Source organism: Symplocastrum torsivum, from assembly GCF_059505465.1.
This window is the reverse complement of sequence record NZ_JCACKQ010000115.1, coordinates 173,015-215,537: the sequence shown is the minus strand read 5'-3', so window position 1 is coordinate 215,537 and position 42,523 is coordinate 173,015. Positions and strand designations below refer to the sequence as shown.

Annotated in this window: 48 protein-coding genes and 1 tRNA gene (1 of these 49 only partly in view); 25 read left to right on the top strand and 24 right to left on the bottom strand. The window is 42.9% G+C overall.

Going from position 1 to position 42,523, the window contains the following annotated elements; translation table 11 throughout:
• Window positions 1-225: 225 nt before the first annotated feature.
• Window positions 226-987, bottom strand: a complete 762-nt coding sequence (locus AC5JL3_RS28585) for a C1 family peptidase (RefSeq protein ID WP_496077678.1) — start codon at window positions 985-987, stop codon at window positions 226-228.
• A 324-nt stretch (window positions 988-1,311) separates the two neighbouring features.
• On the opposite strand from AC5JL3_RS28585, the gene AC5JL3_RS28580 reads away from it, so the two are divergent.
• Entirely contained in the window at window positions 1,312-2,661 is a 1,350-nt protein-coding gene (locus tag AC5JL3_RS28580; RefSeq protein ID WP_496077677.1) for a tetratricopeptide repeat protein, read from the top strand.
• 84 nt (window positions 2,662-2,745) lie between these two features.
• On the opposite strand, the gene AC5JL3_RS28575 is transcribed toward AC5JL3_RS28580, so the two are convergent.
• Both AC5JL3_RS28575 and AC5JL3_RS28570 read right to left on the bottom strand, forming a co-directional pair.
• Window positions 2,746-3,141 carry a DUF4278 domain-containing protein gene (locus AC5JL3_RS28575; RefSeq protein WP_496077676.1) on the bottom strand — a complete coding sequence of 132 codons (396 nt, stop codon included), beginning with the start codon at window positions 3,139-3,141 and terminating at the stop codon, window positions 2,746-2,748.
• Window positions 3,142-3,463: 322 nt separating this feature from the next.
• Window positions 3,464-4,276 (bottom strand): phosphate/phosphite/phosphonate ABC transporter substrate-binding protein, encoded by an 813-nt coding sequence (locus AC5JL3_RS28570; RefSeq protein ID WP_496077675.1) that lies wholly within the window; start codon window positions 4,274-4,276, stop codon window positions 3,464-3,466.
• A gap of 255 nt (window positions 4,277-4,531) precedes the next feature.
• Here AC5JL3_RS28570 and AC5JL3_RS28565 point away from each other — a divergent pair, with 255 nt between their 5' ends.
• From AC5JL3_RS28565 to AC5JL3_RS28545, 5 genes are all read left to right on the top strand, one after another.
• Window positions 4,532-5,122 (top strand): Crp/Fnr family transcriptional regulator, encoded by a 591-nt coding sequence (locus tag AC5JL3_RS28565; RefSeq protein WP_496077674.1) that lies wholly within the window; start codon window positions 4,532-4,534, stop codon window positions 5,120-5,122.
• A gap of 51 nt (window positions 5,123-5,173) precedes the next feature.
• On the top strand, window positions 5,174-5,578 hold the full coding sequence (locus AC5JL3_RS28560) for a YidH family protein (RefSeq protein WP_496077673.1): 405 nt from the start codon (window positions 5,174-5,176) through the stop codon (window positions 5,576-5,578).
• A 442-nt stretch (window positions 5,579-6,020) separates the two neighbouring features.
• Window positions 6,021-7,940 (top strand): TnsB C-terminal domain-containing protein, encoded by a 1,920-nt coding sequence (locus AC5JL3_RS28555; protein WP_496077672.1) that lies wholly within the window; start codon window positions 6,021-6,023, stop codon window positions 7,938-7,940.
• 6 nt (window positions 7,941-7,946) lie between these two features.
• Window positions 7,947-8,867, top strand: a complete 921-nt coding sequence (locus AC5JL3_RS28550) for an ATP-binding protein (protein ID WP_496077671.1) — start codon at window positions 7,947-7,949, stop codon at window positions 8,865-8,867.
• 14 nt (window positions 8,868-8,881) lie between these two features.
• Complete coding sequence (locus AC5JL3_RS28545; RefSeq protein WP_496077670.1) at window positions 8,882-9,397, top strand: TniQ family protein; 516 nt, start codon at window positions 8,882-8,884, stop codon at window positions 9,395-9,397.
• Window positions 9,398-9,637: 240 nt separating this feature from the next.
• Here AC5JL3_RS28545 and AC5JL3_RS28540 read toward each other — a convergent pair whose 3' ends face one another.
• The 4 genes from AC5JL3_RS28540 to AC5JL3_RS28525 form a co-directional block, all read right to left on the bottom strand.
• Window positions 9,638-11,389: a nucleotidyltransferase domain-containing protein gene (locus tag AC5JL3_RS28540; RefSeq protein WP_496077669.1), complete on the bottom strand. Its 1,752-nt coding sequence runs from the start codon at window positions 11,387-11,389 to the stop codon at window positions 9,638-9,640.
• A 48-nt stretch (window positions 11,390-11,437) separates the two neighbouring features.
• Window positions 11,438-11,935, bottom strand: a complete 498-nt coding sequence (locus AC5JL3_RS28535) for a RipA family octameric membrane protein (RefSeq protein ID WP_496077668.1) — start codon at window positions 11,933-11,935, stop codon at window positions 11,438-11,440.
• 113 nt (window positions 11,936-12,048) lie between these two features.
• Complete coding sequence (locus AC5JL3_RS28530) at window positions 12,049-12,216, bottom strand: hypothetical protein (protein ID WP_496077667.1); 168 nt, start codon at window positions 12,214-12,216, stop codon at window positions 12,049-12,051.
• 402 nt (window positions 12,217-12,618) lie between these two features.
• The gene (locus AC5JL3_RS28525) at window positions 12,619-12,765 is read right to left on the bottom strand and encodes a hypothetical protein (protein WP_496077666.1); all 147 of its coding nucleotides are present in this window, start codon (window positions 12,763-12,765) and stop codon (window positions 12,619-12,621) included.
• 416 nt (window positions 12,766-13,181) lie between these two features.
• On the opposite strand from AC5JL3_RS28525, the gene AC5JL3_RS28520 reads away from it, so the two are divergent.
• From AC5JL3_RS28520 to AC5JL3_RS28490, 7 genes are all read left to right on the top strand, one after another.
• Window positions 13,182-13,547, top strand: coding sequence for a tetratricopeptide repeat protein (locus AC5JL3_RS28520; protein WP_496077665.1), 366 nt, complete (start codon window positions 13,182-13,184; stop codon window positions 13,545-13,547).
• A gap of 121 nt (window positions 13,548-13,668) precedes the next feature.
• Window positions 13,669-14,373 (top strand): TIGR02391 family protein, encoded by a 705-nt coding sequence (locus tag AC5JL3_RS28515; protein ID WP_496077664.1) that lies wholly within the window; start codon window positions 13,669-13,671, stop codon window positions 14,371-14,373.
• Window positions 14,374-14,521: 148 nt separating this feature from the next.
• Window positions 14,522-15,103: a hypothetical protein gene (locus AC5JL3_RS28510; RefSeq protein WP_496077663.1), complete on the top strand. Its 582-nt coding sequence runs from the start codon at window positions 14,522-14,524 to the stop codon at window positions 15,101-15,103.
• A 151-nt stretch (window positions 15,104-15,254) separates the two neighbouring features.
• The gene (locus AC5JL3_RS28505; protein WP_496077662.1) at window positions 15,255-16,289 is read left to right on the top strand and encodes a hypothetical protein; all 1,035 of its coding nucleotides are present in this window, start codon (window positions 15,255-15,257) and stop codon (window positions 16,287-16,289) included.
• A gap of 83 nt (window positions 16,290-16,372) precedes the next feature.
• Complete coding sequence (locus tag AC5JL3_RS28500) at window positions 16,373-17,257, top strand: ComF family protein (RefSeq protein ID WP_496077661.1); 885 nt, start codon at window positions 16,373-16,375, stop codon at window positions 17,255-17,257.
• 170 nt (window positions 17,258-17,427) lie between these two features.
• Window positions 17,428-17,721, top strand: a complete 294-nt coding sequence (locus tag AC5JL3_RS28495; protein WP_496077660.1) for a hypothetical protein — start codon at window positions 17,428-17,430, stop codon at window positions 17,719-17,721.
• Window positions 17,718-18,164: a PIN domain-containing protein gene (locus AC5JL3_RS28490; RefSeq protein ID WP_496077659.1), complete on the top strand. Its 447-nt coding sequence runs from the start codon at window positions 17,718-17,720 to the stop codon at window positions 18,162-18,164. The genes AC5JL3_RS28495 and AC5JL3_RS28490 overlap by 4 nt, the downstream gene beginning before the upstream one ends.
• 44 nt (window positions 18,165-18,208) lie before the next feature.
• On the opposite strand, the gene AC5JL3_RS28485 is transcribed toward AC5JL3_RS28490, so the two are convergent.
• From AC5JL3_RS28485 to AC5JL3_RS28440, 10 genes are all read right to left on the bottom strand, one after another.
• On the bottom strand, window positions 18,209-18,526 hold the full coding sequence (locus AC5JL3_RS28485) for a hypothetical protein (RefSeq protein ID WP_496077658.1): 318 nt from the start codon (window positions 18,524-18,526) through the stop codon (window positions 18,209-18,211).
• 1 nt (window position 18,527) lies between these two features.
• Window positions 18,528-18,803 carry a hypothetical protein gene (locus tag AC5JL3_RS28480; RefSeq protein ID WP_496077657.1) on the bottom strand — a complete coding sequence of 92 codons (276 nt, stop codon included), beginning with the start codon at window positions 18,801-18,803 and terminating at the stop codon, window positions 18,528-18,530.
• Window positions 18,804-18,808: 5 nt separating this feature from the next.
• Window positions 18,809-19,057, bottom strand: coding sequence for a hypothetical protein (locus AC5JL3_RS28475; protein ID WP_496077656.1), 249 nt, complete (start codon window positions 19,055-19,057; stop codon window positions 18,809-18,811).
• Between the two features lie 98 nt (window positions 19,058-19,155).
• A complete protein-coding gene (locus tag AC5JL3_RS28470) occupies window positions 19,156-20,103 on the bottom strand; it encodes a hypothetical protein (protein WP_496077655.1) in 948 nt (315 codons plus the stop codon).
• A gap of 633 nt (window positions 20,104-20,736) precedes the next feature.
• The gene (locus tag AC5JL3_RS28465; protein ID WP_496077654.1) at window positions 20,737-21,174 is read right to left on the bottom strand and encodes a hypothetical protein; all 438 of its coding nucleotides are present in this window, start codon (window positions 21,172-21,174) and stop codon (window positions 20,737-20,739) included.
• A 46-nt stretch (window positions 21,175-21,220) separates the two neighbouring features.
• On the bottom strand, window positions 21,221-21,391 hold the full coding sequence (locus AC5JL3_RS28460; RefSeq protein WP_496077653.1) for a hypothetical protein: 171 nt from the start codon (window positions 21,389-21,391) through the stop codon (window positions 21,221-21,223).
• 126 nt (window positions 21,392-21,517) lie between these two features.
• Complete coding sequence (locus tag AC5JL3_RS28455) at window positions 21,518-22,828, bottom strand: hypothetical protein (RefSeq protein ID WP_496077652.1); 1,311 nt, start codon at window positions 22,826-22,828, stop codon at window positions 21,518-21,520.
• 100 nt (window positions 22,829-22,928) lie between these two features.
• On the bottom strand, window positions 22,929-23,204 hold the full coding sequence (locus tag AC5JL3_RS28450; protein WP_496077651.1) for a hypothetical protein: 276 nt from the start codon (window positions 23,202-23,204) through the stop codon (window positions 22,929-22,931).
• Window positions 23,205-23,217: 13 nt separating this feature from the next.
• Entirely contained in the window at window positions 23,218-23,508 is a 291-nt protein-coding gene (locus tag AC5JL3_RS28445) for a hypothetical protein (RefSeq protein ID WP_496077650.1), read from the bottom strand.
• A gap of 88 nt (window positions 23,509-23,596) precedes the next feature.
• Window positions 23,597-23,986 (bottom strand): hypothetical protein, encoded by a 390-nt coding sequence (locus AC5JL3_RS28440; protein ID WP_496077649.1) that lies wholly within the window; start codon window positions 23,984-23,986, stop codon window positions 23,597-23,599.
• Between the two features lie 91 nt (window positions 23,987-24,077).
• Here AC5JL3_RS28440 and cas12k point away from each other — a divergent pair, with 91 nt between their 5' ends.
• On the top strand, window positions 24,078-26,195 hold the full coding sequence (gene cas12k, locus AC5JL3_RS28435) for a type V CRISPR-associated protein Cas12k (RefSeq protein ID WP_496077648.1): 2,118 nt from the start codon (window positions 24,078-24,080) through the stop codon (window positions 26,193-26,195).
• A 1,099-nt stretch (window positions 26,196-27,294) separates the two neighbouring features.
• On the opposite strand, the gene AC5JL3_RS28430 is transcribed toward cas12k, so the two are convergent.
• Window positions 27,295-27,367 (bottom strand) — tRNA-Phe (locus AC5JL3_RS28430).
• A gap of 218 nt (window positions 27,368-27,585) precedes the next feature.
• On the opposite strand from AC5JL3_RS28430, the gene AC5JL3_RS28425 reads away from it, so the two are divergent.
• The 4 genes from AC5JL3_RS28425 to AC5JL3_RS28410 all read left to right on the top strand — a co-directional run bounded on the left by AC5JL3_RS28425 (window position 27,586) and on the right by AC5JL3_RS28410 (window position 29,620).
• Window positions 27,586-27,750: a metallothionein gene (locus tag AC5JL3_RS28425; protein ID WP_192221330.1), complete on the top strand. Its 165-nt coding sequence runs from the start codon at window positions 27,586-27,588 to the stop codon at window positions 27,748-27,750.
• 164 nt (window positions 27,751-27,914) lie between these two features.
• A complete protein-coding gene (locus AC5JL3_RS28420) occupies window positions 27,915-28,328 on the top strand; it encodes an ArsR/SmtB family transcription factor (RefSeq protein WP_496077647.1) in 414 nt (137 codons plus the stop codon).
• Between the two features lie 67 nt (window positions 28,329-28,395).
• Window positions 28,396-28,530 (top strand): hypothetical protein, encoded by a 135-nt coding sequence (locus AC5JL3_RS28415; protein ID WP_496077646.1) that lies wholly within the window; start codon window positions 28,396-28,398, stop codon window positions 28,528-28,530.
• Window positions 28,531-28,849: 319 nt separating this feature from the next.
• Complete coding sequence (locus AC5JL3_RS28410) at window positions 28,850-29,620, top strand: hypothetical protein (protein ID WP_496077645.1); 771 nt, start codon at window positions 28,850-28,852, stop codon at window positions 29,618-29,620.
• Between the two features lie 175 nt (window positions 29,621-29,795).
• On the opposite strand, the gene tftA is transcribed toward AC5JL3_RS28410, so the two are convergent.
• The gene (tftA, locus tag AC5JL3_RS28405; RefSeq protein ID WP_192221333.1) at window positions 29,796-31,151 is read right to left on the bottom strand and encodes a hormogonium tapered terminus morphoprotein TftA; all 1,356 of its coding nucleotides are present in this window, start codon (window positions 31,149-31,151) and stop codon (window positions 29,796-29,798) included.
• A gap of 261 nt (window positions 31,152-31,412) precedes the next feature.
• Here tftA and grxC point away from each other — a divergent pair, with 261 nt between their 5' ends.
• From grxC to AC5JL3_RS28390, 3 genes are all read left to right on the top strand, one after another.
• Entirely contained in the window at window positions 31,413-31,727 is a 315-nt protein-coding gene (gene grxC / locus AC5JL3_RS28400) for a glutaredoxin 3 (protein WP_496077644.1), read from the top strand.
• 8 nt (window positions 31,728-31,735) lie between these two features.
• On the top strand, window positions 31,736-32,260 hold the full coding sequence (gene tadA / locus AC5JL3_RS28395) for a tRNA adenosine(34) deaminase TadA (RefSeq protein ID WP_496077643.1): 525 nt from the start codon (window positions 31,736-31,738) through the stop codon (window positions 32,258-32,260).
• A 99-nt stretch (window positions 32,261-32,359) separates the two neighbouring features.
• A complete protein-coding gene (locus tag AC5JL3_RS28390; RefSeq protein ID WP_496077683.1) occupies window positions 32,360-33,109 on the top strand; it encodes a lysophospholipid acyltransferase family protein in 750 nt (249 codons plus the stop codon).
• A gap of 56 nt (window positions 33,110-33,165) precedes the next feature.
• On the opposite strand, the gene AC5JL3_RS28385 is transcribed toward AC5JL3_RS28390, so the two are convergent.
• Window positions 33,166-34,224, bottom strand: a complete 1,059-nt coding sequence (locus AC5JL3_RS28385; protein ID WP_496077642.1) for a cysteine hydrolase family protein — start codon at window positions 34,222-34,224, stop codon at window positions 33,166-33,168.
• Window positions 34,225-34,467: 243 nt separating this feature from the next.
• Between AC5JL3_RS28385 and AC5JL3_RS28380 the strand changes: the two genes are divergently transcribed.
• A complete protein-coding gene (locus AC5JL3_RS28380; RefSeq protein WP_496077641.1) occupies window positions 34,468-35,331 on the top strand; it encodes an oxygenase MpaB family protein in 864 nt (287 codons plus the stop codon).
• A 453-nt stretch (window positions 35,332-35,784) separates the two neighbouring features.
• On the opposite strand, the gene AC5JL3_RS28375 is transcribed toward AC5JL3_RS28380, so the two are convergent.
• From AC5JL3_RS28375 to trpS, 3 genes are all read right to left on the bottom strand, one after another.
• On the bottom strand, window positions 35,785-37,386 hold the full coding sequence (locus tag AC5JL3_RS28375; protein ID WP_496077640.1) for a mucoidy inhibitor MuiA family protein: 1,602 nt from the start codon (window positions 37,384-37,386) through the stop codon (window positions 35,785-35,787).
• Between the two features lie 80 nt (window positions 37,387-37,466).
• Entirely contained in the window at window positions 37,467-38,444 is a 978-nt protein-coding gene (locus AC5JL3_RS28370; RefSeq protein ID WP_496077639.1) for a methylenetetrahydrofolate reductase, read from the bottom strand.
• Between the two features lie 82 nt (window positions 38,445-38,526).
• A complete protein-coding gene (gene trpS / locus AC5JL3_RS28365; RefSeq protein ID WP_496077638.1) occupies window positions 38,527-39,537 on the bottom strand; it encodes a tryptophan--tRNA ligase in 1,011 nt (336 codons plus the stop codon).
• A gap of 292 nt (window positions 39,538-39,829) precedes the next feature.
• Here trpS and psb28 point away from each other — a divergent pair, with 292 nt between their 5' ends.
• Together psb28 and AC5JL3_RS28355 are read left to right on the top strand one after the other, a co-directional pair.
• Complete coding sequence (gene psb28, locus AC5JL3_RS28360) at window positions 39,830-40,165, top strand: photosystem II reaction center protein Psb28 (protein WP_496077637.1); 336 nt, start codon at window positions 39,830-39,832, stop codon at window positions 40,163-40,165.
• 90 nt (window positions 40,166-40,255) lie between these two features.
• A complete protein-coding gene (locus AC5JL3_RS28355; protein WP_496077636.1) occupies window positions 40,256-40,762 on the top strand; it encodes a MogA/MoaB family molybdenum cofactor biosynthesis protein in 507 nt (168 codons plus the stop codon).
• Window positions 40,763-40,867: 105 nt separating this feature from the next.
• Here AC5JL3_RS28355 and ctpB read toward each other — a convergent pair whose 3' ends face one another.
• Window positions 40,868-42,187, bottom strand: a complete 1,320-nt coding sequence (gene ctpB, locus AC5JL3_RS28350; protein WP_496077635.1) for a carboxyl-terminal processing protease CtpB — start codon at window positions 42,185-42,187, stop codon at window positions 40,868-40,870.
• A gap of 189 nt (window positions 42,188-42,376) precedes the next feature.
• Here ctpB and AC5JL3_RS28345 point away from each other — a divergent pair, with 189 nt between their 5' ends.
• Window positions 42,377-42,523, top strand: the beginning of a protein-coding gene (locus tag AC5JL3_RS28345; protein ID WP_496077634.1) for a YdcF family protein. 645 nt of this gene lie beyond the right edge of the window; the window shows 147 of its 792 coding nt (coding positions 1-147); the start codon lies at window positions 42,377-42,379; the stop codon falls past the right edge of the window.

The window sequence follows — 42,523 nt, the reverse complement described above, 5'->3', positions numbered from 1 at the left end:
TGAGTGTGTCTCTCCTCTTTTTTACCACCCCAAGGGGTGGTCAGTTACTTCTGCCAGGATGCACTAGTGCAACGGGGCAGAAATAACTGACTAGTAAAAATCTCTCCATCATCAGGCGACGTGGTCAGAAACTTTTGCCTTGACGCACTAGACTCATAGACCAATTTAGTGAATGTTAAGGCGTAGGGTGCGTTGTAACGCACCCTACAAATAGTTAAAATTTCATCAATTAACTAATCTAATTGTCCAAAAATCAGTGGCTAAATCTGGATTCAAAATGTAGGAATAAGGCAGGGTAAAATGACCTTTAATACCCCATTCAGTTCCCCAAGAATTTCTAACAAGAAATCTTTGGGTTGCATTATCATAACCAACGACTAATACAGCATGACCACCAACTTCTTTCTCTCCTGGTAGAGGCATTTGTACCACACCATTTTGAGCGACAGTTTTTTCTTCAAAGCTTTCGTAAACAGTCATGCCAAAGGAAAAAGGATAGCCTTCCGCGAGACAGCCTTTCATCTGATCAAGATTCTGCGATACCTGACGATAAGAAAGGGCTTTATGTCTACTAGCGGTATCGTAACAAGTTACCGTGGGTTTCAGCGTGAATTTGGCAATATCATAAGACCAAATCGATTCTGGGCAAGCTCCAAACTTGTTGATAGATTTGATAGTGTCTCTGAGCATTGCACCACTATCTTCGTAAACGGTTCCTTCAATATCTCTAGTGGTGTAGTAAGTAAACAATCGACTTGGTGCAAAGTTATATAATTTTTGTTTCATTTGACAGAAATGAAACGCCGCGCAAATAGATTGTGCTGTACAGCTTCCTATAGAACCTTGTGCATAAACAGGAGGTAACTGTGCCCGCAGGTCTACTTTTGGCGGTAAATAAAAAACAACGGCTTGTGGAGCGGAGTATTTTATGTCCCTTGGATCAGGTGTATCAGGAATCCATCCGTAGCCTTGAGTTCGAGTATTCATAGGGTTGATGCTGTTGGTTTGAGCGATTTTTTTGTAAGTTCAACGATAGTATCTCACTTGTAGGTTGCTGTAGTTTCTCAGCTATTAACCTACAGTTATCTTTTATCAGCCTTATGCGGTAAGAGGCTCGGATATCTAATCGTTTATTGCCACTCTCCTACCGGATACTCTAACCACTTCTACCTTGCCAGCGCTTGCCGTTGGTTTAGGGCTGTGCAATACTTTCAGTAAGTACAGTAACTCTATCAAGTTACAGTAGATTGAAGGTAACTCCAGCCAATCGTCATAATTGAGCGCACAGCAAATCAATCTGAGGGAGACAACATGTTACAAGACTCGCAAGGGCTAGATGTTTCAACCGATTCACCAGAAGCGATCGCAGCAATTAATCGTTACGCTGACCAGACGCTAGCTTATGGTAAGGATGCAGTAGCTATTTTCCAAGGAATTGAGGCAGACCCAACCTGTGCGATTGCAAATGCTCATGCGGCTGCGTTTTACCTCTCCCATGAAAGTGCAGAGTCTCGTCGTCAAGCTGTGCCTTATCTCAACGCGGCAAAAACCTACCAAGCTTCTGCCACTGAGCGGGAAAAGTTATATATCTCAGCGGTTGTTGCTTGGGCAACAGGTAGAGTTGATCAAGCAATTGCCCACCTCGAAGCGATCGCTTTTGCCTTTCCTCGTGACTTAGTTGCCGTCCAGATGGCTCAGTACCATTACTTCTACCTTGGCAATAAAGAAAGCTTGCTGCAAATTGCTCAAAACGTTTTATCTGCGAATCGCGAAAATCACTACCTACACGGCATGATTGCCTTCGGTTTAGAACAGTGCCATCATCTCAGTGAAGCAGAAGAAGCCGGACGACGGGCAACCCAAATGAATCGGAATGACCCGTGGGCGCACCATGCTGTAGCTCATGTTATGGAAACTCAGGGACGGCTGGAGGAAGGGATTGCCTGGATGGAGAGCCTTTCACAGACGTGGGAAAACTGTAATTCAATGCTGTACACGCATAACTGGTGGCATATCGCCCTTTACTACCTAGAACAGGAAAATTTTCCAAAAGTGCTGGAACTTTACGATAGCCACATCTGGGGCCGTGCCTGGAAAGAATCTCCTAAAGACCAAATTGGTTCAATTCAGATACTGCTGCGGCTAGAGTTGAGAGGAGTAGATATTGGCAAGCGTTGGGAGGAACTTGTACCTTATCTCACCGCTAGAATCCATGAACATTCCCTCCCTTTCCAAGATTTACATTACGTTTACGCCCTAGCACGAGCATCTCAAACGGAACTCGTGAACGAAATGCTGTTGAGTATGCAAGCTCATGCAGAGAACGTGAAGTCCTATGTTCAAAAAACTTGGGCTGAGGTTGTGGTGCCAGCGGCTCAAGGAATAGTCGCTTATGCAAAGCAAGAATGGGAAAATGCGATCGCTTACCTCAGACCAACGTTGCTGCGTCTACATGAGATTGGCGGCAGTCACGCCCAACGGGATTTATTTGAACAAGTGTATCTTGATGCATGGTTACGTGCTGAACAGAATCGTGAAGCACTCTATCTTTTGGAAAAGCGTTTCACCTCCCGTCGCTATGTTCCCTCAATTCAGCGTGGATTAACTGTGAAGTCTCACAAACCAGGGTTCAGCATCGAGATAATGCGGCAAGCAGTTTAATCAGCCTAAATTAAGATCTAGTGCAAGAAGGCAGAAGAGTAGGAGGCTCCAGGGCAGTTCACTACTAACGACCAACGCTAGCCACTAATCGCTTGGAGTTGAGGACGGTTGAGTCTCAGATGTTTTTACTAAGTTGCGAGTTTTCCAGAACTGACCTCGATATTTTCCTGTCATCTCAGCCTCAGTTACATCCACTGGAGGAGGAGTAGGTTCATAGCTGACACCACGATAAGTTAGTTTAGCTTTTTCCTCTTCTTGAGGTTCAACTAGATAATCAGAAGGCAGTGCTTGTTGTCTATTGCTTAACAGGACAACTATTAAAAGCAATAACTGAATTGACCAGGGTGCTAAGATCAAACTTATCAGTAAGCTAACCCCTGAAATCGCCGCCGCCAGATAGGAAAGTTCATCTGCTGAATGTTTAAAAATATAGGCAGATATTATTAAAATAGCTACTGAAACGACGAAAAACAAAGACATATGGATTATTCCTCCTACTAAGAGTAGACGTTAATTTCTAACTCGCTTTTTACGCTTCAAAGTGTGATACTCTATATCCTTCCCAACAGTCGCCAAGTTGAATCGGCAGCTTGAACTAAGCTGGAATGGTAATTAATTAGATTTGATATTACGGCAATTGGTCTCAACATACACCCACCGTAGGACGAAGAAATAAACCTTAACTTCCAAGGTACTGTACTAAAGAGGTGTCGATCAGAATTTCGCCATATTGTGAAGAGAACTATAGGCTTTGAGTTATAGAAAGAAAATCTTGCTCGAAGAACGCTTACTACCCATCGTTTCAGCCGATTCGTTCATAACCTCTTTGGAGAGCTGCATCGTACATTCTGCCAAGGGGAGCATAATCTTCAGACTTTACAGGAACATAGCGCTGTATCTGCGATCGCTTCATTGCGGATTGGAGTTCTGTATCCGCCTGGATTAATGCTGACTCTAACGAATCCCTGAAGGCTTGACCAAGGTGCTGTGCTACTACGACAGGTGGCACGAGGCAGGGACCAATTGAATCAATTACCCGTAAATGATGAGACAATTCAGGAAAATCGCGGAGTTCCTGCTCTAAAACAGTGCTATCAATTGCAGCGCAATCAGCTAGTCCTTCGATTACTAGTCTAATTGATCGCTGATGTGAGCCGGAAGGGATAAGATTGCCAAAAAAGTGACTAGGATAGCTAGCCTGAATTAGTCGTTGGCGTACTAAGTTGTAACCACTATTCGACCCCAAGTCATTGTAGCTAAAGGTTTTTCCCGCTAAGTCATCAAAGCTCATCACATCACTATCAACCTTGACGATGATATCGGAGAAGTAAACAGGGCGGTTTTGATAGCGTGTTGCTTGCATTACTGGCGCAACTAGCGCTTGCAGTTGGTGGCTGCTAGCTTGGTGATGTCGTGCAAACGGCAAGCCACAGATAAAGGCAAGATCGAGTTGATCATTTAGCAGTATCGGGTCTTCGAGAGGGTCATACTGACTCTGCTCTAGCTGTATTTTTACATCGAAAACACGGCTCAAGTAGGCTCCGACTGCCTCATAGAATCCAAACATATTCGGAGCAAGATAGGAGACTAGCTTGAGTTTGTTGGGTTGGTTCATTGAGACACGACTAACAATAAGGTGGCTTAAAGCCCAGCCTGCACAGGAGTCTGTTCAGAAACGCGGCGCTGCCGTCAATGGTTAACGAGACTTCCGGAACAGTCAGCAACCAATAGAATTCTTAGCTTTTCTATCTTAAACTACACTTTCCCTATCGAGATAAAGTATTTTACTGGTAAAATTCCTTCAACCCATCTTTGACGACTAATAGGGATTTGATGCGGTGAAGGGTTTTTCACAATCAGGATGAGTGAAATGACGGCTTATAGGTACTTATCGACAGGGACTATTGAGATTAAACACAGTCAATTTCCGCGTCGCTCTCTACTACCCTTGGGGCGGGATTATCTCTGGCAAATTGAGAGTGGAGTGGTTCGCACTTCAACTTGGCTGGAAGATGGAACAAATGTGACGCTGGGTTTGTGGGGGGCAGGGGATGTTGTATCGCGGGTGCTATCAAAGGCTGACCCTTATCAAATTGAATGCCTTACTGCTGTAGAGGCAACCTTACTGCCTGTTGATAGGTGGTATCAGGTCAATGATGCTCTAATCAAACACATTCAGCAATTTCAAGAGTTTTTGGAGATTTTGCATTGCCGCTCAGTTGAAACTTCGCTCTTGCGATTATTGATTTGGCTGGCAAACAAGTTTGGTCAGGAAGTCGAGAGAGGACAACGGATAGAGCTACGTTTAACTCATCAAGAACTTTCTGAAATCATTGGGACGACTAGAGTGACGGTGACGCGACTTCTCAAGGATTTTGAGAACCAAGGCATTATTGAGCGTCTCCCGCGCAAGTTTATTGTTCTGCATGACAAGTCGCCGTTCTGGCATTACGAAATTTAAGCGAGTACAACCCATTACTAAAGATACGTTGGATGGTACAGAGGGTGAGTGGTGAGTCAGACAAATAAACAAGGGCGACAGAATTCGTCGCGGGTGCGAGATCATCTAGCCAATGAGCGCACCTACTTAGCCTGGATGCGTAGTGCGATCTCGCTTATGGGTTTCGGTGTCGTCATTGTGCGTCTACGTTACTTTCAAATTCCCCAACTGCCTCGTCCGGGTAATGGCTGGAAGTTGGGTTTATTCTTCACAGTGGTAGGTCTGATGACGGTATTGCTCTCAACCCTACATTACTTCTCGATTAGGAATGCGATCGACGAAGACACCTATGAACCCACAAGCCGTTGGATAGTACTCTTCAGTATTGCCGTAACACTTCTGGGAGCTGGGGTAATCTATTTCATCTTCACTGCCCCCTTCATGTCAGTGACGTTCTATGTCGATGATACTGAGTGATCGCGGCTTGCCTTGTTGGTTGAGCCTGATTTACATATTTGAACGCAACCTTGTAGGATTTGCGATCGCCACAAACAACAATAAAAAACCCTCAGTGGGAAACTGAGGGGGTCGATCAAGGGTGCATCTAGTTCTTCTTTATCCGACACTACCCTTACCTAATCCGGAAAAACCGCTAGTCCTAGAGCAAGAAGGCAGAAGCAACATTGCTTGTACAACTGTCCATTAAATTATTATTTTCCACTTTAAAGAATTAATTTCCCTTTTTATGTTAAATCTTAAAAATGGCTGAAACCCTTTTCTGATAGAGTTTTCAGCCTTTTTTTATTACCAATACCCCTGAGCCTAAATTTAAATCAAATTACTTCCAAAATTTTTAAATACCGTAATATTCTTTAAAGTGAAAGGCTTCACTTTTTTGAGCAGTTGTTGGAGGCTCACTATGTCTACAGGGGATACGGTGTTGGGAAACAGCTCTTTCAGCCAAGAGGCAGAACATTTACAGGGACAGCAAGCATTGTCACTCACTCTCCTAAATGAGATGACTCCAGAGGTTCAGCAAAAGATAGACCTGATTGACGCTGTACTCCAAGCCCCTAATAGAAAAAGCCGGAGGGAAGCTATTCAAAAAGCATCTGAGGTACTAGGCAGAACTCCCCGAATGATTCGCATAATGCTAAAGAGAGTAGAGGAAGAGGGAGTTGCCACTCTTGCGGTTGGTCGCAAGGACAAAGGGCAGTTTCGCATTTCCGAGCAGTGGTTCAAATTTATTATTGCCACCCATAACTGGGGGCAGCGAGATGGCTCTCGGATGAATCACAACCAAGTTCATGTGCATCTCATGGCTCTTGCATCCAAGGGAAAAGCACTGCGAGAGAAAAAATATGCGGAGCGCTTCAAGGATTACCCAGAGGTATTAGAAGACCTTGTGGCGGGAAAATATCCATCCCATCCGACTGTCTACAAAGTAATTAATTTTCATCTGGCTCAAAAAAACAAGAAGGTTCGTCATCCGGGTTCTCCGGCTGAAGGGCAAATCATCCAAACCACGGAAGGTATCTTAGAAATCACTCATAGTAATCAAATTTGGCAGTGTGACCACACGAAACTTGATGTCTTTCTGGTTGACGACCAAGGTAATGTCATTTTTCAGTTAGACGATAAAGGTGAAGAGGTTATTGGTCGTCCCTACATAACGCTAATAATGGACAGCTATTCTGGCTGTATTGCAGGCTTTCACCTGGGATTTAAAGCAGCAGGTTCGCATGAGGTGGGTCTAGCGTTGCGTCATGCAATCCTGCCAAAGCAGTATGAACCAGACTACAAACTCCAGGAAAAATGGAATGTTTGCGGCATCCCTGAGTATTGGGTAACTGACCGTGCTAAGGAGTTCAAGTGCAATCACTTGAAACAAATCTCAATGCAGTTAGATTTCAAGCGCCGTCTAAGGGCGTTTCCCTCAGCAGGTGGGTTAATTGAGTCGATTTTCGACAAAATCAACAAAGAAGTTTTATCACTGCTTCCCGGTTATACAGGCTCAAGGGTTGCAAAGCGTCCTGATAATTGTGAGAAACACGCCTCTCTAACACTGGATGAGTTAGAGAAGAGGTTGGTGAGGTACTTCGTTGATCACTACAACCAACATGATTATCCGAGGGTGGCAAACCAAAAGCGAACTCAACGATGGCACTCAGGATTGCTGGTAGAGCCACAGGTTCTAAATGAACGTGAGCTAGACATCTGCTTGATGAAGGTGGCTCATCGTAAGGTGGAAAAGTATGGTTGTGTCAAGTTTGAGTGCTTGAATTACCGAGCGGATTGCTTAGTGGACTATCAGGGTGAGCGGATTTCCATCAGATACGACCAACGTAATATCCTTATCCTTCTTGCCTACACTCGCCCAAAAGACGGTCAACCCGGAGAGTTTATTGGAGTTGTTCCTGTTAGAGATGCCAAAGAAAAGCAGATGTCTTTGGAGGAAAAGCAGATGTCTTTGGAGGAGTTGAAGTGGCGCAAGCAGAAATTATGTGAGCAGGATAAGGAGATTAACAATAGTTCAATTTTGAACGAGCGTCTGGACTTATATGAATTTGTGGAGGAGAAGCGTAAATCCAAGCGGCTGCGCCGTAAGAAGGCTCAAAAACGGCATGAGCAGCAGACTAATCAATCCAAGGTGCTTGAACTATTTCCTCAAAATGCTACTGTTGGTGATACTCCAGTCCCACCAGTAGCATCCCAATCAACTGTGGCACAGACTCACCCCATAGCTGTAGAGACATTAGATGACTCATCTACCGAGTACACCCCACCAACAAAGATTGTTGCCTACGACTGGAATCAACTGATGGAGGAGAACTGGTAATTCGAGATGGCACAACCTAACCCAGCCTCACAGCCAATCGATAACCAATTACAGCAATCGCCTCAAGCGAAGGGCACTGTTGACTCTAAGCGATCACCTGAACAGCAACCAGAAGTTGAGCATATTCGTAATAGCAACAGCTACTGCCCTGTTCAACGAGATGAAGCTCTGTTCAAGTGGTTGGACATACAACGAGATACTAGATGCAGTGGCTATATCAAAGCACTCAATGGTGCGGATTTGCAGAAAACTTGTCAATTTTATCGAATGAAGGAGGCAAGAAGGCGGGGAGTTTTGCAAGCCATTCCCATGCCAGTTGTCTATACAAAAGTCGAGCAATACGGTGCCCCAACTGACTTATTCCTGTCAATACTCAAAGCCTTGGGGCATCCTCTGGCTGAAGTCGGTTCCTTGAGAGATTTGCGATCACGCACTGGTGGAACCCTCAAGGCGTTTGGTGTTAAGTTACTCATTGTCGGGAACGCCCATTATCTGTCCTACAAATCTTTTAATGAGCTGGTTGAGATTGTTCGCGGTTCAAAGATTGCTGTAATTCCGGCAGGTTCATTGTACTTAGATGAGATTCTCGATCGCAAAAGTAAAAGATATACGGATATTTACAATACGTTTCTGGATAGTCATGAATTTGTGTCTTTCTCCAAGAAAGAGACTGTTCAACTGGTCGCCAGTTGGGAGGAGCAAGTTCTTGTGCCTTTGGAGCGGCAACTCAATTTAGCATCCATTCCTGGATTCTGTAACTCTCTTTATGAGAAGTGTAGTGGACAAGCTGAACCGCTTTACGACTGCCTTCGCAAAATCGCAGTTTATAGGCTGGAGAATCCTGGTACTCAATTGAATTCGTCTAGTCTTAATCAGATTCTTGGAACAAGAAGACTACCCATTGATGCGTCTGTGCTTAGAGCCTAATTGTGTCGTTGTTTATGGAAACGGAAGCCCCCCAACATCCACCCTGGTATCTTGAGCCGTTTGAAGGAGAAAGCATCAGCCACTACTTTGGACGATTTCGCCGTCAGGAAGTTATCAGCGTATCTACTCCCAGTAGTTTGAGCAAGGCAGCAGGGATTGGTACGGCTCTATCTCGCTGGGAGAAGTTTCGCTTCAATCCACGTCCGACTCAGAAAGAATTGGAGGCGATGAGCAAGCTAATTGGTGTAGAAGTCAACAAGCTTGAAGCCTTATGTCCACCAAATGGTGTGGCAATGGTACATCGCTCAACTCGCCTATGTGCTGTATGTTACCGTGAAGCTCCCTATCACCGGATCGAGTGGCAGTTTCAATCAACTGAAGGCTGTGAGAAACACCGACTGCGGCTGATATCGAGATGCCCTGCTTGTGATGAGAAAATACCCTTGCCTTTTGAGTGGAAAGAGGGTAGTTGTCAGCGCTGTGGTATGAAGTTTAGCTCGATGGCAAAGCGGCAGAAACTCTATGATTAGTGGTACTTAAACATTTTCTAGTCCATAAAGGGGTGAAAACCTGGTGTTTGAATCTAGTATAAATGCTCACTTACTGTATTCTTAAGTTGTGATGAAGTGTCTGTTCTTAACCGCGTGATGTTTGTCATAGATGCATCAAGTCAGATAAAGGCTGTTATTGTTCAGCACTAACAAACCAGTCTTTAATGAAGGTTAGAAGCTTGAAGAACATTGCAATCTTTATAGCAAGATACAAGTTGTTTATTCACCGAGAGTACAGCTTCCTTCAAAGTTGATGATACTAGGTTCCCGATTTGCATAGACTTGCCTTCTCCTCCCCCGAAATCGGACAGGCATCACCTTGTTGTTGATTGGACCCAGTTCTAACTTTAAGACATCCTCAACAATTCCGTTCATCTTCAGGCTATACACTGCTTTTAACCATGCTTTTGGCAAAAATAACCTTGGTTGTGTTTGCAGCTTTACCCACAATTCAGGAAAAATCTCCTCGACTTGAGTAGTAGGAAAGAACTGTTCGAGGTCTTTGGGAAGTGGTTCTCCGAGCAACATTAGACGGGCACGTAATCTAGCCATTTCGTCTGCACTGTAGTTGTTATAGTTTATCTCCATTGCAAAGCCACTATTTTGCGATCGCTGAGTTGGCGTAAGCATAATCTTAAAGCTAGTTCTTCCTGCGCTCGATTCAGATTCCACGGACGAGACTTGCATAATGCCAACTTCAGACTGATCTGCGTAGGTAATCTGCTTTCTATTGTTAAACTCTCCTGGATGAAGGGACTTTAACTCGGCGATTTGCTCCCTATCCTCTATTGGTAACAATTGAAGAATAATACTTCGATCTTGTGGATTTTTAATTGAGTCTGTTCGGAAAAAGTTATCATTCAGCATGACCCAATCTTTAGGGTCTTTTGCTGTCATAGATCTGCGAGTTGTGATGTTTTTTGAAACAGGAGCTTTTCGGGGTGTTTTTGTCTTGTTTTTTGCTGTATCTGGCTTTGTTGACTCTGCTAATTTTGTTTTCCCGTGAGCGCGGGCTACAGTCAAAGATTCAGATTTTGTTTTTGCCTCTGGTGTCTTTTTGCTCTGCCTTTTAGCAGCAGGAGGAGCAGGTGAATTTCCCCTACCCCTTGGAGGATGCCCACCTTTACTTAGGTTAGTTGAAGAGTTTTGCTTCAGCAATTTATATGCTTTATCAAACAGTAATTCATGAAGAAGTAATAAATCAAAATCGTTCAGGGCAGGATTTTGTCTGCTGCGACCATATCGTTCGCCAACTTTACTGTTTAACTTAGACCATTCATCACTTTTTGTACGAGCCTTTTGCTCGAGTAAAGATATCAGGTAACCATTCCCTAAGTTGATATCAAACTTCTCCTTTTCATTTTTTATATCAAAAGAGCGAACCTGAGCAGCACTACGCGCTAAATCTTTAGGAAAAATATCTTTTTCTTTATACTCTTTAGATTTATTAGGATTAATAGAAAGATACTTATTCCTATATTTTTGAGCTTCTTCAAGAGCTTGAATGATATATGACAGGGATTCTCTATTATCAAGTCCTATGGGAATATCAATCTCTATGGGGATTGATGTATCACTTTCATCTAGGAGGTTTAAAAATTTGTTATCTCGAAAAAATTTTATTTTTTGTGATTTATGTATATCCCAAATCACTTCATTGCTAGTCACTAAAACTAAACTAACGAGCGCGTTAGATTTGCTTTTGCTTTTTCGTTTGAGGATTGATAGTAAAAGTTCTTCAAGCTCATGTTTAGCTTTTTGAAGTTTCTGGCATATTTTAGCTCTATTTAAAGGACCCGAATCTTGGAGAATAACAATTAAGTCTATATCGCTTTCGTCTGGAAGAAATTGATTGCCACTTCCGTTGATGAGACTACCAAAAAGATAGAACTTACTAAGTTGCTTAGTATTGTGCTTTTTAGCCCAACTCTTTAAAATATTTATAATTTGCGTAACTAATTCTCCTGCCATTTTGGGTGGGTAATCATTCCTTTGGATAAATGAGAGAGTAAGACAGATTTATTTGAGATCAAACAATGAATAAAACATCAATACTATGTAAACAATTCCAAAAACAACTGAAACATACTGTTCAATGCTTGTAGGTCTTAGATAAGTCCTTCCGGTTAAATCCTGTTCCCTTAAAAAACTCTCTTTGTTGTAACAATAAAATGGCAAAAACTCTTCCATTTCTAAAATTACCTGGATTTTTCGCTCAACTAATCTTCTATAGGACCGAATATTAAAATTCCATAAGATACATAAAATGGAACCCAAAAAACCTACTACTAGCCCAACCATAGGGGAACTAAGAATATGTTCCTGGTTGCTAGCTATAGAAAAAATAGCTAGCAACCCAGACAGAAGGGAAATAAAAAAGCTATTAACTTGATTCCTTCTTGCGCTAATCCTGTCATGCATCTCTACATACATTTTGTACTGTTCTAAGAGGAGGTTCTTGTGATCAGTTTCATAGTTCTTATTTAGGATTTGGTTTAAGCTTAGATTAGATGGCATAACACTTGAAAATCATCCTTAAGATAGAGATTTTGATTATTTAATTAAACTACATCTACTTTGAGAGCCACAGGTTTTTTATCTGGGTCAAGATGAGATTTCACCGACAACGATTAATCAAAGCGATAGGGCATGGCAAGGATGGATTGTTGCTGAAACTGAGAAACTTGAGCAATCAGTTCAGCCTTGCTAATAAGCATTACAAAACGAAGCATCTTAATCCTTATGCGTCCGTTATAGTAGTAGGCTTTGGCTTTTTCGTAGGCTGAATCGTTGCTCACCTGAAGTATTCGTCCCAGGTAGCATTTACCCAGATATCGGCTTGCAGTTTAGCTTGGACTTGGCTGATAACAACCCTATTCAGCTACCGCTCAATCACATCTTAACGTAGGAGTGAGCGCACGCTCTGGAGGTGGAGAATGAACGGTGGCAGAAAACGAACCATCCAGCCTCACATTATCTAGTTGACAATCACGGTTGTATCTCAAACTCAAATTGAGAACGATAAAAACAAATAACAAATTATATGAAGAAATTAGTCTGTCCCAAGAATCAGTGGCACCTGACTACTCTTGACTCAGGCAAATGTCAAGCGTACAGGAGAATTTTCTTCAATCTCACTTATTTCATGAGGATTTTGGATAGATAGCAGATAAAGAATTCTGAGAGTAATTGACACCCCATTAAACTAGCCAATGCTGCCAACGATTAGTTATCTCTTGGGGGATTGGCTTGTAAATCTCTCGTTGGTCAATCCCGCCAGCAACTTGAGAGGAACACAAGAACTTCCAGTATTTATTTTGCATTCGCTGAGAGGGGGCTAGAATCACCTATAAGCCTCTTTTCCCTCTTATCTGCTAGATTTAAAGGTTTGAAGTAATCGAGAAAATTGATTGTTCCGTTTGTAAATTTGCGGCTACACCTAAGTCTCGCCTATAGTAGCGTTCAGTGAGCTTTCAACAGAAGCGTTCACGATCATTCAGGTCAAGAAGTTAGCGGCAATAACAGATAGCCAATTCAGCAAAGTAATAGAGCTGTGTGGTTTTACATACTAATGCTCTACCGCTGAAAAATACAATCGAGTTGAAAAGGAACACACAACCTACCTGAGAGTTGTCCAGCTAGTCAAGTAGGTTCATTCTGTTCCCTTACCTCAAAACTACATTTTACTTATGGAGTCTTTATGGCGAATCCAAGCAACCATCATCATAAACCATCAGGAAGGTCTTTTTCTGAGAAATTAGGTATGGCAATAGCTATAGGTGGCTTAGCCGTTAGCGCTTTGACAGTCCCAGAGGCAAGATGTTTTGTCCGCTTACCGTCTGAATCGTGTCCTGTAACCAGTACTAGTAAAGCAGAAGACTTATACCAGAAAGGTTATCAGTCAAGGATAGACAACAAGCACACTGAGGCTCTTTATTCCTTTGACCAATCAATTGAACTTGACCGTAATCAAGCTAAAGTTTGGAATCAACGAGGACTAACTCTAGAAAATTTAGGTAGAAATCAAGAAGCACTTGCATCTTATGATGAGGCGTTATCACTTGATTCTACCTATGAATTAGCTCGGCAAAATCGAGACACCTTACAACAAGAACTCAAGAAAAACTAATCTGAAAGGGGTTATCTGGAAAGATACTTCGGATAGTTAGGCATAAAAAATAGGGTGCTTCTACTTTCTTCTCACAGTTTAAACTGCCTTAGACTTCTTTTAGCACATTGAATTAAATACAATGTATAACTTAACGGATAGACAAAAAGACCTTTTACGATGGTTTGTAAAACAGGTCAGTCAAAGACACCTACCTGAAGAATTTATGGTTATTTGGTCTATATCTGGTTCGTCTATCTCCTATTACAGTGGAGAGGAGCCAATACCAGAATTGGGAAAAGGGGCTATCCAAATACTTCAGGCAGAGGGCTTGCTTTGGTGTGAAAACATAGGAAAGAAAAATAATGACCTACGATGCACTCTCACTAACAAAGCTTATGAAGCTGTAGATACCAACTTCAATGCCTCAGATACATCCTTTGTTAAGCATCTAACACCATTAGCTGACATCACTAATCTAGATAAGGAGTTAAAGGAAAGATGCCTACCAATATTAGGAGCTGGAAGTGCTGATGAAAAGATGTGGGATTCTGCTGTTCGTGTAGCAGGAGTCATTTTAGAAGAGCGCTTAAGAGATGTTGGCAACATAGAGGCTGGTTATGCTGGTCAAGATATTGTCAATAAAGTTTTTAAAAATGGTGGTACTTTAGCCTCTAAGTTTTCAGTTGATTCTGAGAGGCAGGGATATCGAGATTTGTATGCAGGGGTTTTTGCAACTTTCCGTAATCCTTCTGCTCATCGTCTTGTTGACCCAACTCCAGAAGAAGGAGGAGCGTTCATTGTTTTTGTAAACCTTTTACTCAAGAAGCTAGAAGATTTACGATAGTAAGAATTAAAGATTACACCACAGCTTGATTTTGTTTTGGGCTGGATTGATCAAATAGATTAATTTTGATAAATCAGTTCAACAACAACTTTTAACAAAACTAGAAATTGAACTTATGCATCCAGACTGCAAACAGATGTCAGAACACATGAAGTGGTTAGGTTTAGGAATTCTCGCTCAAGCTCAAAAAAATGCTTTCTACTGGGATTCTTGTGATACTCTTCAGCGAAGTGTTTTTGCGGTACTTCAAGCTGCTCATTCAGCAGAAATTCTTATAAAAGCCGCAATTGCTCAAGAGCATCCTCTACTAATCTTTAGCCAAATTCCAAAATCTAGCTCTACTGATGATGGACTTCTAGGGATTAGTGATTTACTTCACCAGGGGAAAAGCATTCAATATTCTGAATTGCCAGAAAGACTTTGGGCAGTTACGGGATACAAAATTAATGAGCTTAAGACTTATCAAGACTTCGGAAAGGTAAGAAACATTATTCAACACGTTGCTCTTCCAAGTTCAGAATTCAATCAATTAACAGCAGAATTTATCTATAAAGTGATAGATCCACTAATAGGCGATCTCTGGGACTTTTTTGCTGTAGAGCATTGTGATGTCGATTCTCATGAAGATGATATGTTTAACATCTTGGTTAGATACGGAATTACTTATTTTAGGTATCCTTCTCGGTTTTCAAGTCAGGCAGAACAAGCTCTTGCCGGAAATGAAAATTAGTTTAATCTTCGTGTTATTCAGTGATTGATTATTTTCTGCTGGACTGGTTTGCAAATCTCCCGTAAGTTATCTCGCCTGTTCCTTAACAAGATATTTATTTTCAAGATTTAGTCAAAGAAATAGGATTAAAGCAGTAGTTGAGGACAAAAAGTTGGTAGAGAATATTACCTTCCGATATGTAACACCTATTTTCAACCATAATCCTTTTGTCAACTTTAAGCATTCAGGTCAATACAAAGACGCAAGCTATACTATCAATCTAAAAGCATACGATAGTTCAGAACTTATTGAATTACTTAAATACGGAAATAACGCGACAAAGAGAAAACTTCAGAATATAGGAGAATCTTACCGTTTTTCCCCTTCTTTTACAAATGTGTTTTTAGCAGTAGATATCATTCAACCACTTACCAAGCTTAGAGAAATATCTTCAAATACAGAGGAATCAAGAGACATATTTCATGAAATTGTTTCTGCTTTAAGACTTCATACAACTCGTGGATTGTTTTTTGATTATACTTATATATTCTCTTCGATTCCTTTTCCTGAATCCACACCTGATACACGTCCCGCAATCATACGAGAACTAGCAGGAGAAGTTACCAACTATTCAACTTTATACTCTCTTACAATCCCATTAAGTCATGGTGCATTGGGATATGGTAAATCTGCTTTGCCGACTCAAGAACATGAACCAGCTAAGTTGACTTTTCAGCGTCTTCTGTATAAAGAGTGGGATGAGGCAAACACTTTTGACAAGCTTCTTAAACTGGCTCTAGAGTATCATCGGCTTTCTTTCACTCTAGAACGAGTTGACCATGCCTTCCTTATTTTAATGGTTGTGTTTGAAGCACTCTTTAAGAAGGAAGATGAGAATAATATTAATAATGCTGCTACCCGAATTGCACAATTTATGGCAACTGTGCAAAAGGATATGAAACCAATTAGGAAAGCTTTCTTAAGCCGCCCAGTTACATCTTTTTTAACGATCAGAAACGGTATTGCTCATGGCGATCCTACTCTTGATAAAGTTATAGTAGAGGCTCAATACTTAGAACTGTATAGATATATAACTGAAGCAATTATTAAACTAATTAAGATACCAGATAACGCTATTGGTACAAATTATTATGATGACTTAGAAAAACATATTAATGAGGAATTCTTTAAACTAAAACTATCTTAACAGTAATTGAAAGGTTTAAAAATTAATAGCAACAGCTAAACAAAGAACTATTCAAAAATTCTACAACTAATTGTTTTGCAAATATGGTCAGTTATGATAACCTACCGGAGATTTTCTATCTAGGCGTTTATCAGCCTATGACTGGCGATTGTGATAATTTCGATTTCACACAGTATAGTTCAGGAATTCGGGATATAAAAGATTGTGATCCATTAGCGATTGAAGCTTTTGCAGACTGTATTTTATCAAACTTGGATAATGATTTTGATTGTCTAGCGGTCATTCCATCTCACTATATTGGGGTAGATACTTCTGGGATTAGATCTCTGTGTAAGAAGATTAGTCGAAGAATGAAGCTAGTTGATGCAACATCATGCTTGGTAAGACATAAACCTACCGAAAGACTCTCTACAGGGGGCGATCGCAGCATTCAAACACATTTAAACTCAATTAAGGTAGTGGACAATGAACTTATTAACGGCAAAAAGGTACTTTTGCTTGATGATGTTTCAACAACGGGCAACTCTTTAAAAGCCTGTAAACAACTACTTGAATCGGCGGGAGCTAAGACTGTAAAAAGCTTTGTTTTGGGGAAGACTACTAGATTAGGAGAAGACCTAGAGTTTTTTTGCTGGCAATATGATTCTGTTAAAGAACGTATAGAAGAAGAGGCAGACTGCTTAAAACAGCAATTACATGAGGATTCTAAGTTTGACTATGAAGAGATAAATAATTACCATCAATCAGAAATGGAAACCTTATCAGAAGCTTTTCATTATGGGGGTATATCAGAAGAAGAATATGATGAACAAGGTTGCGGGTTGGATAACCACTGTTCTAATTTGTATGGAGATATTGATTCGGGTAACTATGACTCTAGTCGAAGCATTGATTATGATGCAGAGTGCCAAATGGAGAACTTAGACAATCTCTACAGATTTTCTTCACTTAACGCAATTTACTGTTAAAGACTCAAATATAGCGTTTCTCCGTTAAGTGAGGTACATTTTTAGAGCTAAAACTATTACTGGACAAGGATTAGTTGCACCTCATCAGTCAAGGAAACGCTATAAATCCTATACAGGATTCAAGTAGTCGGGAAACTAAGTAGCTATTACAAGACAAACATAGGCAAGAAATGATTACCGCAAAACACGCAATAAAATGTGCAATGGATTACTTGAAGAGTATGAAAGAAGACATGGGTAGTGGTTCAATAAGCGACATAAGGCTTGAAGAAGTTGAACTATCAGAAGATGAAAAAGATTGGTTAATTACTTTAGGCTACGATGTTCCTGTTAAAGACAGAATTCTTACCGATTTAGGAATTACTAATCCTGCTATTGGACAAAGATATCAACGTGAGTACAAAATATTTAAAGTTGAGAGCAAAGGTGGCAATGTAAAAAGCATGAAAATCAGGAAGATATGAGCAATGAATTAAACCGAGAATTAAATTGGCTCATCCCCAAATACGCACAGAAAGGAGTTTTAGTTGACACCAATGTTTTAATTTTATATCTTGTTGGACTTACCAATCCCAAACTAATAGAAACTTTTAAAAGAACAAAGCAGTTTTCAATTGAAGACTTTGAGCTTTTAATTGCATTAATCGCCGCTTTTAATAATAAGGTAATTACTACTCCCAATATTCTTACAGAAACCAGTAACTTTATTGGTCAACTTGAAGAACCAGAACGATCTAAGTGTTATTCAATATCTGCCCAAGCAATCGCAGAGATTTGCGAAATTTATATTGAGAGTAGAATTGTAGCTAACTCCAGCAACTTCAAGATATATGGGCTGTGTGATTGTGGAATTGCCAATATAGTGAAGGATAAATATTTGAACATGATCGGTTTTGACAGACTTTAAAACACTGAAGAATTCAGATAGATGGTTAAAGACTGAAAGATTAATCATTGTTCTTTCTGATATTCAATTGCTTTAATCCAAGCAAACTGGGCTACTGTTTTGCACCTATGCGCTAACCATTTATCTTCCTGGGATTCACTATCTTTTTCTGGCATTTCTAGCGCTTGCCAAAACGCCTCAAAAGCTAGACTTTCTTGACTGCCTCCATTCAATTGCTGTTCGAGATCTGAAATCTTGCTTTCTAATCCGTTTCGTTGAGCTTCCCATAAGAGTTGATTCTGTCCTTCTGGGGCAACTTTGGGCATTTTGGCAAGTGTTTCTGTAAAGTTATCTAGTTGCTGTTTGGTTCTTGAATTACTCATGTCATTCTTCCCCCATCAAAAAGTTGTGTTTAGTCTCAGGATTTAAGACGAAAATATACTTTCTATCCTGATTGATAAATCTAATGAAAATATAGCCATTATAGCTTCCTTCAGTAACAGTTATCATTCCCATAATTCGAGGATTAAGCTCTATATCCTTAAAGACTTCCTCATCCTTAAATTGTGCTTGAATGGCTTCCTTTAATTGTTTGGCTTTACTGCCTTTTACTGTCTGCCAATTCTGATCAATTATGATGTTTAACGGAGGTAGGTTCATTTCAGTTATTTTATCTCCTTTAAGGATGAATCGGGAAGAAGTTCAAATGTAGCAACTGTATAAGATTGACTTGAATCTTTAGTTGTTTTCTGAAGCATCACATCTACTCCTTGTTTTTGGGTTAACTTTTGGAGATATCGAGACGTTATTCCGTAGCTAACTAGTTTCCAATCTTCAGGCGCATCTTCTAAGCCACAGTAATAATCCAAATATTCAATAACGTGTTTATTAATTCCCTTATGAACTAAACTCATTCTTGTTCCTGCCTATAGATTAAGACAATTCTAGGTAACTAGTTAAACCAATCAGTGTGACCAGCGGTTAATTTTCTCTTGCTATGATTATCAATGGTTTAAACAACATCTTGACTATCAACCTCAGTTAAATCTTCATTTGCAAGCTGAATTACAAGCCGCATAAAGGTAGCCGTAAGGTAAATCATGAACTCAACTTCATCTACCGAATACTTTTCATCATGCTTAACAGCATCATTTTGATACTTTGTATAATTTTGCAATTGAACGCTATACAAAGTATTTATATTAGGATGTAGTTTCTTTTGCTTGAACCAATCCTTAAGCGCTTTCTCCTGATTTTCCAGCGATTTATTGTTATGTAAAACCTCTTTACACAGTTGTTCTAAGGCTAAACGTAAGTTATCAAGTAAATTTCGGAACTGAGCAGTATCTCCGCTCTGATAAATATTTAGTGCCTGAAGAAACTGTTTTGCCGCATTTGGATATTTTTCAAGCTTTGAAATAACATAATTCACAACCTCTTTATCTAGAATTTCCTCGCCATGAGGATAAATGATTATCTCTCCACCTCTATTAACAATGTTAAAGCTGACGCTAGGAGTCATTTCACTTAGGCTTCTAACTCCTTTTAATAACTCTGGAATAGACCCTTTTCCTCCTTCATCTTCTTCTAGCGCCCAGAAGAAAGCTTGTAAAATAAATCTCAACTCTTGAGGAGTGTTACTCTTTTTAATTTCTCGATACAGATGAGTATCACCAAACCATCTTCCAGGTAGAGGAATAGTACTAGGAGACTTCTGGGGAGAACCTATAGATGATATGGGTACAGAACGAGATTTTTTTACAATTGGTTCGTCAGCTTGATGAAGGTTATAAATGTACAAAAACTTTTCATCTATTTTTTTATGATTAGCTAGATAATCTCCAATTGATTTATCAACGACAAGAATTATTCTATTTTTAAAAATTAAAAACTGTTCTTCATAAGGAAACTCTATATTCCAGCGCTTATAGTATTCCATTAGCCGTTTTTCAATATCCATTTCAGCATTTGGCTATAGATGTAGGATGGGAGTAGTCACGCCATATCATTGTTCATTATCCAGACAATGACTACTCTTCTGTCTCCGACTCAAGGCTGAATCATAAAGCCCCAAATACCAATCTCAGGAGAATCATTCTGTTTCAGAATCGAGAAACAATCCACATCTCATTAGACCAACCAATGCTGCCAGCGGTTGATTATCTCTTGTGGGATTGGCTCATGAATCTCCTGCAAGTCAATTCCCTTCTCTCTTTGATATCTGCTCCCTGACCCTTTGGGATAGGGTAGCGACCGATAAAGCCCGTATTCAAATCCCAAAAGTTAGATAGCCCTACTCGATAATCCATCTTGCCTTCCTTACAGACTAACGTGAAGCCCTTCTGGTTCATGTAGGTCACACTTAGCAAGTGCTATTGCATATTGCGCTGAACACGTACCTAATCATTAAGCAAGCTGGCAAGACAGAAACAATCACTGAGACTTTAGTTTAAACCAACTAGTGTCGCCAGCAGTTGATTATCTCTTCTGGATTAGCTTGTAAATCTCTTACAAGTCAATCCCATCAACGAACTGAGTCCCGCTTATAAATTAGATAAAGTCCCCTGTACTACCTTTCCTGATTACTTTTACATTAAAATGGCAAACCATAAGTAAATTTATGGAAATCATAATATCTAGGAAAGACAACAAGAACTTCGGTTTCTTTATCTGCTAAATTTGCTTTTATTAGTTGGGAAAAAGCAAGCCATCTCAAAGTGCCGATGTGTATTGTATAATAATCTATGTTTTTGTTGTGAGTAACTTTAAGAGCATAGGTTTCTTCTTTTATCCAACCCAGCTCAAAAAGGCTATCTTTCAATACTTCAATCTCCTTTAAAGTTTCATCATCATATTTTCGTGTACGGCAAAATTGTAGTTTGTGAGTATTAACTAACTCTTCTAGAGAATTAAAAGACAAAGCTTCTTCTAGAAATAAATATTCGCCGCTTTTAAAAGGAACAGCAAGCTTAGAGAAAGGGATTAACAAGGGAGCAGCTTGTGTATAAAATCTATCCTGCATGATATTCACCTTAACCTGCTTTTATTTTTACACTACTGCAATTCTAAGTAGCCCATTAAACTAACCAATGTGACCAGCGGTTAATTATATCCTGCGGGATTGGCTTGTAAATCTCTTGCAGGTCAATCCCATCTTCTTCAATTCTGTCTTTAATATCTGCTCCCTGACCTTTTGGAATAGGATATCGACCGATAAAGCCCGTATTCAGATCCCAAAATTTTGACAACCCAATTCGATGTCCTACTTAGAAGAGAAAATGCGTGAGTTTGCTAGAGAAAAACCCAACAATTGGGTTGATATTACCAGTGATTAGCCATTAAGTTTTGTCTACTCGTTCGTGAAGATTGCTCCACTAGCTTTCACTCTTAATAGCACCGAGAGCTTCACTCCCTAAGGCTAGCGCACTCTTAATTTCCGCTCTCATTGCTTTAGCTTTCGTCCGAATCCCCTCCGCTTGTTGTTGTAACTGCGTTACGTGTGTATTGATTTGATTGATGTAATTCAACGATGACTGTATTTGCTGCATCTGAGCTTCTATTGCTCTAGCATCAAGTTTCGAGTTGAACGCTTGTTGGGTGGCTAATTGCTGTCGCACGATAAGGAACTGAATCGCAACGGCAAGTAGCTCGTGTGTGGTCGCTACCCAGATTCCATACTCACATTCTCCCAATGCCCATATACCGATTTCCTGCGCCAATCCCTCTTGAGAGGAACTCAGGAAAATTGCTGTATTTGCTTGATGTATCGCCATTGCTTTGGTTAAGCGCTTGGAAATCAATTGCCGACCCCAACGTTCAGAAGGGCGGTTTCTCGCTTCAATGATGATGGAAATCTCTATTGTCGCTATCGAGTTGGCAGTGAGCTTGAGGAGAATATCACCCGGTCGGTTTTCTTTAGCGACATAATGTACTTCAGCTCCACAAACCTTTGACCAATCCTGAAGTTCCACAACAACAGCTTCTTCATAAGTGATGCCTTTGACAAGCGTTTGCTCTAGTACTGATGCGGTAACGGCTTTGTCTCGAATCTCACGAGCGAGTTTGTCTACTTCCTCTGCTAAGGGTTTGACGGCTTCACTGACAACACTTCTCACTGTTTGCGCTAAAGTACCCTTCTCAGCCGTGACATTTTGGATGGTCGTATCGAATGCACCTTGAATCGAATCAGAAAGTTTCGGGTTGAGTAAATCCCGAATGGTTTTAAGAGCGTTACCAAGAACAGAATTTTCCTTAGAAGGATCGATATCTTGTGCTAAGAGAGTTTTCACACTATCGACCTGCATGGTAAGGACAGTCGCTGTCTGGTCTATCTGGGTCTTAAGAGGTGCCAAGACTTGACCATTTTCCGCACCGATTTGACTCACCAACTCCTGCTCGAAGGACTGGGCAATTCCTCTGACGGCTTGTTGAAATTCAACCAATAGAGATTGCATCCGTTGTTCGACAAAGGCTGTATCTTGACGGGCTTGAGCAAATTGTCGGCAGGCAAAACCCATCTCAAAAATCCCCACAAGAGCCGCTTCTTGTTGTAAGTGAGGGAGTTGTCTCAAGTAGTATGCTGCCTCTGAATGATGAATTTCCAGGTCGCGAATCAAAATGTGGTCGTCAATAATCTCGACAGTAGTGGGAGGTTGATTACCGTTACGGGTAGAGAGAAAGGTCATGGAACAATGGGTGCTTGTGTTCACTCATTGCACCGTACTGCTCAGTTTCTCAAGTGGTCAACAAGATTTTGTCAATTTGCAAAAGCACAACCAATTACCCTTACTGCCTCATGTGCCAGCGCTCCAATAGTGGTTGAACTCTCTCAGCATTCGTAAGCAGGAAGTCAGCCATTGCCATAATTCTTTGGTAGGGAAGACCTGCTTCTCGGCGGCTAGCCTGTCCGCCTAACCAGTGATAGGTGGTGGATTTGGAGATGCCGCAAATTTCTGCTAGTTCCTCATACCCAACATTCCAGCGAAAGCTGAAGTCTTGAGGAGACATGAACATTTGATTGTGCAGTTGCAGCACCCGTTGTCGTCTTTTCGCTTGGGACATAATAAGTAGCGACTTAGGCTAGAGGGGACTCATTGAGCCGTTCTATATCCTCTTCAAAGGCGAAGTCATAGCTAGTAATGCGACGGGATGGACTGTTCTCGTCAAGAAGAACTAGGTAATGCAGTCCAGTGGCAATGCAGCTAGCCGAATGAGTGTAGATGACACCAATAATGCACCCAAAGTCACCATTGGGTACTTGTCGCCAGCGAACCCAATCACCAAGTTGAAGCTTTTGTTGAGGTATGACTTCAGGAATGACCTCTGGCAAGGCGAAAGGTGGTATTTGGAATGTGAATTCAGACACAATCTCTAAAATCTCCAAGCTCTCTCAAAGAGTAAATCTAAATTTGCCACAGTGACAATAAATACTTGCCAAATGACAAGAAGGCTGACTAAGAATTTCGTCTTCGATTCTTGTTGTACATTTCCCTAAGGATCTGTAAATACTCTGGCTCAGTTTCGACTGTAGTCCAGATGTGATGGGCGATTGACATCCTTTGCTTGTGTTTCTCACTCGGTACTCTACGATGCTCACCTTGCGAGAACCAATGATTAACGGTCGTGAGGGAGCAATCACAGATAAAAGCTAGCTCCTCACGCGATACATTCCAATGTTTAAGAAACTCGTCGAGTTCCATTAGCTGCTCACCAAGGGGCTGGAAGTACGTCTTTAACGCTTCCCAGTGTCCCTGAGCAGGAGATCTTGGGGCAATACTCATAGCTAACCCACTTGTCATGGTGACAAGATATAGAGCTATGATATCTTCATCTGTAAAATCCATTGAAGTTTCATCATCCTACTAGCCCCCTGACTCAGTTCAAGTTAGGTGGCATCGGGTAACCTGAGTCCTGACTATTGGGAGTATCTACCTCATGGTTGTGTCGATGTTTACGATTCAATCTCGTCTTTGTGCCAGTGAGGAAACGCGACGATACTTTTGGGAATTGATGGAAAAACACACGCTTCTAGTCAACGAATTGCTAGAAAAGATTGCTCAACATCCCCAGTTTCAGGAGTGGCAGAAAAAAGGGGCTATTTCTGGCAATACAGTTAGAGGAATTCTCGCTCCTCTCAAGGAAAATTCAGGATATGTGGGATTGCCTGGTCGCTTCTATACCTCTGCTGAGTTGATATCTTGTTACACCTACAAGTCCTGGCTTGCCTTACAGAAAGAACGACAGCTTCAACTCTTGGGCAAAAAGCGTTGGTTACAGGCAGTAGAAAGCGAACTTGAATTGATAGCAACCACTGATTTTAATCCAGATGAGATTCGGGTCAAAGCTCACGAAATTCAGAAAAAGGCGCTAGACAAGCTGAATAAGGAAAGTAAGAAGCAGAAAGCTTTAATAAGTATTCTGTTAGACATGCATGATGGAACTGCCGAAGCTCCTCTAAGCCGTCGTGCGATTAATCATCTACTCATCAATAACCTGAAAATTAATGAGAAAGAGCAGAATCTCGACCAGCTTTCCGAGCGTCTAGACAAGAAAAGGAAAGAGATTGAGCGCCTTGAGGAGCAGCTAACTAGCCGACTTCCGAAGGGAAGAGACCCAACCGAACAGCGATATTTAGAAAATCTGTGTCACGTAACTGCTCTTCCAGAATTAAGCGATGACCCTGAGAAGTTGGCAGCAGAACTAGAGACACTAACGGTTCAGAAACAACTTCCTCTGCTGAAAGAATTGCCTTACCCAATTCAGTTTGGTAGTTCGGGTGACTTGTACTGGTCTGTTGAAACTCAAGAGAAGAAGCATTGCCAGCGACCTCAACAAAGAATTTGTGTCCGATTTAAGGGAGCTAAAGACCATACCTTCAAGATTCAGTGTGATTGTCGTCAGCTATCAATATTTCGACAGTTTCTAATTGATTATCAGACTTATCAAGAACTGCCCTATGAAGAACGTTTCTCGCAAGGGCTATTTGCACTGCGCTCAGCTTGTTTAATCTGGCGTAAGGATGATAGTAAACACGGTAGCAACAAAAAAAGAACGACCGACAATCAAGAAGCCCAACTAAAACCTTGGAATACTCATCGTCTTTACCTTCATTGCACTGTAGATAGGCAAATGCTCACAGCCGAGGGGACTGAGCAAGTACGAGAAGCAAAGAAGAAGGAGGTAATTAAGACACTTAAGAATAAAGAGAAACTTCAAGAGTTAGAGCTAGAGCAATTAGGGCTTACTAAGACCCAGATTGAAAGTGTTGGAAGGAAACGCTCCACATTAACTTATCTGGAGAAGAACTCACCTCCACCTCGCCCTAACGCTAAACCTTATCAAGGGCAACCTCACATCGTCGTTGGAGTTAGTTTCAGTCGTCATGAACCTGTGGCTATTGCTGTTGTAGATGTCGAAAAAGAAGAAGTTTTAGAGCGCCAGAGTGCCAAGGAACTGTTGAACAGAGGAGAAGCCCAATATATCTGGAGAAATGGAAAGAAGGAACCTTTGATAAAAGATGGAACGGAACAACGACATCCCAATGGAGGCAAACTCTATATCAGGAAGGGAAAGCGTGTTCGCAGGAAACCCCATCGCCTGGTTCAGCAACTCCATCAACGGCACCAGCAAAATTCTCGGCGCAGGAGTGAGGAGCAAAAACAAGACCGTTATAGAAGTAGCAACTCAGACTCCGATCTAGGACTCTATGTTGAGCGACTCATCGCTTCTAAGATAGTCGAGCTTGCCCTTCAACGAAAAGCAGGGACTATTGCCATCCCACAATTAAAGGGCATTCGTGAAAGTGTTGAAAGTGATATTCGAGCCAGAGCCGAGCGCCTGTTTCCCAATGAGAAGGAGCGCCAGAAGGAATATGGCAAGGGCTATCGGGCTAGCTTCCATTCCTGGAGTTACAGCCGACTATCTGATTGCATCAAGGAGTGTGCTTCTTCCGAGGGTATAGCTGTTGTTATCCGGCAACAGCCCTCTGGAATCGAGTTGGAGCAAAAAGCCATAGCCATTGCTCTATCTTCCTACAATGTCAAGACTTCATGATTTAAGCAATCCAGCATTGTACCTTGACAAGATAATATTTGTTCAATAGCGCGTCTCGTTCCCTGTGAACAGATGATAAGTGTATGGGCAGTTTAATTGCTTTCCGCCCTGTGTAGTTGTCCGCGTCTCTTTAAATAATTAGAGAGACACGTCGTTACGGAGCTTGCTGCGTAAATGACGTTCCTTCTGCGGAACTTTTCCGTAGATAGGGTGCAGGGTCGCGCCTAGCATCAGGGAGCTATGTTTTTATAACCAGCGGTTAGCGCCTCTGGTTATAAGGATACAGGTGTACGTGTCGTGGCAGCTACCGAATCGCCTCCGAGCAAGGAGGAGTCCTCCCAATCTATTTTTTGACGGGTCGAAGTGGGGGCAAAATCCCTGGAGTGCCGTCAAAAGTCTACAACCCTTGTCCAGTCTTAGTTTAAGACTGTTAGGAAATCAGCATTCTCCTTGGAGAAAAAGCTGAAATGAGGAATTTAACATCAGCCGTCAAAAATCCATTTGTTAGCTGGTGTAGATAAGGGTTTCAGCGGGCGCGGTTTCATCAACCTTCCCGCTCTTGGGTGGGTTGAAAGTGGAATAAGTTCTACCTACATCCAAAAGCTCACCCAGTTTCATCAACCTTCCCGCTCTTGGGTGGGTTGAAAGATAGAATCATACAATTACCTGATAGTAGCTTTATGTTTCATCAACCTTCCCGCTCTTGGGTGGGTTGAAAGATAAACGAATAGCACTAGTATTATTACCAAATTAAGTTTCATCAACCTTCCCGCTCTTGGGTGGGTTGAAAGGGCATATAGCCTATGTGAAGAGTGATTTAGCAGCAGACGTACAGAGAACTGGAGTAGGACTGAAAGGAGCAGGGTACTGAAAAATCTTCTTCACATTCTGCATCAAGACTTTCAGTGTTATGGGTTTTTGGCTCTTTATTAAATTCTGTATTGACTGATTAGCAGCCTTATGCAGTGGAAATTAATTCTTTAAAACTGATTTAGATGTCGCTAAACCATGACTAAAGCAAAAAAGTTTCCCAAATGTGGATTTGGGAAACTAATTCTTTAAAACTGACCATTAATTATTTAATGGACAACAACACATATGCCAGGAGGCGGACTTGAACCGCCGACACGGGGATTTTCAGTCCCCTGCTCTACCAACTGAGCTATCCCGGCTTGTTATCTTCAGCGCTTAACTAAGGTAGCAAACTTAACTAGGTATTGGCAAGCACAATTTTAATTTTAATGACTTCACCGTTGCTGATCCAGAAGCGATCGCGAAGTAAGGCGAAGCCTGTGATTTTTGGGGTTGGATGTTAAAGATTAGCTTAAGCAATACCTGAACGTATGTTCATATGTTAGCCTTTAATAGAGAACTGGATTAGGAAAAAATCATGACTACCGTAACTGGAATGAAATGTGCTTGTGAATCTTGCCTCTGTGTCGTCTCTACTAATGATGCGGTGGAAAAGGACGGCAAATATTACTGTGGTGAGGCTTGTGCCAACAATCATGCCGATGGTAAAGGGTGCAGCCATCAAGGTTGTAGCTGCGGTTAAAGCCCCAATCAGCCTGTTCTTGCACATTACTAAGGATGGGCTGACTTTCCTGACTCTTGAGAAGAGCTTCAGACCACAACTATATTCAAGGGACTGAAAACGTTAATCATTTTCATTCGTTACCATAAGGTGGCATAGCCATAGCCTGCACACACAAAAACAAGATGTCAGCCCAACTCTCAGATCAAGGGGCTACAGTCATTCCCCTAGAGGAACTCAATCCTCTCAATTGTCATCCGCCACATCCGGTTGAAATTGATGATGTCCAGCAACTCCAGAATCAAATCCTCAGCACTGAAAAAGCCCAGCGAATGGCAGAATTCTTTAGCCTCCTAGGTGATACAAACCGCTTGCGGATTGTTTCAGTGCTAGCGCTTAAAGAGCTTTGTGTTTGTGACTTAGCTGCTGCACTAGAGATGAGCGAATCAGCGGTTTCTCATCAACTGCGGGCTTTGCGAACCATGCGACTAGTACGCTATCACAAGCGAGGTCGCAAGGTTTTCTATCGTCTTCAGGACAATCATGTTCTCGATCTTTACCATTCTGTTGCAGAACACTTGGATGAGTTAGAAGCTTGAGAAGTGGGATTTAATTAAACTTCTCATACTTAGAAATCAGCTCTTACTCCCAACATTACTTTGGCTCTTGCCAGTTGTGCCTCAAGCGATCGCTTCTGAACAAGCAGTTGGCAATGCCAAAGATAGCATCAGCGATGCAGGTGATAAAGCAGAAGATGCTTCGGAAAGCCTGATTGACAAAATTAAGAATATTTTTGACTAGGACTCAGAACAGTCCCTTGTAAATACGAGTTGTGCGTAACGCCTAGCTTTCTTATGAAGGCTAGGCGTTAGTTGTAGTAGTGTGACAGTTCTGGGGAATGTCTACTTCCCAAGCACAGTGGTTTTGGCAGAGGTTTCAGCGTTAGCTCATATACAGCTTAGGTTTGAGCTACTTAGTAAGTGAGCGATCGCTTTCCTCTAAAAGTCGGTATCGACCCTAATCGATGTGAAGCTCTAACAACCATCACAAACGACCTAGCGACAACAGCAACCCCCAGTCAGGATTGAAGCGAAGTTTTCACAAGAGGAGACTGACATAAATGTACTTCAACTTCATCGGATTCAGTTTCGGAATAGGCGTTTTAGTTTTACTAGCTTATGGAATCTTGCAATGGTTGCATATACCAGCAGGTAGCTTCCTCGATTGGGTCATTGCTGTAGCAATTTTTGAATGGTTGTTGGTGATTGTCACAGTACCGTGGAATATCCACTTTGAAGCTAAGGCAGTTTTAGACGAAGCAGCAACCTCAAACGAGAAAGGAATTGCAATTGATGAAAAGCAAGTCCAGTATGCCAAGGTTGTCGCAAAGCGATCGCTTCTTGTCGCCATTGCCTTACATCTGCTTTCAGCCGTTGGACTCTACACTCTTGCTGCAACAGGTATTAGTGCCGTTGGCTACATTAGTTCTGGTGCGGCATTACTTTTAACCATCCTGCGTCCAGCCGTGCGAACTTATGAATATCTTGCTACTCGTTTGGCAATGATTCGGCAAGAGTTTACTTATCCCAGAGAAGATATTTGGGAATTGCGTGGTCGTTTTAACATCCTGGAAGAAACGGTTAAGCGTATTGAAGAACAACTCGATCCAGAAGAACCTTACTCTTGGGTAGCCACTCAGCAACGATACCAGGAAGAAACTCGCAAAGAATTAGCTCGTATCAGCGCATCCTTTGAAGAACTACGAGCAACCAATGAAGCTCAGCACGAGCGTTTGTCTAGGGAAGCCAGACAAGCGATCTCACAACTGAGTACTGATGGACAATTTCTCGACCACGTTCGCGAAATTATCCGTTTTTTCAAAACGGCTTAGTGGTTAGTTATTCGTTGTTGGTTGTTGGTTGTAAGAGCTGATCTAGCTGTCGCGATAAAGATTAGGACAGATTTAACGACCCAAACAACCACGTACTAGTAATAAACATAAAAGCCTTTTGCCCTCTGCATAAGAGCCTTCTGCCTTTTGCTATAACTTGTAGCCAAAAACTTAACTAGAGCAAGCCCGCTGACTCATATAGACGCCGGATAACCGCTAAAATCCTAGCACCATACTGTAAATCTGCTGACCAACGTCCACTTAGCTGCTCAACTAAAGGTGCAATTCCACGGGTGACAAAGCGAAACCGAGGGCTAACCTGTTCTTGCACCAATGGTTCTAAACTGGCGTAGGCTTTCAATTGTTGGACATGGGCGCGAACACCAAGCCTTGCACTGGGGAACGTTGCTCCATCAGGCTCATCACCAACCCCGCCTAAGCCACCAAAGTTATTTTGACTCGGCTTAAGGTCGCCGCCAAAGCGTAAGAAGTCGGTTTCAACACAAGCTTGACAGAAGGCAATGTCATAGTTCACGCCTTCAATTGCCGCCTCTTCCCGATAGAGCTTAGGTAAGTCGGGAAACTGGGTTAGGGCATTCTCGTTATTGGCTTTGAGGAACATCATTAGTTGCACTTCTGAGGTGCTACCCTGCCCCATAATCCGGTCTATCTGACCGGGACAAAATTGTAAAATCGAGCGTAACGTTACTGTACGACTGGTATTATCCCAGCTAACAGAGATGTTGTAGTCCCGCAGTGCGATCGCTTGAACATATACCACGCCTCCATATTGAACACGGCGAACATTTGGGGCAGTTGTTAGATCAATTCCCAGCCGATCTACCAAGTCAATAGGAACATAGGAATTGTTATTAACTAAAATGCCCCGCTCTCCGTAAGTCTGATTATTAATCTTGATATTGATTGTTGGATAAGTAACACTTGTGTCATTGGTTGACCCTGTACCTGAGACAGCACGACTCCAAGCGGCAAGTCCATCAGCAATGCCTAAAGCCATGTCGCGGCGTCGGTTTTGAATTAAGAATCGGTCGTCTGGGTTACTAATAAACCCAACTTCCATCAGGATAGAAGGGAGAACTGTGTCGCGGCAGAAGGCGATGCGCCCAAGACCTGTAGCTGTGTCTGGTTTGGCTCCTCGGTTAGGAAGTTGAGGAAGGCGTCGCCACAGAGCAGTCAGCAATAAGTCAGCATGAGTTTTTCGCTCGGTATTGTTGGCTATGTAGAAGGCAGACGAGCCTCGGACACTGGGATTGGAATAGGCATCGGCATGGATTTCCAACGCCACGTCGCCGGGACGAGCACGGGAGTTAATCCATTGAATTGTTTGACTTAAATTTAGGTCATCAGGGACAGACAGCACTTCAAATCCCCGCGATCGCAACTCTGGAACCACTTGGTCACGCAGTAAAATCATCTCTTGGGCTTCAGTCAAATTACCAGAAACTGACCCTCGATCTGGAACCCCTTGTTCAATACCACCATGACCGGCAGAAATAAATATTCGTCCCATCTCTCGCTCTTTCCCCCAGCGCTTTGGTTAGCACTTGCTTTCACTCATCCAGAATAAGGATTTCGCGGTGTAACGGCTAGTCCTATTCCATTTCATCCCAAAACCTCTTGATCTGTAAGCGATCGCTCAATTAAGTGAGTAACCACCATACTGAGGTTTTGCTGATTCTCGCAATCTTATCCCACTCAGGGCTTGATGTTGCTCGTTTCGTATCGGAAACTAAGCTAGATAAAGTACATAGAATCTTTTAAGAAAACGAAAATGCTGGACTTTCTCAATCCGCTTCTAGGACGCCATCCAGAACGCATCAAAGCCAACGTTGAAATCTACACTTGGCAAACTTGCCCTTACTGCATCCGAGCCAAGCTACTGCTCTGGTGGAAGGGAGTTAACTACACGGAATATAAGATAGATGGTGATGAATCCGCTAGAAGCCAGATGGCTGAACGTGCTAATGGGCGACGAAGTGTGCCGCAAATTTTCATCAACTCTCAGCATGTTGGTGGATGTGATGACATCTATGGGTTAGATGGAAAAGGTCAGTTAGAGCCGTTGCTAACACAGCCAGCTAGCTAGCGCAAAGGATGGAAAATTCACCACCCGTGATTGATGACGCTGGCTATCTTGTTCATCGACAATGGATGAGTCAGGCGATCGCACTTGCTCAATCCGCAGGTGATGCGGGTGAAGTGCCCGTTGGTGCTGTTGTCGTTGATGCCAATAGTAATTTGGTTGCAACTGCCGAGAATCGTCGAGAACGTGACAAAGACCCGACCGCTCATGCAGAAATTCTCGCACTTCGGGCAGCAGGTCAAGCTCTACAAACTTGGCACCTAAACAGTTGTACCCTGTATGTGACGCTAGAGCCTTGCCCAATGTGTGCAGGTGCGATCGTCCTAGCGCGATTGGGTCTTCTCGTTTACGGGGTGGACGATCCAAAAACTGGCACAATCCGAACTGTTGCCAATATTCCTGACAGTGCTTACTCTAATCATCGGTTGCCTGTTATTGCTGGCATTATGGAATCTGTCTGCCGTCATCAGCTGCAATCCTGGTTTACGCAACGCCGTCACCACTCCCCCATGAGTAAGAGACAAATTCCCTCATGACACCGATAGAAGTGTCCTTAAGTGGAAGACACAAGGTAGGGAGAACCCATAAGGTAAAAGTGGCGACAAGGATGTAATGGAATAACTTGAACCTCAATGATGCAGCTCGAATCCCGTGAACACACCCAAGTAATGACAACCCAGGTAGAACCTACTCCAGAGACGCTAACTTCAGCAAAAGTAGCTCCCGTTACTTCCCATGTTTGCCATTGGTTAACACCAATCCTTTATCCCTTGGGTCGTCGTGTGGTCATGCCGCTTTACTTCCGTAAGCTGAAAGTGACTGGGCAAGAAAACATCCCCAAGACGGGTCCAGTTATCCTAGCGCCGACTCATCGCTCTCGTTGGGATGGAATGGTCATCCCCTATGCCGCAGGAAAACCCGAAACGGGACGTGACTTGCGGTATATGGTTTCAGCCGATGAAGTCAAAGGGTTACAAGGTTGGTTTATCCGGCGCATGGGAGGATTTCCAGTTAATACTAGACATCCAGGTATTAGCAGTCTCCGTCATGGTGTCGAACTCCTTCGCAATGGCGAAGCGCTTGTCATGTTTCCTGAAGGCAATATCTATCAGGATGGTCAAATTCACCCGCTCAAGCCTGGAATGGCGCGTATTGCCCTACAAGTTGAATCCGGTAAGCTGGATACAAATTTGGTGATTGTGCCAATTAGCATCCGTTACAGCGAACTTGTACCCCACTGGCGCTGTGAGGCATCTGTTCGCATTGGCACTCCCTTGAAGGTGGCAGATTACTGCACCAAGTCAGCGAAGAAAAGTGCTCTACTACTAACGAATGACCTGGAAACGGCTATGAGAAAACTGGATAAAGAAAACGTCTTAAGCTGATGTGCATTTAAATTACATATTGAATTGGCATACTAAGTACTGAAGAACCTCTTTTTTTAAACCAACACAAAAGGGAACTCTGCCCAGCTATCTAAGGGTTGGGTTGATTGCACAAGGTGCATTCCAGCAGCAGCAAATCGCTCAAATGCCTCATCTGCCTGTTCCGTATAATCCACCACACCCGGAACCACGACAGGTGAGGTGCAATCTTCCAGAAAATAGACTTTCTTGGCTAAACTAGCGTCTTTCGCTTGTATTTCTGTCAACAAATCAGCAATTGTCCAAGCGACGCAGTGACTCTTCGCTTGCCCTGCAATAATGACAGCATCAAATTCAAACAGATGCTGAATCAAGCTGGCATTTTCCTGGGCAATTGGTAATCCATCATCTCCGTCTAAGACTTCAGGGCGCAGGATCGAGTAGTTTTCTGTTAAAGGATTATTGCCTTTAATTTCATACCGTGTTTGGCTATTTCGAGCAATGCAGTGGAAAAATAAGGCTTCTTCCACGGCTGAAACTAGCGCATGACCAATTCCCCCTAGCATGGAATGATAAGGCCATATCGTTAAGGGGTACTTACCCGCACCACTTAGCTGCGTAACGTAGTGCAAAGCGTGTGTTTCTAGCTTCGAGTAGTCGCCACCTGCGATACTGTCGGCAACCGCTGGGTTTACCTTCCAGACACCTTGTTGGATAGCTTCTGGAGTGATGTTGGTCGCTGCTGGGGTAGGGTGTTCTCCTGCCTCGTTAATCCAAAAGATGGGATGAAAAATCTGCATCGCTGTGTGCGTGTCCATTGTTGGTGCGATCGCACTTATCACCCCTAAATTGCGGTAAATAAATTCACACAGCCGTACATTGTCCTCCACAGCCCCCATCCCAGACTTACCACCCACAAATAGTTCAAAGTCGGGAAGGCAAAAGGTATTTTGAACATCAATTAACAGCAGACCAATACGGGTTTTATCCTCAGCCGCTGGCTGAATACCGTGCTGATGCGCCCATTCTCTCGCTTGAACTGCCCGATCCTGATACGGCACTCGCCAAACTTCTCCCACTCGGCTGGCATCAAAATGAGATGGGATTGGTAACGGCTTGGTTGTTTGTGTGGTCATACCTAGACCTTGATGATTCATGCGTACCAAAGATGTTTACCCTTTCCAGTTATCAGGGCTTAATTTGATAGTAATGAAAGCTGTGTGTTCTTGCCGAAAATCTAATGCAATATTAATAAAGATAATTGATATCAAAATGAATTTGCTAGTAGATTTAGTTGACACTCAAAAAGAAGTTTCTATCCGGTAGCCAATTTTACACGTTTGATGAGCCAAAATCTGTATTGAAAGAAAAGGGATGGAATGTTGAAATTTAGAAACACTAAGCGTAACGCGAATCTCCGACAAATTCAGCAACTAGACCCAGTGCAAGACCATTGTCAAATAACCCAACTGATGACGGGTTATGAGTTTCCTTGGGATACGACGCGATCGCTTGAAATTGCCCTGATGCGAACCTTCTGCGTTCCTAGTATCTCTGCATTACTGGATAAAACGGGTGAATTCAAGCATCGTCCTCAGAAACGCTACGACGATACTGGACTCCTGACTACAGAAATCATGAAATGGGGCTACGAAAGCGATCGCGGGAAAAAAGCCATTGAGCAGATGAATGCTATCCATGGACGGTTCAAGATTTCTAATGAAGACTTCCTCTATGTACTTTCAACCTTCATTTATGAGCCAATCCGTTGGAATGCCCGCTTCGGCTGGCGTCAAATGTGTGAGCAAGAACGTCTTGCCTCATTTTACTTCTGGCGCGAGGTAGGCAAACGGATGCATATTCAAGACATCCCGGAAACCTATGAAGAATTTGAACGCTATAACTTTGACTACGAACGTCAACATTTCCGCTATTCAGATACCAATCGCCGCACGGGTGAAGCGACTCGCGACCTATTCCTGAGTTGGTTTCCTAGCGTTGTTCGACCCATGCTAAAGCCTAGTGTTTACGCGCTACTGGATGACACAATTCTTGACGCTTGTGGGTTTCCTCACGCTCCAAGGCTGCTGCGTTCTTTTGTCGCAATGAGCCTTAAACTCCGAGGCCGAGTGTTACGCCTGTTGCCACCTCGAAAACAAGCAGCTTTCTTCACAGATTTCTCAGTACGGAGCTATCCCAATGGTTACGATATCTCTGAGTTAGGGTCACCACCAATACGCTAGAAAGCGTCTATTACTAGCCAATTTGCAATTAAAGATAATTTATTGACCTCAGATATGTAAAAATTCTGTGAAGCTGAGTAGTGAGATACTACTTTAGTTGAACTTTGTGCTAAAAATACATGTAATCAGCTCAAACTGTACATTCAGTCTCAAAGTTGTGGAAACAGTAAAAGAAAGAAACTGGATACAGGAAAGCCGCTTCAAACGATGTCCTGCATAATCCTTACATTGTTCACTTTACGACTCCTCCCAAACCCTGGCAAAGAAGCTGTAAGCATCCTTGTCAAGATTTATTTTTTCAGTATCTTGATATGACTGATTGGTCAGGATGGCGGAATACTATCTGGAGGCGCATGTGGAGAAGAGTTAGGAAAGAAACAAAGAGTCTTTGGAGCTTTACAACAAATGCGTACAAATCTAAGGAAACGCTATTGATACCCCAGATGCTCGTAACTAAATGTCCAAACCAACAATAGTTAGCTCAAGGGGATGCTCAACTGTGAACTGATAGTACAGCTCTTGTTTAGATAAGGGGGGGAGAGTGAGTGACCATTCTAACCTCCCCATTTCACCTCCCTGAATTTGGGGGTTAGTACGAGTTAAACTTACCTTGATTTGCTCGTTACGGCTGACTGGTAATTGTTCAATTAATGCCAGCTCCGCTGTCTGTTCGCGTAAGTTTGTAATGACCAAGCGATAGGCATAGGTTGTGTGCTTTTGGTTGGCAATTAGTGTCTTATCTACCTGACGCTCTACTAAAACTCGATCAATTTTTAGTCCTTCGTCAATACCCAAGTTGAGCTTAAATTCCTGACCAGGAGCAATGTTTTCTAGAGAAGTTGTGCCGATAAACGTGTTACCACGGAAGATGTTTGCTTGTCCGGGTAGTAGGGTAACACCACTTAAAGGATTAGTAATCGTTGTCTGAAGGTAGGCTAAGCTATTCACCTGAGGCATGGCGATATACTGGGCGCGGCAAGGATAATCTGCGTTGAAGATTGTGGTTTTGTGAGCAGTGTTGTCACTGGGAATACTGCCACTACTAACTTTTAAGGTGACAATGCCTCCTTGTTTGGATTCTGCGATTTGCTCTACAGCAGCCTGTAACTCTGAATCTCGTAGGGCTGCTGGTTCCGGTGTCATGCCGGGATAAGGCATAGTAATCGCAAGGCTTCGTGGGGGAAGGTTACCAGATTCAGCGATCGCATTTGCCTGTTGTCCTGCATGGCTTGGGGCTTGGACATCGATATACCAAGGATTTAACTTGGGTGGTAGGCTACCGAGTCCCGGCTTTGCGGTTGAAAGGGTAAAAGCCGCATCTAGCCAATCCTCGCCACTGCTTTGCTTGACGTCGGCAAGATAGCAGATGTTCATTTTTTCATCAGTTGCATTCAACCGTAGGTCATATAGTGGAACCCAACTGGCTTGACGCACAACGTAGGATACCTCTAGCTCAAATTCCTTAGTTGTTGAAGGTTCCAGGCTGATGATAATCCTGAAACTTTCCTGAGGACGAAGGGTTGAAAGCGATTGTAGCTGCTGGCGAAGTGCCTGTAATTTTTGGTCAAGCTTCTGTTGCTCTTTCTCAAAAGTTGCGATCGCTTTTGAAAACTGGTTGTATTGCTGCCCAACAAAATCCAGTAAGTCCGTGATTTCATTCAGGTTAAGCGGTTCAGGGCTTTGGAATCGGGTCAAGCGTTCCAGGTATTGAGTGCTTAAGCTTTTAACAAAATTGCGTTGGAGATTATAAAGTGTCAGTTGGTCCTGGCAAGCCCGTTTTTGCTCTTCAACTTGCCCGATTTCCTCAGTTAGCTGAGCAATTTCTTGGGTAACTGCTTCCGTCGCATCAGTGCGTGCGGTGCGTACCCCGACGAGTCGCACCGCCATGCCAAGACTCCTCACTCGTACCGACTCCCTCAGGAGTGTCAATGGTAGTTGGGTAATGACAAGTTCTTTTTCCTCACCAATTAGCTGCACAACACCTCGGCGCGTTACTAGCGCTTGGTCGTCGTATACCGTAACCTCAGAAATCCGGGTGTCTACCGTTTTGCTCATCACTTTTAAGTCCTTAGTTGTTTGTTAAAGAGTCAAGCAACTAATAACCAACAACCAATAACTGCATTTTGCATTCTTTGTTAAGGTTTCACTGGTAAAATTCCAGCCAAATCTAGAATTTCGGGAATCAAATCTTCTCGCCTGACTGCCATCATGTGGACACCCTGACACAGTTGCCGCGCTAGCTGAACTTGCTCAGCTGCAATCTTCATTCCTTCTTGTAACGGGTCATCCGCTGCTGCTAGCCTGTCAATCGTGGTTTGCGGAATATTAACACCTGGAACGTACTTATTAATAAACTGAGCGTTCTTTGCAGACTTGAGCAGAAATATGCCTGCTAAGATTGGCTTATTGGTGCCAGATGCAATCTGATCCATAAATTTTTCCAGTCGTTCAAAATCACTAATCAACTGACTTTGGAAAAACTCTGCACCTGCCTCTAGTTTACGCTCAAATCGACTCTGCAACCCAGACCAACTTTTGAGTTGGGGATCAACTGCTGCCCCTGGAAATAAGTCGGTGACACCATCGGTGAGGGGCTTGTCATTTGAGTCGAAGCCACCATTGAGTTTATTAATCAGTTGCAGTAAGCGGATAGATTCTAGGTCAAAGACACTTTTTGCCTCAGGATGGTCACCCGCCTTAACCGGGTCACCTGTGAGGGCAAGGACGTTACGGATACCCAAAGCATAGGCACCCATTAAGTCAGCTTGCAAGGCAAGACGGTTGCGATCGCGACACGCCATCTGGCAAATCGGCTCGATCTCATGTTGCAACAAGATAACTGATGCGGCTATAGAACACATCCGCAACACTGCCCGACTACCATCAGTAATATTGACAGCGTGAACTCGCCCTTTAAGAGTCTGCGCCATCTGAATCATGTGGGTTGGGTCGCCCCCTTTAGGTGGACAAACCTCAGCCGTGATTAAAAATTCACCGGACTGAACCGCTGACCGAAATCGACTTTGAATTGGGGTAGTACCCCTAGAGTAAAGCTGTAGGGGTTGGGACACTGTATCAGCTTTTAATCTTGAGTTTTGAATGGTATCGCTCATAAATTCATGTAAAGTTTGAGTTTTGAATTATGAGCGGAGCCTAGGCATCACTCACAACTCATCACTCGGTCAACTTTTAACTCTACAGCGGCATTGAGTAACCAAGGGCAGCTTTAACCTGATTAAGTGTTTCATTGGCGATCGCTTCTGCTGCCTCACGCCCATCTCGCAACACCGATTCAAGATAGCCTTTATCTGTCATCACCGCTTGATACTTCTCTTGAATTGGCTTGAGGGCTTCAATCATCGTCTCGGTTAGCAACGGCTTAAACTGCCCCCAACCCATATCCTGACCTTCCTCCGCGACGGCTTCTTTCGTCTTGCCCGAAAGAATCATGTACAGACCTAGAAGATTATTGCACTCTGGACGAGCTGGATCATCGAAGGTTAAGCCCCTTTCCATATCTGTCTTACAACGCTTAATCTTTTTTTGAATGACATCGGGTGGATCTAAAAGATTAATCCGACTTCCTTCTGCTGGGTCAGACTTTGACATCTTCTTAGTGCCATCCATCAAACTCATGACTCTCGCCCCTTCTTTACGAATCAAAGGGTCTGGCACCTTTAAAATCGGGGGTTTACCTTTGGCAAACTGGTAGTTAAAGCGATCGGCAATATCCCGCGTCAATTCCAAGTGTTGCTTTTGGTCTTCCCCAACTGGAACCTTATCGGCTTGGTAAAGCAAAATATCGGCTGCCATCAGTACTGGGTAGTCTAGCAAGCCTGTATTAACGTTTTCTCCTTGCCTAACTGCCTTTTCCTTGAACTGGATCATGTCTGTCAGCCAGTTGATGGGCGTAATGCAGTTGAACAACCAAGTTAGTTCACTATGGGCAGAGACATGGGATTGAACAAAGATTTTAGAGTACTCTAAATCAATCCCACACGCTAAATAGAGGGCGGCAATGGTGTAGGTGTCAGAGGCAAGTGTTGCGGGATTGTGGGGGGCTGTGATGGCGTGCAAATCAACCACACAGAAAAAATTTTCGTACTGACTTTGCCCTTCTACCCAGTTGCGAATTGCTCCTAAATAGTTGCCTAGATGAAGATTACCGGTTGGTTGAACTCCAGAAAACGCTCGCTGCTTACCCATCGATTTTGGTTGAATACTGGTGCAAGGACTAATTGATATACAATCTCAACGTCCTTAGTGTGTATCAGTTTTATCAATTGTGCCACTGCCTAAGCCGATTTAGCAGGATATTTCGCTTTGAAGTTGGTATCAGATGCCCGATGCCAGGAAATTGGGCATTAGAAGTTCTTATTCCCCATTCCCCATTCCCGAAAACTCTATTCCCTCGTGGATGGAGTTTTTTATCAGAGGTGATGTATCAAGTGATGAGAAGATAGTGTGATAACCTCCTTAAGATTTAATAAGATTTCTCATGGCTCAGATTCAATTTTCCAGAGGTATCAACGAAGACGTTATCCCTGACGTGCGCCTTACCCGCTCTCGCGACGGGAGTAGTGGCACTGCAACATTTTATTTTGACAACCCTAAAGCTCTCAATGGCAACAATACAGAAGACATTACTGGGATGTACATGATTGATGAGGAAGGTGAAATTATCACGCGGGAGGTTAAAGGTAAGTTCGTCAATGGTCAGCCTACAGCCTTAGAAGCGGTTGTTCTATTGAAATCTTCAGAAGAATGGGATCGTTTCATGCGCTTTATGGAACGCTATGCAGAAGAGCATGATTTGGGATTTAGTAAATCCTGAGGTGTTAGTTGTTGGTTATTGGTTGTTGGTTGTTAGGTGTTAGTTGCTGCCGACCGTTAACTTAATGACAACTACAAAGGATAAAAAACGATGACTCACCAACCTCATCCTGATGCCGCGAAAATGGCAGTCAATTGTGCTGTCATTACTGTTAGTGATACGCGATCGCCCCAAACAGATCGGAGTGGAAAGCTTATTGAGCAACTACTCCTTGATGCAGGGCATCAGGTGGGGTTTTATACAATTCTCAAAGATGAACCAGCGCAAATTCGTGCCCATATGAAAGCGCTGGGAGAACGTGCAGATCTTGAGGCGTTAATCTTCAATGGTGGTACTGGCATTGCACCGCGAGATACCACCTATGACGCTTTGGAAAGCTTGCTAGAAAAGACTTTGCCAGGATTTGGTGAAGTCTTTCGCTTTCTTAGCTACCAAGAAATTGGCTCGCGAGCGATCGCTTCACGAGCCGTTGCTGGAGTTTATCAAAAAAAGCTCATTTTCTCTATTCCTGGCTCCACAGCAGCCGTCAAACTCGCCGTCCAACAGCTAATTTTGCCAGAACTAATTCATCTAGTTAGCCAATTGGTTGGGGATTAGTGATTGAGGATTGGGAATTAGAAGATGCTAGAAGGAATGAGGAAACAGGAATTTACTGTGCCGACTTTGTCCAATTCCCAATTCCCCATCCCCAATTCCCAACTTTTATCGAACACTAATTGGCTTAGCTGGTTGACCAACACCACGTCGAGCCATAACATCCGTTTCCAAAACAGTGATTGCTCGCTTGTATTGTGGGTCTTCAGCGCTACCGATTAGGCTGGGTTCAGTCTGTAGACGCTGCTGTTGTGTAGTTGTTAAGTCGAGCGTGACATCAGGCATAATCCCTTTATGGTTAATATCAATGCCACTAGGGGGATAGTAACGAGAAATTGTTACCGCTAAGCCTGAACCATCGGATAAAGAATGGACAGACTGCACAACGGCTTTCCCAAAAGTTTTGCTTCCCACGACAACAGCACGTTTACTATCCTTGAGGGCACCTGCAAGAATCTCACTAGCGCTTGCGGAGTTCCCATCAACTAAAACTGCCATAGGCAACTGTGTCAGTGCAGACTTATTTGCCTTAAATTCCTGTGTGCCACCTCTGCGGTCTACAGTATGGACAATCTCACCATTCTCGATCCACATCCGGGCAATTTCTACACTGGCGTGCAGCAATCCTCCTGGATTGCCCCGTAAATCTAGAACATAGGCATCAACGTTCTGCTCATTCAGATTAAGGATTGCCCGCTGCATCTGTTCTGAAGCATGGGAGCTAAATTCATTCAAGCTAATATAGCCAACCTTAATCTGGCCTTCCTGCTTGAGAGAAGAGTGAACTGATGGCAACTCGATTTGAGCGCGAGTTAGTGTGACATCAAATACACCTTTCCCTTCTCTGGATAATTGCAGAGAAACGCTTGTCCCCACGTCACCTCGAATCATGGCTGACGCTTCTTCGATTTTCATCCCTTGTGTGGGTTGACCATCAATTGCCAGAATCTTGTCTCCAGCTTTAATATCTGCCTTAAATGCTGGGGAATTCTCAATTGGTTCAACAACCTTCAGTACTTTGGTTGGGTCATCAACTTCCATGCGAATGCCAACCCCAGAAAGCTCTCCAGCGGTTTGACTGGTCAGCGCTTGGAACTGTTCAGGGTCTAAAAAGCGGGTGTAGGGGTCTGATAAAGGCTCTAGGGCTTTACGAATTGCCTCGTAGGCTTGCTCTTTTGAGGTGTAGTTTTTGCTGAGTAGTTGTTGTCGTGTAGCTTGCCAATCAACGTTGTTAAACGTGTTATCAACGTATTCCCGGTTCACAATCTGCCAAGCTTCATCAACTATGCTTTTAGGGCTGTCTTGAAGTGCGGCGAGGACAGTGCGACCACCATTTGGTACCAATAAAGACAAAGCGGCTGTTGTTGCGATCGCTCCCGTGAAGAGAACGCCTTTGAGCAAAGGAAAGTACTTTGGGTTTTGATTCATGGAGAGTGCGTTAGAGGGGGGTTGGCGTTAATAACCTAACAGTTATTGTCTTTTTCGGGCAGTTGAAGGGGTACCCTGTGCTTGGATTCTACACTCAGCTGATGCTTTGAAGTGATCGGACTGCTGCCCAGTCTAAAACCGAACTAGCAATACTATACTCACATTGAGCCGCTAAGCTCATAGAATTTTGTGCCAGTTTACTTAGTGTCCTTAGTAATACAGTCAATACCTTCTCCAAAACGGGTTTTTGAACAAGGTCTGAGTCGTGTGGTACGAGATATGAGAGATAAATTGATTCTACGCAACTGGGCTAGATTCAAAAACTGGTTTCGAGCC

Bases quoted from the DNA above. Each gene is read 5' to 3' on its own strand.
- AC5JL3_RS28470 (WP_496077655.1), bottom strand. From the start codon at position 20,103: ATGGATATTGAAAAACGGCTAATGGAATACTATAAGCGCTGGAATATA.
- psb28 (WP_496077637.1), top strand. From the start codon at position 39,830: ATGGCTCAGATTCAATTTTCCAGAGGTATCAACGAAGACGTTATCCCT.
- AC5JL3_RS28495 (WP_496077660.1), top strand. From the start codon at position 17,428: ATGATTACCGCAAAACACGCAATAAAATGTGCAATGGATTACTTGAAG.
- trpS (WP_496077638.1), bottom strand. From the start codon at position 39,537: ATGGGTAAGCAGCGAGCGTTTTCTGGAGTTCAACCAACCGGTAATCTT.
- AC5JL3_RS28575 (WP_496077676.1), bottom strand. From the start codon at position 3,141: ATGTCTTTGTTTTTCGTCGTTTCAGTAGCTATTTTAATAATATCTGCC.
- AC5JL3_RS28425 (WP_192221330.1), top strand. From the start codon at position 27,586: ATGACTACCGTAACTGGAATGAAATGTGCTTGTGAATCTTGCCTCTGT.
- tadA (WP_496077643.1), top strand. From the start codon at position 31,736: ATGGAAAATTCACCACCCGTGATTGATGACGCTGGCTATCTTGTTCAT.
- AC5JL3_RS28545 (WP_496077670.1), top strand. From the start codon at position 8,882: ATGGAAACGGAAGCCCCCCAACATCCACCCTGGTATCTTGAGCCGTTT.
- AC5JL3_RS28540 (WP_496077669.1), bottom strand. From the start codon at position 11,389: ATGGCAGGAGAATTAGTTACGCAAATTATAAATATTTTAAAGAGTTGG.
- AC5JL3_RS28550 (WP_496077671.1), top strand. From the start codon at position 7,947: ATGGCACAACCTAACCCAGCCTCACAGCCAATCGATAACCAATTACAG.
- AC5JL3_RS28480 (WP_496077657.1), bottom strand. From the start codon at position 18,803: ATGAACCTACCTCCGTTAAACATCATAATTGATCAGAATTGGCAGACA.
- AC5JL3_RS28370 (WP_496077639.1), bottom strand. From the start codon at position 38,444: ATGAGCGATACCATTCAAAACTCAAGATTAAAAGCTGATACAGTGTCC.
- AC5JL3_RS28385 (WP_496077642.1), bottom strand. From the start codon at position 34,224: ATGACCACACAAACAACCAAGCCGTTACCAATCCCATCTCATTTTGAT.
- AC5JL3_RS28490 (WP_496077659.1), top strand. From the start codon at position 17,718: ATGAGCAATGAATTAAACCGAGAATTAAATTGGCTCATCCCCAAATAC.
- AC5JL3_RS28355 (WP_496077636.1), top strand. From the start codon at position 40,256: ATGACTCACCAACCTCATCCTGATGCCGCGAAAATGGCAGTCAATTGT.
- AC5JL3_RS28390 (WP_496077683.1), top strand. From the start codon at position 32,360: ATGCAGCTCGAATCCCGTGAACACACCCAAGTAATGACAACCCAGGTA.
- AC5JL3_RS28500 (WP_496077661.1), top strand. From the start codon at position 16,373: ATGGTCAGTTATGATAACCTACCGGAGATTTTCTATCTAGGCGTTTAT.
- AC5JL3_RS28475 (WP_496077656.1), bottom strand. From the start codon at position 19,057: ATGAGTTTAGTTCATAAGGGAATTAATAAACACGTTATTGAATATTTG.
- AC5JL3_RS28455 (WP_496077652.1), bottom strand. From the start codon at position 22,828: ATGACCTTTCTCTCTACCCGTAACGGTAATCAACCTCCCACTACTGTC.
- AC5JL3_RS28585 (WP_496077678.1), bottom strand. From the start codon at position 987: ATGAATACTCGAACTCAAGGCTACGGATGGATTCCTGATACACCTGAT.
- AC5JL3_RS28485 (WP_496077658.1), bottom strand. From the start codon at position 18,526: ATGAGTAATTCAAGAACCAAACAGCAACTAGATAACTTTACAGAAACA.
- AC5JL3_RS28580 (WP_496077677.1), top strand. From the start codon at position 1,312: ATGTTACAAGACTCGCAAGGGCTAGATGTTTCAACCGATTCACCAGAA.
- tftA (WP_192221333.1), bottom strand. From the start codon at position 31,151: ATGGGACGAATATTTATTTCTGCCGGTCATGGTGGTATTGAACAAGGG.
- AC5JL3_RS28440 (WP_496077649.1), bottom strand. From the start codon at position 23,986: ATGGATTTTACAGATGAAGATATCATAGCTCTATATCTTGTCACCATG.
- AC5JL3_RS28420 (WP_496077647.1), top strand. From the start codon at position 27,915: ATGTCAGCCCAACTCTCAGATCAAGGGGCTACAGTCATTCCCCTAGAG.
- AC5JL3_RS28515 (WP_496077664.1), top strand. From the start codon at position 13,669: ATGTATAACTTAACGGATAGACAAAAAGACCTTTTACGATGGTTTGTA.
- AC5JL3_RS28410 (WP_496077645.1), top strand. From the start codon at position 28,850: ATGTACTTCAACTTCATCGGATTCAGTTTCGGAATAGGCGTTTTAGTT.
- AC5JL3_RS28520 (WP_496077665.1), top strand. From the start codon at position 13,182: ATGGCAATAGCTATAGGTGGCTTAGCCGTTAGCGCTTTGACAGTCCCA.
- cas12k (WP_496077648.1), top strand. From the start codon at position 24,078: ATGGTTGTGTCGATGTTTACGATTCAATCTCGTCTTTGTGCCAGTGAG.
- AC5JL3_RS28375 (WP_496077640.1), bottom strand. From the start codon at position 37,386: ATGAGCAAAACGGTAGACACCCGGATTTCTGAGGTTACGGTATACGAC.
- AC5JL3_RS28555 (WP_496077672.1), top strand. From the start codon at position 6,021: ATGTCTACAGGGGATACGGTGTTGGGAAACAGCTCTTTCAGCCAAGAG.
- AC5JL3_RS28510 (WP_496077663.1), top strand. From the start codon at position 14,522: ATGAAGTGGTTAGGTTTAGGAATTCTCGCTCAAGCTCAAAAAAATGCT.
- AC5JL3_RS28565 (WP_496077674.1), top strand. From the start codon at position 4,532: ATGACGGCTTATAGGTACTTATCGACAGGGACTATTGAGATTAAACAC.
- AC5JL3_RS28570 (WP_496077675.1), bottom strand. From the start codon at position 4,276: ATGAACCAACCCAACAAACTCAAGCTAGTCTCCTATCTTGCTCCGAAT.
- grxC (WP_496077644.1), top strand. From the start codon at position 31,413: ATGCTGGACTTTCTCAATCCGCTTCTAGGACGCCATCCAGAACGCATC.
- AC5JL3_RS28380 (WP_496077641.1), top strand. From the start codon at position 34,468: ATGTTGAAATTTAGAAACACTAAGCGTAACGCGAATCTCCGACAAATT.
- AC5JL3_RS28450 (WP_496077651.1), bottom strand. From the start codon at position 23,204: ATGTCCCAAGCGAAAAGACGACAACGGGTGCTGCAACTGCACAATCAA.
- AC5JL3_RS28535 (WP_496077668.1), bottom strand. From the start codon at position 11,935: ATGCCATCTAATCTAAGCTTAAACCAAATCCTAAATAAGAACTATGAA.
- ctpB (WP_496077635.1), bottom strand. From the start codon at position 42,187: ATGAATCAAAACCCAAAGTACTTTCCTTTGCTCAAAGGCGTTCTCTTC.